General features: G+C 35.0%; 46 protein-coding genes and 1 pseudogene (1 of these 47 running past the window's edge). 32 read left to right on the forward strand and 15 right to left on the reverse strand.

The window, feature by feature from the left end; genetic code table 11:
* The 3 genes from UABHE_RS15325 to UABHE_RS15335 all read right to left on the reverse strand — a co-directional run.
* On the reverse strand, positions 1-2,265 hold the 5' end (the start) of the coding sequence (locus UABHE_RS15325) for a protein kinase (protein ID WP_372371211.1). 2,952 nt of this gene lie to the left of the window's left edge; only the first 2,265 of its 5,217 coding nucleotides appear in the window; its start codon is at positions 2,263-2,265; the stop codon falls past the left edge of the window.
* Positions 2,266-2,275: 10 nt separating this feature from the next.
* On the reverse strand, positions 2,276-3,139 hold the full coding sequence (locus tag UABHE_RS15330; RefSeq protein WP_372371212.1) for an NDP-sugar synthase: 864 nt from the start codon (positions 3,137-3,139) through the stop codon (positions 2,276-2,278).
* A gap of 128 nt (positions 3,140-3,267) precedes the next feature.
* The gene (locus UABHE_RS15335; protein ID WP_372371213.1) at positions 3,268-6,363 is read right to left on the reverse strand and encodes a UvrD-helicase domain-containing protein; all 3,096 of its coding nucleotides are present in this window, start codon (positions 6,361-6,363) and stop codon (positions 3,268-3,270) included.
* A 219-nt stretch (positions 6,364-6,582) separates the two neighbouring features.
* Here UABHE_RS15335 and UABHE_RS15340 point away from each other — a divergent pair, with 219 nt between their 5' ends.
* The 11 genes from UABHE_RS15340 (at position 6,583) to UABHE_RS15390 (ending at position 19,409) form a co-directional block, all read left to right on the forward strand.
* Positions 6,583-8,598, forward strand: a complete 2,016-nt coding sequence (locus UABHE_RS15340; RefSeq protein ID WP_372371214.1) for a secretin N-terminal domain-containing protein — start codon at positions 6,583-6,585, stop codon at positions 8,596-8,598.
* Positions 8,599-8,773: 175 nt separating this feature from the next.
* On the forward strand, positions 8,774-10,900 hold the full coding sequence (gspD, locus tag UABHE_RS15345) for a type II secretion system secretin GspD (protein WP_372371215.1): 2,127 nt from the start codon (positions 8,774-8,776) through the stop codon (positions 10,898-10,900).
* Between the two features lie 172 nt (positions 10,901-11,072).
* Positions 11,073-12,776 (forward strand): GspE/PulE family protein, encoded by a 1,704-nt coding sequence (locus UABHE_RS15350; RefSeq protein WP_372371216.1) that lies wholly within the window; start codon positions 11,073-11,075, stop codon positions 12,774-12,776.
* Between the two features lie 17 nt (positions 12,777-12,793).
* Positions 12,794-13,420, forward strand: a complete 627-nt coding sequence (gene prfH / locus UABHE_RS15355; RefSeq protein ID WP_372371217.1) for a peptide chain release factor H — start codon at positions 12,794-12,796, stop codon at positions 13,418-13,420.
* A gap of 10 nt (positions 13,421-13,430) precedes the next feature.
* Positions 13,431-14,093 (forward strand): nitroreductase family protein, encoded by a 663-nt coding sequence (locus UABHE_RS15360; protein ID WP_372371218.1) that lies wholly within the window; start codon positions 13,431-13,433, stop codon positions 14,091-14,093.
* A gap of 230 nt (positions 14,094-14,323) precedes the next feature.
* On the forward strand, positions 14,324-14,626 hold the full coding sequence (locus UABHE_RS15365; protein WP_372371219.1) for a 2Fe-2S iron-sulfur cluster-binding protein: 303 nt from the start codon (positions 14,324-14,326) through the stop codon (positions 14,624-14,626).
* A gap of 9 nt (positions 14,627-14,635) precedes the next feature.
* Positions 14,636-15,007 (forward strand): DoxX family protein, encoded by a 372-nt coding sequence (locus UABHE_RS15370; RefSeq protein ID WP_372371220.1) that lies wholly within the window; start codon positions 14,636-14,638, stop codon positions 15,005-15,007.
* A 183-nt stretch (positions 15,008-15,190) separates the two neighbouring features.
* A complete protein-coding gene (locus tag UABHE_RS15375; RefSeq protein WP_372371221.1) occupies positions 15,191-15,946 on the forward strand; it encodes a methyltransferase domain-containing protein in 756 nt (251 codons plus the stop codon).
* Positions 15,915-16,664, forward strand: coding sequence for a glycosyltransferase (locus UABHE_RS15380; RefSeq protein WP_372371222.1), 750 nt, complete (start codon positions 15,915-15,917; stop codon positions 16,662-16,664). The genes UABHE_RS15375 and UABHE_RS15380 overlap by 32 nt, the downstream gene beginning before the upstream one ends.
* The gene (locus UABHE_RS15385) at positions 16,645-18,750 is read left to right on the forward strand and encodes a hypothetical protein (protein ID WP_372371223.1); all 2,106 of its coding nucleotides are present in this window, start codon (positions 16,645-16,647) and stop codon (positions 18,748-18,750) included. The genes UABHE_RS15380 and UABHE_RS15385 overlap by 20 nt, the downstream gene beginning before the upstream one ends.
* A 383-nt stretch (positions 18,751-19,133) precedes the next feature.
* Positions 19,134-19,409 (forward strand): hypothetical protein, encoded by a 276-nt coding sequence (locus tag UABHE_RS15390; RefSeq protein ID WP_372371224.1) that lies wholly within the window; start codon positions 19,134-19,136, stop codon positions 19,407-19,409.
* A 506-nt stretch (positions 19,410-19,915) separates the two neighbouring features.
* Here the strand turns inward: UABHE_RS15390 and UABHE_RS15395 are convergent.
* Both UABHE_RS15395 and UABHE_RS15400 read right to left on the reverse strand, forming a co-directional pair.
* On the reverse strand, positions 19,916-20,752 hold the full coding sequence (locus UABHE_RS15395; protein ID WP_372371225.1) for an SDR family NAD(P)-dependent oxidoreductase: 837 nt from the start codon (positions 20,750-20,752) through the stop codon (positions 19,916-19,918).
* A 399-nt stretch (positions 20,753-21,151) separates the two neighbouring features.
* Positions 21,152-21,334: a hypothetical protein gene (locus UABHE_RS15400; protein WP_372371226.1), complete on the reverse strand. Its 183-nt coding sequence runs from the start codon at positions 21,332-21,334 to the stop codon at positions 21,152-21,154.
* Between UABHE_RS15400 and UABHE_RS15405 the strand changes: the two genes are divergently transcribed.
* The 16 genes and pseudogenes from UABHE_RS15405 (at position 21,328) to UABHE_RS15480 (ending at position 38,668) form a co-directional block, all read left to right on the forward strand.
* Positions 21,328-22,845, forward strand: a complete 1,518-nt coding sequence (locus UABHE_RS15405; RefSeq protein WP_372371227.1) for a phage tail sheath family protein — start codon at positions 21,328-21,330, stop codon at positions 22,843-22,845. The two genes, UABHE_RS15400 and UABHE_RS15405, sit on opposite strands and share 7 nt — an antisense overlap.
* An 18-nt stretch (positions 22,846-22,863) precedes the next feature.
* Positions 22,864-23,307: a phage tail protein gene (locus UABHE_RS15410; RefSeq protein WP_372371228.1), complete on the forward strand. Its 444-nt coding sequence runs from the start codon at positions 22,864-22,866 to the stop codon at positions 23,305-23,307.
* A 10-nt stretch (positions 23,308-23,317) separates the two neighbouring features.
* Positions 23,318-23,629, forward strand: coding sequence for a hypothetical protein (locus tag UABHE_RS15415; RefSeq protein ID WP_372371229.1), 312 nt, complete (start codon positions 23,318-23,320; stop codon positions 23,627-23,629).
* Positions 23,630-23,734: 105 nt separating this feature from the next.
* Positions 23,735-24,100 carry a phage tail assembly protein gene (locus UABHE_RS15420; protein ID WP_372371230.1) on the forward strand — a complete coding sequence of 122 codons (366 nt, stop codon included), beginning with the start codon at positions 23,735-23,737 and terminating at the stop codon, positions 24,098-24,100.
* A gap of 23 nt (positions 24,101-24,123) precedes the next feature.
* Positions 24,124-24,294, forward strand: a pseudogene (locus UABHE_RS15425) (DUF6760 family protein); the annotation flags it as partial.
* A 179-nt stretch (positions 24,295-24,473) separates the two neighbouring features.
* Entirely contained in the window at positions 24,474-24,938 is a 465-nt protein-coding gene (locus UABHE_RS15430; protein ID WP_372371231.1) for a phage tail protein, read from the forward strand.
* 256 nt (positions 24,939-25,194) lie between these two features.
* Positions 25,195-28,686: a hypothetical protein gene (locus UABHE_RS15435; RefSeq protein WP_372371232.1), complete on the forward strand. Its 3,492-nt coding sequence runs from the start codon at positions 25,195-25,197 to the stop codon at positions 28,684-28,686.
* Positions 28,686-29,408: a hypothetical protein gene (locus UABHE_RS15440; protein WP_372371233.1), complete on the forward strand. Its 723-nt coding sequence runs from the start codon at positions 28,686-28,688 to the stop codon at positions 29,406-29,408. The genes UABHE_RS15435 and UABHE_RS15440 overlap by 1 nt, the downstream gene beginning before the upstream one ends.
* 11 nt (positions 29,409-29,419) lie before the next feature.
* Positions 29,420-30,460, forward strand: coding sequence for a phage late control D family protein (locus UABHE_RS15445; protein ID WP_372371234.1), 1,041 nt, complete (start codon positions 29,420-29,422; stop codon positions 30,458-30,460).
* Positions 30,457-31,092, forward strand: a complete 636-nt coding sequence (locus tag UABHE_RS15450) for a phage baseplate assembly protein V (RefSeq protein WP_372371235.1) — start codon at positions 30,457-30,459, stop codon at positions 31,090-31,092. The genes UABHE_RS15445 and UABHE_RS15450 overlap by 4 nt, the downstream gene beginning before the upstream one ends.
* Positions 31,093-31,156: 64 nt before the next feature.
* Positions 31,157-31,546, forward strand: coding sequence for a GPW/gp25 family protein (locus tag UABHE_RS15455; protein ID WP_372371236.1), 390 nt, complete (start codon positions 31,157-31,159; stop codon positions 31,544-31,546).
* A gap of 3 nt (positions 31,547-31,549) precedes the next feature.
* A complete protein-coding gene (locus UABHE_RS15460) occupies positions 31,550-31,753 on the forward strand; it encodes a hypothetical protein (RefSeq protein ID WP_372371237.1) in 204 nt (67 codons plus the stop codon).
* Positions 31,753-35,184, forward strand: a complete 3,432-nt coding sequence (locus tag UABHE_RS15465) for a putative baseplate assembly protein (protein ID WP_372371238.1) — start codon at positions 31,753-31,755, stop codon at positions 35,182-35,184. The genes UABHE_RS15460 and UABHE_RS15465 overlap by 1 nt, the downstream gene beginning before the upstream one ends.
* Positions 35,185-35,197: 13 nt before the next feature.
* On the forward strand, positions 35,198-36,337 hold the full coding sequence (locus UABHE_RS15470; protein WP_372371239.1) for a baseplate J/gp47 family protein: 1,140 nt from the start codon (positions 35,198-35,200) through the stop codon (positions 36,335-36,337).
* Positions 36,337-37,320, forward strand: coding sequence for a phage tail protein (locus UABHE_RS15475; protein ID WP_372371240.1), 984 nt, complete (start codon positions 36,337-36,339; stop codon positions 37,318-37,320). Before UABHE_RS15470 ends, UABHE_RS15475 begins: the two co-directional genes overlap by 1 nt.
* 52 nt (positions 37,321-37,372) lie before the next feature.
* The gene (locus UABHE_RS15480) at positions 37,373-38,668 is read left to right on the forward strand and encodes a hypothetical protein (RefSeq protein ID WP_372371241.1); all 1,296 of its coding nucleotides are present in this window, start codon (positions 37,373-37,375) and stop codon (positions 38,666-38,668) included.
* 362 nt (positions 38,669-39,030) lie between these two features.
* Here the strand turns inward: UABHE_RS15480 and UABHE_RS15485 are convergent, their stop codons facing one another.
* Positions 39,031-39,519: a hypothetical protein gene (locus tag UABHE_RS15485; RefSeq protein WP_372371242.1), complete on the reverse strand. Its 489-nt coding sequence runs from the start codon at positions 39,517-39,519 to the stop codon at positions 39,031-39,033.
* Positions 39,520-39,544: 25 nt separating this feature from the next.
* Here UABHE_RS15485 and UABHE_RS15490 point away from each other — a divergent pair, with 25 nt between their 5' ends.
* The 4 genes from UABHE_RS15490 to UABHE_RS15505 are packed head-to-tail and all read left to right on the forward strand — an operon-like array spanning position 39,545 to position 43,022.
* Positions 39,545-40,381: a hypothetical protein gene (locus tag UABHE_RS15490; protein ID WP_372371243.1), complete on the forward strand. Its 837-nt coding sequence runs from the start codon at positions 39,545-39,547 to the stop codon at positions 40,379-40,381.
* A 28-nt stretch (positions 40,382-40,409) separates the two neighbouring features.
* A complete protein-coding gene (locus UABHE_RS15495; protein WP_372371244.1) occupies positions 40,410-41,312 on the forward strand; it encodes a hypothetical protein in 903 nt (300 codons plus the stop codon).
* A gap of 7 nt (positions 41,313-41,319) precedes the next feature.
* Positions 41,320-41,835, forward strand: a complete 516-nt coding sequence (locus UABHE_RS15500; RefSeq protein ID WP_372371245.1) for a hypothetical protein — start codon at positions 41,320-41,322, stop codon at positions 41,833-41,835.
* A gap of 8 nt (positions 41,836-41,843) precedes the next feature.
* Positions 41,844-43,022, forward strand: coding sequence for a hypothetical protein (locus UABHE_RS15505; RefSeq protein ID WP_372371246.1), 1,179 nt, complete (start codon positions 41,844-41,846; stop codon positions 43,020-43,022).
* Positions 43,023-43,134: 112 nt separating this feature from the next.
* On the opposite strand, the gene UABHE_RS15510 is transcribed toward UABHE_RS15505, so the two are convergent.
* The 9 genes from UABHE_RS15510 to mnmG all read right to left on the reverse strand — a co-directional run bounded on the left by UABHE_RS15510 (position 43,135) and on the right by mnmG (position 56,125).
* Positions 43,135-43,824 (reverse strand): hypothetical protein, encoded by a 690-nt coding sequence (locus UABHE_RS15510; protein WP_372371247.1) that lies wholly within the window; start codon positions 43,822-43,824, stop codon positions 43,135-43,137.
* A gap of 345 nt (positions 43,825-44,169) precedes the next feature.
* Complete coding sequence (gene arsH / locus UABHE_RS15515; RefSeq protein ID WP_372371248.1) at positions 44,170-44,859, reverse strand: arsenical resistance protein ArsH; 690 nt, start codon at positions 44,857-44,859, stop codon at positions 44,170-44,172.
* Between the two features lie 428 nt (positions 44,860-45,287).
* Positions 45,288-45,983 (reverse strand): methyltransferase domain-containing protein, encoded by a 696-nt coding sequence (locus UABHE_RS15520; RefSeq protein ID WP_372371249.1) that lies wholly within the window; start codon positions 45,981-45,983, stop codon positions 45,288-45,290.
* On the reverse strand, positions 45,983-46,432 hold the full coding sequence (locus tag UABHE_RS15525) for a hypothetical protein (protein ID WP_372371250.1): 450 nt from the start codon (positions 46,430-46,432) through the stop codon (positions 45,983-45,985). Before UABHE_RS15525 ends, UABHE_RS15520 begins: the two co-directional genes overlap by 1 nt.
* 151 nt (positions 46,433-46,583) lie before the next feature.
* Positions 46,584-49,370, reverse strand: coding sequence for a hypothetical protein (locus UABHE_RS15530; RefSeq protein WP_372371251.1), 2,787 nt, complete (start codon positions 49,368-49,370; stop codon positions 46,584-46,586).
* 519 nt (positions 49,371-49,889) lie between these two features.
* Positions 49,890-50,867 (reverse strand): hypothetical protein, encoded by a 978-nt coding sequence (locus UABHE_RS15535; protein WP_372371252.1) that lies wholly within the window; start codon positions 50,865-50,867, stop codon positions 49,890-49,892.
* Position 50,868: 1 nt separating this feature from the next.
* Positions 50,869-52,638 carry a type IV pilus assembly protein PilM gene (pilM, locus tag UABHE_RS15540; RefSeq protein ID WP_372371253.1) on the reverse strand — a complete coding sequence of 590 codons (1,770 nt, stop codon included), beginning with the start codon at positions 52,636-52,638 and terminating at the stop codon, positions 50,869-50,871.
* Between the two features lie 159 nt (positions 52,639-52,797).
* Positions 52,798-54,285, reverse strand: a complete 1,488-nt coding sequence (locus tag UABHE_RS15545; RefSeq protein WP_372371254.1) for a hypothetical protein — start codon at positions 54,283-54,285, stop codon at positions 52,798-52,800.
* Between the two features lie 10 nt (positions 54,286-54,295).
* Positions 54,296-56,125, reverse strand: coding sequence for a tRNA uridine-5-carboxymethylaminomethyl(34) synthesis enzyme MnmG (mnmG, locus tag UABHE_RS15550; RefSeq protein ID WP_372371255.1), 1,830 nt, complete (start codon positions 56,123-56,125; stop codon positions 54,296-54,298).
* 338 nt (positions 56,126-56,463) lie between these two features.
* Between mnmG and UABHE_RS15555 the strand changes: the two genes are divergently transcribed.
* Positions 56,464-57,150, forward strand: coding sequence for a hypothetical protein (locus tag UABHE_RS15555; protein ID WP_372371256.1), 687 nt, complete (start codon positions 56,464-56,466; stop codon positions 57,148-57,150).
* The last annotated feature ends 521 nt before the right edge of the window (positions 57,151-57,671 follow it).

Consider the following 57,671-nt stretch of genomic DNA (forward strand, 5'->3'; position numbering starts at 1 on the left):
GGAAGTAAAACTTGAAGCCTTTTCTTCTGCAGTCATATCAGTAGCGAAAGTATCAGATTCAAAATAACTATTTGTTTGTATAGCCTCTGCTACTTTGTTAATGGCATCACTAACTACAGTTGCATCGCTTGTAAAATTAGGTTGAGGTTCAGGCTCAGGTTCAGGTTCGTCGAAATAGCTGTTTGCTTGTTCTTGTTCAGGGTGCTTGTCTGTGATTTGTTCAGCAACTTGCGATACTTTTTCACTTACGATGGTTGCATCAGAAGAAAAATAAGAACCAAGTCCTTTTTCTTCTTCTAATCCTGTTTCAAAGTAGTTATTTGGTTGTGAATTTTGCTCTTCTGCTACATTTCCGTCACCTAAAATAGGAGAATCAAGCTCGAAATAACTAGGAGATTCTACAGGAGCTTTTGCATTTTCGACGGAGTTAGAGGACTCTATTTGTCCAACAATCTCTGGTAATTCGTTGTTCCCAACAATAGTGTCATCAGAATCTAAGTTAGGAGATTCTATTTGTCCAACAAGTTCCGGTAGCTCGTTGTTACCAACAATAGTGTCATCAGAATCTAAGTTAGGAGATTCTATTTGTCCAACAAGTTCCGGTAGCTCGTTGTTACCAACAATAGTGTCATCAGAATCTAAGTTAGGAGATTCTATTTGTCCAACAAGTTCCGGTAGCTCGTTGTTACCAACAATAGTGTCATCAGAATTTAAGCTGGTAGATTCTTCTACTGCTTTTGGTAATTCGTTGTTACCAATAATTGTTAAATCTGATTCTAGATCGCTATCTTTTTCTACTGGCGCTGTGTGTGGAAGATCTCCAACAATAGTTTCGTCTCCACCAGCTAACTGCGGTAAGTCGTAGCTGCCTTGTTCTTTAGGATTTTGTTGGTTTACGTCTACATACATATCTACTTTTGAGTTGCTAAGAGAAGTAGTTGAGTTCTCAATGTCCAAATGTTTTTGGTCGCTAAAATCACCATGAACAATTCTTATATTATATTGTTGTAAGCCAGAAAATTCTACAACGCTTGAATTTTGTAAACAATTTTTATACTCAAGTATTATTTTTTTTAATTGTTCTTCGAAACTGTATAAGTGTTGGAAAACAATTGCGTTTTGTAAATTAATTTCTAAATCAATTTCTTCGCTGTCACTTGTATGATTAAAAATCCAACATTTTCGATTAAATTTTTCCTGTAAATATAGTAGCACATCGTTTTTTAGTTCTGAAGGAAAAGACATTGTGTTTTGTGTAGTTTGTAAATCGGTTGTTTGTTCTAGTTCTTTAACGATTTGCTCTAATGAAATATTTTTTTTCTCTTCTAGAATAGGCACGTCTTCTTTTATTTCTAACTCTTTTTTGATCATATCGTGCACTAGTTTTCTGGTTGTATCTATGCGATTATCATCCTCGTCTTCCATTAGAGCTACTTGGATATCAATAGTCTTTTCTAAGTTACTTGCTCCAGTGAAATCAAGGGAGTCTTTTGTGTTTGTTTGTTGATTGAGATCTTTGAGGAGTTTTTCGTAAGAAGAATAGCGTTTTTCGGGATCTTTATTTAACATCTTATCGATAATATTAACAACTTGTGTTGAAATATTAGAAGGTATTTTTGGATGTGGTTGGGCAATATGTGCTTGCATAATGTCAGTATAAGGACCGTGGTATAGTGTTTGCCCCGTTAAACAGTAATAGTAAATAGCGCCTAGAGTGTATATATCTGATTGGATTGTTGACTTTTTTCCTTTGCACTGTTCTGGCGATAAAAAATGCGCAATTGTTGGCGGTAGACTGTGGTCTGTAATTTTAATACCGCCATCATGAAATATCAAATTATTAGGTTTTAGGTTTTTTAGCGCTTGATTTTGAGTACAGAATTCTCGAAGCACTTCTACAATTTGTATTAAAAAATCTGTCGCTTCAGGTTCTGCTATCTTTTTGTGTTTTTGAATTTTTTGTCTTAAGGTTTGGCCTTCTTGATACTCGCGCAAAATAAAATAGTTTCCTTTTTTCATGATAGCAAATATTTCAGCTATGCCTGGATGAAACACTTTACAGTTTGTTTCTAGATCTCGTAAAAACTTTAAAAGAAACTTTTCGTTTTGCGTTACTTTCCCTTTTAGTATTTTCAAGGTACAAAGACCATGTTTAGGATGTTGTATTAAGTAGCTTATACCTAAAGAACTACTACCTAAAGATTTCTTTATTTCCACATCTCCGAGGAGTCGTTTTATTAATGATATTGTTTGTGTTGATAACATAAAACACCTGCTATTGTAGTAATGGACTTGGAAATATTTCGTTGGAAATTAATTGTTGTATTTGTTGCTGTACATGTGTCAAATCTTGAGGATAAGTAATACCTAACCACTGCTCTTGAGAAAATAAAACTTTTACATCTGCTTTTTTTTCGAGAATAAAATGATTAACAACTGATGGAATGTAAAATTCATCTTTTTGAGGGTCTTTCATTTTTGTTAGAAACGTAGAAAATAATGTATCTATGTAATCGAAAATATCTGGTGGAAATCCCCAAAAGTTCATTGAAACTGGCGTTTCGTAACGCAAAGGACCAGAATTTTGCACATCTGCCAAGAGAATAGCAGTATGCTCCTCTATTTTTGATAAAATATTATTTTGCGTAGTGCATACTCCACGTGAAACACTACCGTGTTTAGACAAGGTCTTTCCTAACTGAAAAGCTACCATTGCAAAAGAATGCAGATTTTTCTTTAAAAACTCAGCTATTAATTTATATGAAGAAGCGCCATAAAAGTCATCAGCGTTGATTACTACAAAAGGAGAATTTACTTTTTCCCGTGCGCATAGAACAGCGTGGCCAGTTCCCCATGGTTTTATTCGTGCATAACGACTGTTATATTGCTTATGATGTTCGTCTTGAAAAACGTGACATATCTCTATGTGCTTTTCCCATTTTTTTGTTACTAAATTATGAAAATCTTTTTCAATATCTTTACGGATGACACATACTATTTTGTCGAAACCTGCCCGCACAGCGTCGAAAAAAGAGTAGTCCATCAGTATTTCGCCGTGGTTTCCCACTGCTTGTAACTGTTTTAATCCGCCATATCGACTGCCCATGCCTGCGGCTAAGACTACTAAAGTAAGAGACATCCAAACCTCCAGATTGTACGTTTATAGGGTTTATTTGCAAGGAAAGCAAAATAAAACTCAAACTAGGGTGTCGACACTCGGGTTTTGCCAAGAGAAACGTCGACACATTCTTATAAACTCTCTATTTTTCAACGATGATTATGATCTACGCGATTTAAAATATTTTTTATGTTTTCAAAATGAAAGCTTTTGATTGTGTAGTGGGTTTCTTCTTCGATAAAGTAAAAAACCACTTCTTTTAACATACAGTGTAATAGTTCAGACACTGCAAATGCATAAATAGTTCCCAGGTCTAAATAGTAATCATCGTCTTTCTTTTTATTTAAGCAAAAATCCATCATAACAAAACCATCGTTTTCTTGAAAGGCAATATCAATATTTCCCTTTACCAAATAGTTTTCGAAATTTAACACAAAAGGGAGGTTTTGGTATTTTTTTGTGCATAATTCTATTCTTTTGTCTAAATTTTTCAAGAGTATTAATATTTTTTCTAAGTGAAAAGTTTTTATATAATGAAAAGATTGGATTTTTTTTTGTAGAAATTGAAAATCTCTATTTGTATATGAAAGAAACAGTAAATCCTGTAATTCCATAGCCATTAGTTGTTTATCCATTTGAGTATTGATTATCTTGTGGTGACTTCGAGTATTTTTTTTCTGCGAAGATACAAACCGTTGTCGATGAGAAAACCATTTACTCTCTGATATAGGGTCTAGGTGTTGAATTTTTGTTGGGGCCATTGATGTAAGTGCAATATCCTTTGTTATCGAGTGAAATGTGTCTACATGTATATTTGTAGAAGCAGAAGAAATATCATTTTCTAGAAAATTTAAAAAACCCTGTTTTTTATCAGAAACGGGTATCATTAAGTAATCTCGCGCTCTTGTTGCTGCAACATACAATAGTCTTTTTTCTTCGGCAAGTAACCTTCTCTTTTCTTTTTCAGATGCCGATTGATAGTTGTTTGTTTCTAATAAGCCTTTTTGTAGACGTATGGAAATAGATTCGTTTGTTTTGTCGCGTATAATACTAGGGAGTTCACGAATGTTTGCTGCTACATCTGCAAGAATAACAATCGGAAATTCTAGGCCCTTTGAACGATGAATACTAAATATACTTATGGCGTTTTCTTCTATTTCAGACTCATTATCTATACTCTCTAGTTCGCTTAACCATAGAACAAAATCTTTCCATTCTACGAAAGAGGTTATTGATTTTATTTTTACAAAGTGGAGTATCTTTGTTAATGATTTTATATACTGATTTTTTTGCTGCATAGATGCAAATGTAAGTAATATATGAGTTTTATGGTAAAGTTGTTGTAGCCACTGATATCCAGGTATTGTTGCAAGAAGTAGATGAAATTCGCGAAGCAATATCATTATGCCTGTTAAGCGACCTTCCTGTTTTTGTGGAGTAGCGAGATAACTGAGTTCACATTCGCTGTATTCAAGTATTTCGTAGTCACTAACGCAGAAAATAGGGGAGCGAAGTGCTGCAATAAGGGATACTTTGTCGAGAGGATCTAATAGAGATTTTATAAGAGAAATTAAACTATGAATTTCTATGCGGCTAGAAGAAGATTTTCCTCCTATTACTTGGTAAGGAATGTCTGAACTTGATAATACTTGCTCGAATAGATTTACATAGGTGTATCGGCGAAACAAAATGGCAATGTCCTTGTAAGAGCAGGGAGATGCTTCTTTGTCTTTGTATACGGTCCATTCTTCTCTTGTTATACGATGGATTGCTTCTGCTATACATTTTGCTTCTTGTTCTATAGCTTTTTGGCTACCTAAATCGTAAGAAATAAGCGTGATAGGATTGTTGATTTGTGTCCCTTCGCGGCTTGGATCGAGAGGGGTGTATTGGGGTTGATATTTTCCATCAACTGGTTTTGTGATCAGACGAGAGAATACTTGATTGCACCAGTGAATGATGCCATGAGTAGAACGGAAATTTCGCGTAATAAAAAGGCAATTTTGTTGCCCAAGAATTTCTTTTACTGTTTCGTATATTTCTATATCTGCACCACGAAAACGGTAAATCGATTGTTTGGGATCTCCTACCATAAAAAGTTTGCCAGGTAAAAGATTTGCTTGTTGCCAATTGTTGACTTGTTCATCGCTACTGGCAAGTAGAAATAAAATTTCAACCTGTAAATCGTTAGTATCTTGAAATTCATCTACAAGTAAATAGCGAAAATTTTCTTGGCACTGCTGACGAATATCATTATTTTTTTGTAGTAATGTTTTTACGTAGTAGAGTAAATCGTCAAAATCGAGTATAGCCTGCGACTGTTTTTTTTGCTGCACAATATTGAAGAAATTCTCTAGCCACAATAAGGTATCACATACAAGATTATGATTGTGGTTGGCTGTTGTTGTTTGGCAAATGCCTTTAAGCTCTTTAAGTTGCTCTTTTACTTCTTTTAAAACTTGTGGTGGCTCCCAGTTTTTTTGGTTGCCACCTGATTTGATTTCTATGCCGTGAGCAACATGATACATAAATTGTTGTAATGATTTCTCTTGTAAGAAACTATGATTGCGACAAAGAGCTTCGATGGCAAGATAGCCTTTATCTTCTTTATTTGTACAGTGTTTTTTATAAGTTTTCAAGGTGTAGATAGCATCAACTAATGTTTTTCTAAATTGTTCTAAGTCGACATTTACTTTTTCCAAATGGCAAACACTACGTTCGTGAATTAATAACTGTACAATTTTTTCCAGTTTTTCAAAAGATATACCTAGTAATAATAAAGAGTACAAGCACTCATTTCGCTGTTCTATTTGTTCTTGTAACCATAATTGCCACTGGCTGTGGATAAATTTGTTGAAAGCTCCTGGGTCTACAACTGAAAATTCGGGTGAGAGTCCTGCTTCGATAGCATATTGTTTTAATACAGAGGCGCAAAATCCATGAATGGTGTTGATATTCGACTTTTCAATATCCAAATAAGCAGTGCGAATTCTTTGTAGAACTTGAGTGTTTTTTTCTGTTTCTAAAAGAAGTAGGAGTTGTTTTTTTATGCGTGTTTTTAATTCTTCTGCTGCTTTTTCTGTGAAAGTAATAGCCACAATTTGAACTAATGTTGCACGGCCACTACAAATTAAATTAAGAATGCGTCCGACTAATAAGGTTGTTTTTCCTGTTCCAGCTCCTGCTTCGACTAAATAAGTAGTGTCTAAATCATGTTGTATAAGTTCCCGCGCATGTTGATCCATAGTAAAAAAAAATCTCTACAAAGGTATATTAAAAATATGGAATCTCTGGTAAAAAAGTTATTTGGTAATTATAATGGACAGTGCCAATACCAATTTGGCAGTGGATTTTAAGTATACTAAACTTTTAGAAAAGTCACACGTCTTTTGTATAAGAATGTCGATTTTTATTAGGGCGCATCAATACGCCCTAAGTGCCCTAATACAAAACGGGAAATATCAATGAAGCAACTTATTATAATTTTCTTTTTTACTCTATTTTCTGTTGCTATTGCAGCACAAGAGGACAAATATCAGGTTAAGTTTGAAAACGAGAGCCTTGATTCGTTTTTGCAAAAAGTTAGCAAAATTACTGGTCGTGAAATTATTATTTATAGTAAAGATTTAAAAAACAAAAAAATTAATATTGCATCCACACAAGCAATTACCAAAGAGACTTTGTATAGTTTTTTTCTATCGGTAATGGAATTCAATGGTTATATCGTACAGAGTGTAGGGCAAGGAGATTCTCAGATACTCAAGATTCGTCGAGCAACCTCTGGAACTTCTATACCGACGACAACGGTATTTACTAAAGAAGAACTACAAAAGTACCAAGACCAAGATATTTTCTTAACTATGGTTATAGAATTAAAGCATATTTCGGCTCGCGAAGTACAAACTTCGCTACGCGCTCTACGTATAATAAATCCTAGAGGAGGAAATCTGGGAGGTATTAACAGTTCAAATACAATTTTAATTACTGATTTTGCGCCAAATGTTAAACGAGTTTATGATGTGATTCAACTACTGGATCAGCCTGGTGCGAGCAAAGAGTTACGTGTAGTTCGTTTAAAAAATAACAATGCCCAAGAAGTAGCAACTCAGTTGAGCGAACTTACTTCTGGAAACAAAAGAACGAATTCGCGAATAGCACCTCAACTAGATCAGGCAAAGCTAGCCGCCGATCCACGATCAAACTCTATTATAATCAAAGCTTATCCTGCTAAAGTAAAGCAACTTGTTGCACTTATTAAAAACTTGGATTCTCAGGTAATAAAGGAACCATCCGCATTTCATTACGTACGCATTAAAAATATTGATGCCCAAGTATTACAAGAAACTTTAGCAAAGTTAGTAGAGCAAGAAAAAAATGACGAAACCTCTGTTGCGATTGAAACGGACACACAAAATAATGCTCTTATCGTACAGTCAGATGAAAAGATGTGGTCGCAAATATCAGCAATTATAAAAGCTGCAGATGTGCGTAGTCCACAAGTGCAAGTGAAAGCCGCTTTGGTAGAAGTGAGCCCTAGTGATTTACTAGGATTAGGTATTGAACTTTTTTATGCTGAAAATTCAGAGGATGGTAAAACGACAATTGGTGGGGGATCAAACTTTGGTTTTACCAATCTTGTTGCTGTTAATGGTAACACTGCTGTTCCTATCAATCCGAATCAGGCACTTACCGCACAGAAGTTTGGAAAACTTCCCCTTGTTCCTTCACGCGATCCTTTTCAACGTTCGGGAACTTTTTTTGCGAATTACGATGATTTATTTACTTTACCTCTTTTACTGAATGCCATTCAAACCCAAACAGATGTTCGCGTTGTGTCGCTTCCAAGTGTTGTTGTCAATGATAATAGTGTTGCGCAAATAAAAGTAGCAAATTCACAACCTTCTTTGGCGACAAAGATAGATGATTCGGGGGCTTTCATTGATTCTTTTGGTGATTTCCAAGAGGCAGGGACAACATTACTTGTAACTCCTCATATTAGTAGTGAGAAAAACTATCTACATCTTGATATTAGTCAAACGGTGGAAGCTTTTGACCAAGCATCTTTGGCTACAGGTGGTGTACAAGCAAAAACAGCGCGACAAATTGTTTCGACAATTAGCATTCCGAGCGGACATACTGTTGCTGTTGGTGGATTAGAATTTGATCGCAATGTGATGACTGTTGAAAAAATTCCTTTACTTGGAGATTTGCCTCTTATCGGCTTTTTATTCCAAACACGTGTTGTTACTCATCAACGCCAAAATGTCTTTCTATTTGTTACAGCTAAAATTCTGGACGATGAAGGCTTTGAAGATTATAAAAAGATGTCCCACGAAGTAAAGCTGGAAACGAGTAAGTTTGGTGTTGACATGGAATTAATTGACGAATCTTTTAAACGCTATCAAAAAAAATATGGGCTTACAGAAGAAGAACCAGAGCCGAGATATATGCTTGAATACCAAAGTCCAAATAAAAAGTAACATTGATACGTCTGTTCTATGCCATATAAGTGACCAACCAAAAATATTTATTATTGTTTTTAAAAGGAATAGAAGTTTATATAATGTAAAAGACATAATTCGTACTTCAAAACGAATATCACTGTTTTGTAAGTCACTCTACATCTCTAAGATTATTTACATGGGACCTTAAATTATGAATAACAAAAACTTTGTTGAAACCATAAAAGTTGTGTGCATTATATTCATGCTGTCTTTCGCATCGGTTTTGACAGCGCAAAATGAAGATGAATATAATATCAACTTTGTAGATGATGAACTCGAACTGTTTATCAAAACCGTGGGAGAAGTAACAGGTAGAAGTTTTATTATTTACGACCAGTCAGTAAAAACCAAAAAAATCTACTTAGTTTCCTCAAAACCGGTATCAAAAGAACTATTATACAAAATCTTTCTTTCCGTAATGGAATACAATGGTTATATTCTTGAAACCATCGGCAAGGGCGAAAATGAAATTATCAAAATAAAACGCAATATCCAAGGTCCATGGACACCAACAGTCACAATATTCGATGAGACCGAGCTGAGAAAATATCAAGATAAAGATTTCTTTATTACCATGGTTATTAAACTAAAGTATATATCTGCTCGCGAAGTTCAAACTACTTTACGTGCTCTACGCATTGTTAATCCTCAGGGGGGTAACCTTGCGGGTATTGAAGGTTCAAATACTATTTTGATCACCGACTTCGCTCCAAACGTTAAGCGTATTTACGATGTAATCCAAATCATGGATAGACCAGGACCAGAAAAAGTATTACGTATATTTAAGATGCAGTATGCAGATGCAACAGCTCTTGTAGATACTTTAAATGAACTCACTGAAAAGCAAACTCGTTCGTCAGGAATTGGTTTAGGTCCAAACTTAGATGATGTAAAAATTGTAGCTGACCCACGTCTTGGTGCCCTTATTGTACAAGCGTACCCTGGTCGCATGGAGAAATTAGCACTCATTATTGAAGAATTAGACCAACAGCTTAACCAAGAACCATCAAACTTCCATTATATTCGCTTAAAACACGCTGACGCCGCTATCTTGCAAGAAACATTGGCGAAGCTTGTTGAAGAAGGTGGTTTTAGTGGGCAAAGTGGAGCGCGGCCAGCAGGATCAAAAGTCTCTTCTGGTGGTGACGACAAAGATAATAAACCTGCTATTGAAGTAGACACACAAAACAATGCTTTAATCGTTAGATCTTCTCCGCGTGAGTGGAATGAAATTTTAAGCATTATTCGCCAAGTAGATGTGAGAAGACCTCAGGTACAAATAGAAGCTGCGATTGTAGAAGTAAGTCCTCAAGACATACTTGGTCTTGGAATTGAATTGTTTTTTGCCGAAAATGCAGAAGATGGCCAAGCGACTCTTGGAGGTGGTACTAACTTTGGTTTTACAAACTTAGTTGCTGTAAACGGAAATACTGCGGTCCCTATTAATGGAAATCAAGCAATTACAGCACAAAAATTTGGTAAATTGCCTTCTCTTCCTTTTCGCGATCCGTTTCAACGTTCTGGAACATTCTTTGCAAATTATGACGACCTATTTACATTACCTATACTACTAAATGCTATACAAACACAAGTTGACACAAAAGTTGTGTCATTACCAAGTGTAGTAACAAATGACAATCAACAAGCACAATTAAAAGTAGCAGATGCCCAACCTTCTGTTGTAAACAACGTAGATGATGGTGGAGGAGTTCGCGAGACGTTTGGTGAATTCCAAGAAGCCGGGACAACGTTACTTGTAACACCACACATCAGTGGAGAAAAAAACTATTTGCGTTTAGATCTTAGTCAAACAATTGAGGCATTTGATCGCGCTTCTGCAGCTGTCGGTGGTGTTCAGGCAAAAACTTCTCGCGAAATCGTTACATCAGTAACAATTCCTGATGGACATACTGTTGCTATTGGTGGATTGACATTTGACTCTCGCACAATTAGTGTTGAAAAGGTACCTCTACTTGGTGATTTACCACTGATTGGTTTCTTATTCCAAACGCGTATTGTGACACATAATAAACAAAATATATACTTGTTTGTAACTCCGCGTATTTTAAGAGATGAAAACTTTGAAGATTTCAAAAAATTCTCTCATGAGAAAAAAATGGAAACAAGTAAATTTGGTGTAGATATGAGTCTCATTGATCCTTCTTTTGCTCGTTATCAACAAAAATACGGCTTGTCGGAAGAAGAACCAGAACCACTGTATATGCTCGAATATCAAAGTCCTAACTCAAATAATACAGATAATACAGATAATAAATAACATTGAGTAGTTAGGGCGTGTTAACGCGCCCTAATACAGAAAAATAAATAGAACACACTAAGTAACCAACTGGTAACTTAATTGATAGGCGAGCTGCGGAGAGTATAGCGGTTCGCCTTTTATTTTATATTTTGTATAGGGACACGCCCTAGAGCGCGTGAGAGGAGAAAGCATGCAGAACTTAAAAGATTTAATGTCCATCTTTGTGGAAAAAGAATTGATTGATGAGGCCAAGGTCGATGAGGTTATTAAGTTGACAGAAGAAGAAAATCTTACATTAGACCAGTGCCTGGTTCAACACCGTTATATTCCTGAAATGCCGTTATTACAAGCTATGAGTGAATATTTGGGTTATGAGATTCTTGAAAAACTAGAGAAAATTAAAGTACCTAAAAGTTTTTGCGACAAAGTACCGATCAATTTCTCGCGTAACTCAAGTTTGATTGCGATAGAAGAAAAGCATGGTTTTTACTATATCGCAACTTGTACACCTCTGTTAACATACCCTTTAGATGAACTTGCTAGTCTACTTGATAGTGAAGTTGAGATTGTATTAGCTCCACGCACGGAAATTCTAGCCCTTATAAATCAAGCTTATCAGCAACATATGTCCGATAGTGGCGGTGTTGATGAAATGGAAGAAGATTTTGATCTTGACGGTATTGGAGAATTTGAAGAGCGTTTTGATGTAGCTGAATCTCAAAATAAGCCTCCTGTTATTCGTACGGTAAACAATATCTTACTACAAGCGCTGCGTAAAAAAGTAAGTGATATTCATTTGCAGCCTTATGAAGAAAAATTGCAAGTTCGCTATCGTATCGATGGTATTTTATATGATGTACAAAGTATCCCTAAACGTTACCAAGATGCTGTGACTAGTAGAATTAAAGTAATGGGCCGTATGGATATCGCGGAAAAGCGTTTGCCTCAAGATGGGCGTTCATCTATTGTTATGGGAACTAAAGAGGTTGACTTACGTATTTCTTCTCTACCTGTTGTTTCTGGTGAACGTGTGGTAATGCGTATACTTGACAAATCTAATAAGGTTTTTCGCTTAGATGATATAGGTCTTGACGAACGCGATTTGAAGGTACTGAATCACTTTATCAACTACAACCACGGTATTATACTTGTTACAGGTCCAACAGGTAGTGGTAAATCAACAACACTTTACGCTTGTTTAGCAGGTTTAAATGCTGTCGAAAAAAATATTGTGACCGTGGAAAATCCGGTTGAATATCAAATGCGAGGAATTAGCCAAACGCAAGTAGCAGTAAAGAAAGGTTTGACCTTCGCAAAAACATTAAAGACTCTTTTACGTCAAGACCCTGATGTTATTATGATTGGGGAAATTCGCGACGAAGAAACAGGGCGTATTGCGATTCAGGCAGCACAAACAGGGCACTTAGTTCTTTCGACTATACATACCAACGACTCAACTAGTACGATTACCCGACTTTTAGATATAGGCATCGAGCCATATATGGTTTCCTCATCTCTTGTATGTGCTATGGCTCAGAGACTCATGCGTAAGATCTGCGATGATTGCAAGACCGAATATAAACCAACAGAAGCCAAATTAAAATCTGTAGGTATAGATTTCTGCGATTTGCCGCAAGGAGTTTTGTGGAAAGGCAAAGGTTGCGAACAGTGTATGGGAAGCGGATATAAAGGACGTTGTGGAGTATACGAAGTTTTGCCAATTACCGAGAAAATCAAAGCGAAAATTGTAGAACGAGCAAGCGCTAGTGACATCAAACAAGAGTGTGTTGAACGCGGTTTGCGTACTTTGAGAATGGATGGAGCAGCAAAAGCAGCTATGGGTTTGACAACGATAGATGAAGTACTACGTGTAACTCAAATGGATTTGTTCTAGGCGTGGTGGATTATATTGTGCAAGTTTCTGCGGGAATATCTGCTCCTGCAGAATGTTGCTGGGTTGTTGTCAAAGTAGTCGAAGAATTACAAAAAGAAGCGTTAAGTCTAGACTTCCTTGTCGCAGATATACATCTAGTACCTGGAGAGCACCCACAAACGGCAAAGTCCATAGCGTTATTTCTTAGTAGCAGTAAAAATCTCACGAGTTTTATAGATTCGTGGCAAGGTACGATCAAATGGATTGGAACGAGCCCATTTCGTCCTAACCATAAGCGAAAAAATTGGTTTATTGACGTGCATTTTCACGCGGCGAATGAAAACATATTATTCGAAAAAAGTGAAATAAAGACAGATGTATTTCGTGCATCAGGGCCTGGAGGGCAACACCGCAATAAAGTAGAAACAGCTGTACGCGTTACTCACGTGCCTACCGGTGTTGTTGCTACGGCAAGTGAGCAACGTTCTCAATCAATGAATAATAAGTTAGCACTTGTACGATTGAAACACAAAATAGAAGATGTTAATCGTCAAAATACTCAAGGAAAAAAGAACGAGATGTGGCAACAACATCAAGCTTTAGAAAGAGGAAATGCTCTACGCGTTTACCAAGGAAAGCAATTTCGTTTACGCCGCGAAAAATAGAGAGATAAAAATGTCTTATGATTTTGTCCCACTAAAATTTACTGAATATTCCCAGGAAAATATGATTGAACGATCACGTGCATTTTACCAAGAAGTACAAAAGAGACGCACTGTTCGCGATTTTTCTGATCGCCAAGTACCGCGAGAAATAATAGAAAACTGTATACTCGCAGCAGGAACAGCGCCAAACGGCGCCAATTTACAACCTTGGCATTTTGTTGTTGTTGAAAGTAGCGAAATAAAGCAACAGATTCGCATTGCTGCTGAAAAAGAAGAGCGCGAATTTTACGAAAAACGTGCTCCTGATGATTGGCTTTCTGCATTAGCTCCTTTGGGCACAGATGCTAGTAAGCCTTTTTTAGAGATAGCGCCTTACTTGGTAGTTATCTTTGCGGAAAGTTACGCCAAAGACGAAGAAGGCAACAAAAGAAAAAATTACTATGTGCAAGAGTCGGTAGGAATTGCTACTGGAATTTTAATTACAGCACTCCACCACGCGGGTTTAGTTTCTCTGACTCACACGCCAAGTCCAATGAATTTTCTAAATAAAATTTTGAATCGCCCCAACAATGAACGTCCTTACCTAGTTTTAGTCGTTGGTTACCCTCAGCAAAACGCCCAAGTTCCCAATATTGACAAAAAAAATCTCTCAACAACAGCAACTTTTCTGTGATTATATGTTTAGTTGAACAATTTCGATCGCGAACATCTTGATTTTAAAATAATTCTCTAATTTTGTCATTCTTGCTCAAGTAAAACTTGGGGATCGGGCTCGGAAGCGGGCTCCAAAAAATAATGAATGATGACAGACCCGAATGTTATTCAGCTAAATGGGAATAACTTAGCCTTAACTGAATAGCATTAATGACAGACCCTAACTTTTTAGAATACCAGGAGAAGCCATTGAACGAATTAACATTTACGATAGACAAAATTAAATACAATGTAACTGTTCCAGACGAAGAATCGATTTTAGATGTTTTATTGGAAAACGGCTATAACATACCTCATTCTTGCCGCTCGGGATTTTGTACCGATTGTAAAGCTAAACTAATATCTGGCAACGTTGACTTAGAAATAAAAACAGGATTAAGCGAGGAAGAAATCAATACAGGTTATATATTAACTTGTCAATCATACCCGATCTCTGAAAAGTTAGAAATTACTTATGACGGGATTCCACTTCCTCCAGAATTTCAAGATTAGGAGTGAAATATGTTAGCTAAAGTTAAATTAGTGCTAAAGTTTGTTTATGGATTATTTTTTATTATGGCAGGTATCTCGCATTTTACCAACACTGCATTTTTTGTAAAAATTGTGCCACCATATTTACCATGGCATGTTGCACTTGTGTATGTAAGTGGTGTTATCGAAATTGCGCTTGGTGCGTTACTTATAACGAAAAGATATCAAGCGATTGCAGGATGGGGACTTGTTATTCTTCTTGTTGCTGTGTCGCCAGCAAATATTCATATGGCAATGAATCCGCAGTTGTATCCACAATTTAGCTTGTTTTTTTTATATTTGAGATTAGTGATCCAAGTAGTGCTTGTTCTTTGGGCATATTGGTACACACGGAAAGACTAAATATTTTCAGGTGGGCATAAAAAAACTCTAATAAGTAGCTTTACTTATTAGAGCATAGGGGAGGTCAGAGTTTATTTTCATTAATAGTCTACAACCAAATAATGAGATTGTCAACTATTTTTAAAATATTTTTAGATTTATTTTTATCAACTCTTGTTTTCCTTATTTGGATTAATATTTATTATGGATTTAATCGAAAGCAATCAACTTGTAAACGAACAGGAACATTGGTGGACAAAGACGAGATTTTGTTACATCGAACGCGCAATAAAATTACTTAGTAAAAAAAGGCAATCTATTTTAGAAGTTGGGTGTGGAACATGTCAGAATTTAGCTTTTTTACGAACTAAAGAGCGAGTGTCTGGTAATATAGAGCGCGTTGTTGGTTTTGACCCCGGATTTATAGATCCACCAACTTTTTCATGGCGAAAAACAAATGATCTTTTTGTGAAAACACTTGAAAATTCCTCGCAAGAGTCTTTTGATTTACTTCTTGCTATGGATGTTCTTGAACACTTGGACAATGATGTTGAGCATTTGCAGAATTGGTTGCGATATTTAAAAAAAGATTCGCTCGTTCTCATTACTGTACCAGCTTTTGAATGTTTGTGGTCGTATCATGATGAATTGTTGTTTCACAAGAGACGATACACTAAAAAAACATTGCGAAATTTAGCTTCGCAAGTGGGCTTAGAGCCGTTAATGCTGACTTATGCTTTTGGGCATATATTTTTACCAGCTTTTTTCATACGTAAAATATTAGCGCCTTTTGCCAAGCAAAAAAAATCTACTGATTTACAAGAAAGCCATTTTTTACTTAATAAAGCCTTGTATTCTTTGGGAAAGATAGAAGCCTTGTTTGGTGGAAATCCTCTGTTTGGAACATCAGTTATAGGAATTTTTACTTATGCAAACCGCGATAGTAATTCCTTGTTATAATGAAGCGAAACGATTTAAGCAACAAGCATTTTCTCGCTTTTTAGAAAAAAATTCTCATATTTGTTTGTGTTTTGTCAATGATGGCAGTAGTGATGGAACATTACAAATTTTATCAGCAGTAAATCATTCATATCCTGAAAAAACTTTTGTTTTAGATCTACCTATGAACAAAGGAAAAGCGGAGGCTGTTCGTGCAGGAGTTTGTCATATTCTTGCAAAAAATAAGTTTTCTTTTGTTGGTTTTTGGGACGCTGACCTTGCGACACCACTTGAAGAAATACATAATTTTGTTGGTATTTTACTACAACAAAACGCACCACGATTTGTTTTAGGAACGCGAATTAAGAGGTTAGGAGCTAATATAGACCGTGTTGGTTATAGACATTATCTTAGTCGAGTATTTGCAACCTTTACCAGTCTTACTTTAAACATGCCTGTTTATGACACTCAGTGCGGAGCTAAAATTTTTGCAATAGATGTTGCTGAGGAAATTTTTTCACAGAGTTTTTTTTCTAAATGGTTTTTTGACATCGAACTTATTTTTCGCGCAAAACCAATATCTAAAAATAAACACTTTTTTTACGAACATCCTTTGAGTCAGTGGACTCACCAGGGAGAAAGCAAATTAACTTTCAAAGATTTTCTTTTTGCCCCGATTGAATTATTAAGACTTTTTTGGCACTATAGAGTAAAAAAATATGACAAAAACACTAACTAATATAACCTGGGGGGCCGCAGGTGCGGTCTTTCTTGTTTTGATATTTCCAGCGTTACAAGCAAAAACGTATATTCTCAATGATTTGATTAATTTTCATATACCTATGCGAATGTTTTACCAAGATTGCTTAGTTTCTGGAGATAGCTTTCTGTGGTTTTCGAACATTTTTTGCGGTTATTATATACACGGAGAAGGTCAGGTGGGAATGTATCACCCTCTACACTTGTTCTTGTATTACTCTTTGCCTTTGAGCGTTGCCTTTAATGTTGAGTTGTTTATTCACTACCCTTTGATGTTTTTTGGAACGTATTTTCTTGCGAAAAGGTGGCAATTAGAAAGATATGGAGCTGTTTTTACTGCGCTTATTTTTACATTTAGTGGCTACAATTTGATGCATATTATTCATATTAACTCTGTGGCTGTCATTGCGCATATTCCTTGGTTACTACTTTGTATAGATATTGCTTTAAATAGATCTTCTGCCAAAAATACGCGATATGCCTTAACCGGGATTATTGTTCTGACATCTTCGCAGATTTTACTTGGTCATCCTCAAAGTATGTCGTTTTCCTTGTTTAGTGAATTAGTGTACGTCTTGTGGTTGCTGCCAAAATCAAGTAAGAAATGCTTATTGTGGGTGTTTATAGCCAAAATGTTAGCTGTTGCAGTAGGAGGAGTACAGCTCCTTCCTACGTGGGATGCCTTTTCGCAGTCATTTCGCAGTGATGCCGTCGCATCTTACGCGACAATTGGTTCGATACGATGGAGTGATTTGAGTTTGTTTTTTGCTCCATTTACACCATTATTACCAGAAGGGATGGTGGTGCGCCATGCATACGATTTTTACAGTAATGGCCACGAATTTGCCCTGTATTGCGGTAGCAGTACTTTACTTCTTATTTCGTGGTTATTCCTTAGATACAAACACTTTTCGGCGTCGCAAAAAAAAGCCATAAAGATTTTTACATGTCTCATGATACTTTCTCTTATGATGGCGATGGGCAAAAATTTAATTGTATCTTCTCTTCCTATTATTAGTAAATTTAAATACCCTGTGCGTTATGTTTCCGTAACTCATTTGTGTATGGCAGTGCTAGCAGGGATTTCTCTTGTCGATTTTGTACGTTTCGCTAGTACAGATGAGCACATCTCCTTTGCAAAGCTGTGGCCAATGTTTCTCATGCTATTCATTAGCACAGGGATTGCAATGTGGGCGTTACAACTACCACACAATGCTGAATATGGAACCTCCATACTCATGGGACCTCTTTTCATGTTGATCTCGTTGTTATTACTACTAAGCACACTAAAAGTGTCGACGAATTGTATAGCTTTACTTGTTGTTTTTACCGCTTTTGAATTAGGTCTATGTAGTATTAGCTATATCCAAGTTCTTCCAACAAGATCATTTAATGATTTTAAAAGAGATGTTAATGTTGATACACAACTTTACCGTTGGGACATAAGAGGAAATGCTAACTTGTGGGCAGCCCAAGGGCTACGTTGTTTTAATGGCTATACAGGACTGCGCCCTAAATTTAGTGTCGATCCTAAATTGGCAATTTACAAAAAAATAGCAGGAGTTTCTACGGAGTATATTCCACGATGGCAAAAAAGTGTTTCGTTAAGCAAAGCTCAGCCTCGCGTACGCCTAGTTACAAACACTGCTGTCTCTACAGATATTGAAAAAGACTTAAATAATATAGACATAAGTACTACAGCTATCGTAAATGATTCGCTAACTCTAGAAAAAGAACACCCTATAGGAAAAATAAAAATTGTCGACGAAAAACCTGGTTATGTAAAAATGTCTTTACAAGTTCTGGGAAAACAACTTGTAGTTTTTTCCGAGAGATTCCATTCAGGATGGATGGTGAAAAGTGGAGATAAATCACTCACTACTGTGCGTGTATATGGAGATTTTTTAGGATGTGTTGTCGATAAACAAAATAGCGAGATAGAGTTTTCTTTTTCGCCAAAAAGCTATCACTACGGAAAATGGATTAGTGTTGTTGGTTTGCTTTTTTCTTTGTTGTTTATTCTCATGGGTTGCGGAAACATGAATAGTGAAGTTAAACATGTTTAAATTTATAGGAATACTATTGAGGATTTATAAGCCATACATTGAATGTCGATCGTGTAATTACAAAGGTGAGGTTATCACATTTGGCATAGCAGGAATTTTTCTCTATGGCATAAGTTTTTTATTGTACTTTATGTGTTTTTACGCTTTTTATTCGGCAGGTTTTTATTTTTGGCCTAATTGGATTGTTGCATTGTTATTTGGGCTTTGTATGTTGAGTTTTCTATTCGCTTGCCCAGATTATTTTTGTCCAGATTGTCGTACGTCTATAGAAGACAATTAATTGTCTTCTATAGACATTGATATTAATAAAAGGGGTTCATCTTGATCTTAATCCATTCTTATGGAATAATAATTAAAATACATGCGAAGAAAAATTAGCCTCTTTGAGTTATCAAACTCCAAAAAACTTTGTTACTGAAACTAATCAAGTTACAAATACTATGTACCATGTCCATGTTCAAGGAGGTCTAAACCCCTCCGAGAACAAGGAAGAAGACGGCGGCTCCACGCGCGCACCAGGCCCCCCCCACCACCACCCCAAGCATTTTTCTTTTCTAGATGAGTCTTACCAAAAATCAGCATATTATTTCCCTTTTGAATCTCGCGTTTCTTCTCTTGCCGAAAGAATTACGATGCGTGAAGGTAGCTGTGTTTTTTGAAACCATTTACTTCCTCATGGATCATCGCCAAACAACTCATCTCGTTCTCGTATAGCGCAATTTATAAAGTTTTTTCCTCTTCTTTTTTCTTGCTAAGCAAGAAAAAAGAAGAGTTGAAAGAAGGAAATTTTTACAAAAAACGATTGATTTGGCAACGCGAAAGCATAATTTTAAGTTAACAGAAGTAGGCAAAAAAGTTTTTGATTTGTAGTGGATAAAAATAGGTTTGGACAATGAAATGATTTCTTTTTATTACACTCTACAATTGAAATGATGCAGATTTAAAACATATTCTTTTTTAAAATTAAATTTAATGCCATCAACAAAACAAAGAAAGTTCCTGAAGTTGGTGATAAGAACTCTCTTTATTTTGCTGTTCTTCTCTTGCACAAAGACTTGGCAGTTCTAAAACGCATATTTCATATGTTTGGCTTAGATCCTGTTCCTTGTTCCAGTAAGAGCATTAAGTTTCATGAAGTTATTTCTGAGGGAAATCTAATAAGAATTTACTTTTTTGCAAGTATATTCTTTTCTCGTTTGTGATACGAGTGTCCTAACATTTCTGACAGCTTTGGAAAAAAGCGGTACATGCGCGACAAGATGTGTGCATGACCAGTAATAAGGATAATAGCCTTATTCTTTTTTACTCCTTTTACAATTTTGCGCGCAGCTTTTTCTACGGAGTAAGGTTTCAGTTGTATATTTTCGCGAATTTCTTCTCTAGATGCCACAAGCTTATCTTCATTGATAATTTCTGAATCTGTTACCATTGGCGTGTCGATAACCCCTGGACAAATTGCACTAACTTTAACTCCAAATGCCCTTGCTTCGATTCGCAGCGATTTGCATATTCCGAGTACAGCGTGTTTAGTTCCCGAATAAGCCCCCAGGTTAGGTGAGGGAATAATACCTGCTAGTGACGCGGTGTTTACAATATGTCCGTATCCTTGCTTTTTCATAACATTACACGCAGCATGTGTGCCATAAATAACTCCACGAACATTAATATCAAATAGGCGATCCCACTGTTCTAATGTCATCTCCATCATTTCGCCCATTATCGCAATTCCAGCATTGTTAAACATATAGTCTAGACGATGGTGTTGTTCTATAGTGTTTTCTACTAGTTTTTCAACTGCATCTGAATCGCGAACATCAACTTCATATGGGAAAGCTTTTCCGCCATTATTTTTATTGATGTTTTCTGCTGCTTGTTGCGCTTGTGAAAAATTGATATCAGCTATAATAATTGTTGCTTGCTCTTTTGCCATTTGCTTAGCGATTGCATATCCGATGCCTGATGCAGCACCTGTGATAATCGCTACTTTATCTTTAAAGTACATTTATCCCTCTTTGTTTAGGTTTTGTATCTTGCAGTTGCTCAATTACGATATTGAGATTATATTTTTATATTTTTATATTTTTTACCATACTACAAAAACACTGCTTGTGCTATTAGAAAAATCGTTTTGAACTCTTCTAAAGCGTTTCACTAGGCGATGTACTTAGAATTTAGTACGATTTAATTTGAGAGGTTTGCAGTTATTTGTTTATTTAGAATTCGAGTTTTCTTGTCTGAAATGAAGAATAATCTATCTTTAAGTCGTACAAATTCTAATCTTTGTATAAATGTGTTGCGCATTTTTTCTATTTACAAAAGTAGAATATTAATATAAAATTATAAAAAATGAAATACTTTAAGTTTTGCTTTTTCTCAAACCAACATTTCTTGCTCTACAATCTTAGTTCTTGATGTTTTTTAGATATTTGGGATTTTTATTTATTTTTGTAATTGCGTTACTTCCTATTAATTTTAAAACACTTAATTGCTTTGAGCGACCTATTGCAAAAAATAATTTCGTAGCAAAATTAGAATCATTAGCAATACTATATTTACAATTATTTTGAGGAGACCCCCATGGCATATCAATCGCCAGGTATATATATGAAAGAAGTTTCGAGCGGTTCAAAACCTATTTTGAGCGCAAGTACTTCGACAGGTGCCTTCATCGGAATCGCGGAAAAAGGACCAACAAACAAACCAATGCTTATTACAAATTGGACGCAGTTTGTTACGACCTTTGGTAATTTTATTCCAGGCGGGAGACTTGCTTACGGAGTATATTCTTTTTTCCAAGAAGGTGGTGGTAGCTGTTTTGTTATTCGAGTAGGTGCTGACAACGCAAAAGAAGCTTCTAAGACTGTTAGCGCTGGAGAAGGAGAAGCAGCAAGTAGTATGAAGATTGCTGCTAATTCGACGGGTGAATGGGGGAATCGTGTAACAGTACGAATCTCTGATCCTCTTGATGCGAATCCTGAAACACACTTTAGCGTAACAGTTTTATACCAAGAAGCGGACGGTTTTACTAACGAATACGATGGAAATGATCCGCGCGAAGTAAAAGAAGAATATGTTGATGTTGATATTCAAAAATTCATGGACCAAGCTAATGTTCCTGAAAGCGGAGAAGGTGGTTCGTCTTTCATTCGCGTTGAAGTAACTGGTGATTTTAAGCGTCCAACAAACGAAGAACTTAAATTGGAAAATGGTTTAGACGGTGACCTGGATAGTCCTAAACCGTTTACAAATGCTTTAAAGTACCTAGATCCTATCGATGAAATACTTCTTCTTTGTATTCCTGATCGCCCAGGAGATCGTGCTGTTATTATCAAAGCAATAGCTTACTGTCAACTACGTCAAGACGCTTTTTTTATTGCTGATCCACCGCGCGCTTTAGAACCTACGGACGTAAAAGATTTTAAAAGTGGTACTGGTAAATACAAAGGTGAAAAAGGTCTTGCTTCTTCTTATGGATCGCTTTATTACCCTTGGGTTTACATTAGTGATCCTGCAACAGGTCGTAAGAAATTAGTTCCACCTTCTGGACATATAGCGGGTATCTATGCATATACAGATAATAAACGTGGTGTGCACAAAGCACCTGCGGGTATTGGCGTTGGAGCCTTAAAAACTATTGTTGGCATGGAGCGCAGTACGTCAAAAGGCGAACAAGATTTTCTACATCCGCGTAATATAAATGTTCTTCGTAGCATCACCGGTGCTGGTGACTGCGTATGGGGTGCAAATACATTATCTGCAGATCCAGAGTGGAAATACGTTAACATTCGCCGCTTGTTTATTATGGTGAGAGTTTCTATTGCTAGAGCAACACAGTGGGTAGTTTTTGAACCAAATGACAAATTGTTGTGGGGTAAAGTAAAACGAAATGTAAGCGCTTACCTCTCTAATGTCTGGCGAAGTGGTGCTTTAGTTGGTGACACAGAAGATCAGGCTTTTTATGTTAAAGTCGATGAGGAAAATAACCCTCAATCTAGTATTGATGCTGGTGAACTACACATTGATATAGGAATTGCTCCTGTTAAACCAGCAGAATTCGTCATATTTACCGTTACTCAAAAATCCCCACAATCATAGATGAAGGAGTAATTCACTATGGCAGATAGAAGACCAGATCTCGATCCATATCTTGGGTATCGTTTCCGCGTTGACATTGATGGTATTGGAATTGCATCTTTCAAAACAATTTCTATTCCAAGTCCTGAAACCCAAGTGAAAGAGTATCGCGAAGGTGGTAACACCGTTTCTAGTAAATTAGCAGGTATAACAGGTGCCACAGAGATTACCTTGGAAAAAGGTTTGTTTAGTAGCATGGAGCTTTGGGAGTGGCACAATTCTGTGGTACAAACAGGAGCGATTCCTAATCGTAAAAATATGTCGATTACTGTTGTTGATGAGGAAGGCAATGACGGTCCTTCTTGGGAAGTCGTTAATTGTTGGCCTTCAAAGGTTGAATACGGAGCACTCGATGCGACAAATGACGAGCCAATACCTGAAACTGTTACAATTCAACATGAGGGTGTTAAACGCGTAACATAGGAATTTATAAATGACTGTTTTACAAATTGAGCACGATTTTGAATTACCTTTAGGGTATGTTGATGAAGATGGAAATCTACACAAGCACGGCAAGATGAGACTTGCTACAGCAGCAGATGAAGTTTTACCGATGCGCGATCCGCGTGTTCAACAAAATCCATCTTATTTGAGTATAATTATACTTTCTAGAGTAGTTATAAAACTTGGGTCTCTTAAAATGATAACACCGAGAACAATAGAGAACTTATTTACTAAAGATTTTAATTACTTACAGAAAATATACAGCAAAATCAACGATGTTGATGATAATTCAGAAGATTAAATTGATCTAAAGCGTACATAATATATGTACGCTTTAGGCATCTAGACTACTTGTGTTGTATTTTCAAATAATTTGAGTGCATGCTGTTTATGAAAGCTTTTAGATATGGACATTGCTACGCAATTTGAATTTTCGTTACCTATGGGCTATGTTGATAATGAAGGAGTTGTTCATAAAAACGGCGTCATTAGACTAGCAACAGCAGCAGACGAAATTTTTCCAAATAAAAATGCAAAAGTAAAAACAAATCCATCTTATTTGCCAATAGTACTTCTCTCTAGAGTCATCGTGGAGTTAGGAACTGTTGATGTGATAAATACAAATGTTATTGAAAATTTATTTACAAAAGATTTTACCTATCTACAAGATTTATATAATCGTCTAAATGAACATGGCGAAGATACATTTCGTACTAAATGCCCTAACTGCAGTGCTAAAATTAAGGTAGATGTTCCCTCTTTGGGGGAGTAGTTCGCTATCCTTTAGAGCGTCTCTATGAAGAGATAGCATTTGTAGCATACCATTTTCACTGGGAACATAAAACGATTATGAGTATGGAGCACAAAGAGAGACAAAAGTGGTGCCAACAAATTAATAGTATTAATGACAAACTAAATAGTGGTGAAAAGAAACAAAGCAGCAAAAGTATTTTTAGTATAAAGTAGAATGTGTTGCCTCTTTTTCATAATGAAACTTTTGGGCACTCGCTTTATTATTTTTCAAGTAATACTATTTACTTTTAAAGTACCTTACTATTACTTAAAATAACTCGAATTTTGCAAAAATCTAAATGGAAACACTCCCCTTAGTATGTTTGTTTTTATATTAAAACAAGGAACTCATTATGGTAGACATTCGCAACGCAGCTTTTGGATCGACTCCCGATTTACTATTTATGAATCACCGCTTTATGGTTGAGATAAATAATTTACCTCTCGCGGGATTTGCGGAAGTATCAGGACTAGAGGCATCTATTGAAACAGAGACAATAAAAGAAGGTGGTTGCCCTTTTCCTTATGTTATAGCTACAGGAGTAAGTTATAATGAGCTGACTTTAAAGCGAGGACTTGGTTTGATTCCCTTTTTTAACTGGCTTCAAGATGTTGCAGAAGGAACAACTGAGCGTGCAGATGTTATTGTGCACTTGATTGAAAATATTCCTGGACCTATACCTATCCCCACAAAAACATGGAGTTTTAAGGATGCTTTTCCTACTAAGTGGTCTATAAGTGACCTGAATGCATCTGAGGGAGAAATCATGATCGAAGAGATCACTATGCACCATCATGGTTTTGAACAAATTCTGTAATCTAATACTCTGGTTGATTATCAATCTTTAGTTTGGATTTTCGTTTTTGAAGTTACTCGCCAGTTACAGAATTACAACTATGCGTTTGGTCGCGACAAAAGAAAATACATAGTGTTGAATAGAATCAAAACTTTACAGAGTACTAGTAAGAGGTTTTTACATCTGATGGTAAGAAAGGAAGTGCGAGGCTTAGCTTTGTGGTCCGCGTTATAACACTTATATAAAAGAATATAGTGAGTATCCTCGCCACATTAAAATGAACGCTATAAAACACATTCAGCCACAAAATTTAATTTCGCAACGCATACAAACAAGAAATCTTACAAACAGAGTACTAGAAAAGTATTGTTTACGAACAATGCATGCTGATTTTTTTCCTTTGGTTTTCCAAGAGTATACCGAAGCTACTGACGATAACAAAGAAGAACACAACACCACAGATATTCATAACATTAATTTTTATCTAAAACACTTTGAGCGAATTTTACAAACAAATTTGCATTTATTCCATAAAACAAACCAAACCAACAAACTTAACAAATCTTTTCAAAATAATGCAAAAGAACACAGCTTTAAACAGCTAAAAAATCAACTACAAAATACTTTGTCTTATAGGTTACCACATAGTTCTTTTTTGGAAAAAACTGGAACCCTCAGAGATAACTCAGTGATACAAGATCTTATGCAAAAAGCGCAGCAGCAGGTACTTGTACAAAAAATATTGACGAATATAACTACTAGGTTAAAGAATGTAGAGAATATTCAACAGTATACTGCGGAGGCATTGTCGAAAGAAAAGTATATAAATGTACATGGGATATTAGATGAACCGTTGTATAAAACTGTTGAGTTAAGTAATTCTGTAAAACAAAATCTGAATGCGCAAAACGCACGATTGACAGAAATGATTTCGCGTTACAGTAATGTAGATAAACCATACACAAGTGAGTATATGAAGCAGAATGACTTGGGGTTTTATCATGATTCTGATAAAAAGATACTATCGAAGTTTGGCGACTTAAAACAAGTTACTTACATGTTTAAGCATTTTAATGCTGAAAAGATAATTCAAAAATTTAATGACACCTCAAACCAAAAAAATTTAAGAATACTAGATAACTTGACTTATAAAGTTTCATCTCCAATGTTTGAATCTGGTGAAGCAAAAAATGCTTATTCTGAGAAACTATTGCGGCATTTCGCACATTTGACAAATGTATCTAGTTTATCTAATGTGCATACACAAAGTAATGTACGAGCTAATCGTTTTGATCAAAAATTTAATCTACCCCAAGTAGTGCATCAGCAACAAAAGAATACTTCTAGTTTAGCAAAAACAGTAAATAATTTTGTGGAACCTGTTGAGGACCACACTAAAAGTTTCGAACCAATAAATAATACGCGTGTTCAAAAAATTATTAGTAAATATACTGATCTTTTTTACTCAAGTGTGAATGCTCCTAGTTCACTCCAAAGAAATTATATTCAGAATCTGACGACTCCATATAACTTAGTTTATGAAGAATCGCATCATGTAGATGCTTCTCCGCAACAAGATAAAACAGTAAAAATGTTACAAGTTTTAAAAAATTTGGAGCGTAAATTCTCGATTGGTACGCAAGATAAAACAATTTCTACGCAGGAAAACAAAGTAGTGGAAACGCTGCAGGCTCTAAATAATTTAGTTCATGAAAATTTGTATTCTACAGAAAATAATAAAACAATTTCTAAGCAGGAAAACAAAATAACGGAAATGCTACAGGTTCTAAATAATTTAGTTCATCAAAATCCACGTTCTGTAGAAAATAATAAAACAATTTCTAAGCAGGAAAACAAAACAGCAGAGATGTTACAAGTTCTAACTAATTTAGTTCATCAAAGTCCACGTTCTGTAAAAGGTAAGGTGCTTTCTGTAGGGAATAACAAGACAATTTTTGGTGGAAAAAACAAGACGGTAGAGATGTTACAGGTCCTAAATAATTTAGTTCATCAAAATCCACATTCTGTAGAAAATAAGACAATAATTTCTAAACAAGAAAACAAAACAGCAGAGATGTTACAGGTTCTAAATAATTTAGCTCATCAAAATCCAAGCTTTATAGAAAACAAGGCAATTTCTGTAGAAAATAACAAAACAATTTTTGGTGGGAAAAACAAAACGGTAGAGATGTTTCAGGTTCTAAATAATTTAGCTCATCAAAATCCACGCTTTATAGAAAACAAGGCAATTTCTGTAGAAAATAACAAAACAATTTTTGGTGGGAAAAACAAAACGGTAGAGATGTTTCAGATTCTAAATAATTTAGTTCATCAAAATCCACGCTTTATAGAAAACAAGGCAATTTCTGTAGAAAATAACAAAACAATTTTTGGTGGGAAAAACAAAACGGTAGAGATGTTTCAGGTTCTAAATAATTTAGTTCATCAAAATCCACGCTTTGTAGAGAACAAGGCAATTTCTGTAGAAAATAACAAAATAATTTTTGGTGGGAAAAACAAAACGGCAGAGATGTTACAGGTTCTAAATAATTTAGTTCATCAAAATCCACGTTCTGTAGAAAATAAGACAATGATTTCTAAGCAGGAAAACAAAACAGTGGAGATGTTACAGATTCTAAACAGTTTAGCTCGTGAAAATCCACATTCTGTAGAAAATAAAACAATAATTTCTAAGCAAGAAAACAAAACGGTGGAGATGTTTCAAATTCTAAATAATTTAGTTCGTAAAAATCCACGTTCTGCGGAAAATAAGACAATTTTTGGCCAAGAAAACAAAACGGTGGAGATGTTACAGGTTTTGAGTAATTTAGTTCATCAAGATTCACATTCTGTAGAAAACAGCGAAGCTGCTTTAAATAAACAAGGTAAAATCACAAAGGTATTGCAAACGTTAAATAACTTAAAAATTAAGGTTGTGAGCAATACACAAGATAAAACAAATGTTTCTATAGGTAAAAACACACGCACTTCGGAGATATTGCAAAAGTTGTTAAAAGGTGACGTGTATAAATCAAATAAAACGTTGCTAAGTAATTTTCAATACATTAAAAACATTGGTGTCGAAAGTTCGCATCTCGCTATTCCGCAAAGTAAGATTCAGCAAATGCTGCCTGTTATAAATCAGTTGATAAAATCATATAGTACGAATAAAAATATAGCTAATTACTTTTTAAATACGCAACAGCCAGTAAATGAACTTACATATAAAGTATTAACTACAGATAATGATGTTGGGAAGATTCAGAATTCCAATAGTCGAGAAAAAGCATTTGAAAAACTTATGGTAAAAAGTTCTTGGAATACAGTGGATGGTATAAACAGCGGAGAAAAAAAATTGAATTCAAAGATGTTGCAAAGAGTTGCGAACTTACAAAACCAAGTTTGTAATAAGTTTTCGCTGTTATATGACCAGTATTTTTTTACAGAGCAAAATCCTTTGTCTCATCGTGTGTATACAAATCGTATTCAACATTTAGATAATAACTACCAACAATTTTCTAAAAAACATTTACAATATAGTAAAAAACCTACTCAGAAACATGTTGCTATTCATCGAGAAGTTCTACCTTTGAAATATAAAGAAATTCAAAAACAACAAGCTGCTGTAGAAGAAAAACAAAAGCATAAAAAACAAAAAACAACACACATTCACATTACAGATAATAAAATTCAAAACATTGCAGCACGCGTATACAAAATGCTAGAAAAGAAAATGGCCATAGAGAAAAATAGAAGAGGAATTTTTTAATGGGCTTAAATCCTTTTTTTCCGTCGGAAAAAGATTATCGCGCTACAAATAGTGAGCGCGCATTTATTAAAAATGAAGATACAGGCGATACGTTTACAGTGATGTTTAATCCCACAGAATATAGTTATAAACTAAGTGCAGATGATAGTTCAAAAGATACAGAACTTGATGTGTTAACTGTGAGCGATGGCAAGGTATCAAGTGAAAAAGACTCTGTTGATCTCCCGTTTCATGTAACAGCTATTAGCGATCTTAGCATTGATTTATTTTATCATGCTTATGAATCGAGTGTTGATATTCGCGCTGATATTCAGGATATTCAAGATTTGACATTACCTAGTGAGTCTAGTGGTAGTATACGTCGTCGACCAGAGTGTTCTTTTAACTGGGGAGAATTTTATTATCTTGGGTATATTACTGAAGCAGACGCTAAGTATACAATGTTTTCTAGTGAAGGAAAACCTCTGAGAGCTGAATTGGGAGTTACTTTTCAAGCAATTATACCAGAAGCAGACAAAAATAAATATTTTGGGTATGAAGGGTGTCGTAAAACCTGGACTGTTAAAGGTAGCGATCGTTTAGATTTGATTGCGAATGAAATTTATCAAGATGCCAAGATGTGGTTATTTATTGCAAAAGAAAATGGTATTGATAATCCAATTAAGTTTCCAACACCAAATGACATTGGTCGGCAGTTAATTTTACCAGATTTACCCACGTAGGGATTGAAAATATGGCAAAACCAATAGCAAAAATCTTAATTGATAATTCTGATGTTGCAGAGTGTGCAATGGAGAATATTATCGAAGTTGTTGTAGAAGAGCAAATCAACCTCCCAACAATGTTCTATTTTTTGATTTCGATTGTTGATGAAAAAAATGGTCCTTGGCAAAATGTAGATCTTTCTAAATTTACTCCTGGTAAAGCTGTTACTATATCTATGGGACTTGACCAAGAGCAGGAACTTTTCAAAGGTGAAATTACCGCTGTAGATATATCGTTTTCATCTATACCTCACATTGAGGTACGTGGTTTTGATCGTTTACATCGTTTGCAATTTGGTCGTAAAAATCGTTCGTTTGTCGAACAAAAAGATAGTCAAATAGTTTCAACGATCGCTAGTGAAGATGGACTTTCTGCTACTGCAGATACAACTACGGCAGTATACCCATGTTTATTTCAGTTTAACCAAACAAATTATCATTTTCTTTTAGAAAGAGCACGACGTATTGGTTTTGAACTTATGGCTGACGATAAAAAATTACTGTTTCGTAAATCTCAAGAAGATAAGTCTCCACAAAGTGGATTTAGTTTTCATTTTGGAAAAGATATTTTTGATTTTAACGTACGCCTACGTACGGTAAGACAAGGTGGTGAAGTTGAAGCGCGCGGCTGGGATATGAAACAAAAGACAGAAATTGTGGGGAGTGGGGGGGCAGGAGATGAGATTAGTAAAATGGGAGGAAGCCAAACAGGCCATGCCTTTTCTTCTGCTGCTTTTACAGCTTCTCAAAATACCATTATCAATGAAAATTTTATTGATAAAAGTGATGCTGATACTCGCGCTGCTGCTTTCTATAATGAGACACTACAAAACTTTATTACAGGTGAAGGAACATATTCAGGCGGCGAACAAATTCGTATGGGAACTACTATTGAAGTTACAAATATTGGTGATAAATTTAGTGGAAATTACTATGTAACATCCACAACCCATATTTTGAATAAGAGAGAATACACCACTAAATTTAAAGTAAGAAAGACAGGAATATGAGTTTTGTTGATATGTTTTATCAAAGCGAACATCAATCACGAATAACAGGTGTCTTTATTGGTATTGTAACAAATAATCAAGATCCTGATAAATTAGGACGAGTAAAAATTAAATTTCCGAAGATTAGCGATGATAATGAAACTGATTGGGTTCGTATTGCAACGCTTTTTACTGGCACAGAATTCGGATCTTTTTTTCTTCCAAGTGTGGATGATGAGGTATTAGTAGCATTTGAAAATGGAGATATCAATACTCCATTTGTTATCGGTTCTTTGTGGAATGGAACAGAAACTCCTCCTGAAACAAACGAAGATGGAGAGAATAACATTGCTGTGATTAAGTCTCGTAGTGGACATTATATACAATTTGATGACACTGATGGAGCAGAAAAAATTACGATTATGGATAGCGCGGTTAAAAATTCGATTGTCATAGACTCCGCAGAAAATACCATTACAATAGTTAGCGATGCCGATATAACTGTTACTGCCGATAATGGAGCTATTTCTCTTTCAGCTGACACCGTTACTATCAAAGGAAAGAGTAGCGTCTCAATAGAATCTGGAGGGGGCTTGGACGTAAAGGCCTCGGGAGCAGCAAATGTCGAAGGTTCCACAGTCAACTTAAATTAGGATATATACATGCGATTTATCTACTTTGTGTTAGTACAACAAAATGTGTTTAGGAGGTTAGAAATTGCCTGATGAACATGATTTTTTAGGAAAAGGTTGGACATACCCTATGAGCGAACGCACCAGTAGATCTGGTGCTGGTGGAGATGATAGTATTGCCCAAGCTATTGTAATTATTATCCGTACAATGAAGGGGGAGCGAGTGATGCGCCCATCTTTTGGTTGCGATATACATAAAGTAATTTTTGAGTTACAAAATTCTACGACATACCATACTGCAGAACGCTATGTTCGCGAAGCGTTAGAGGAATGGGAACCTCGTATTACTGACTTAGAAGTAAAAGCGGCTCCGGATCCTGATGTCTCAGGAAGAATAAATATTAGCATCAACTATACTGTTGTAGCTACAAATACGCAGAAAAATTTAGTATACCCTTTTTATATTACTGGTTAAAACATGGACTCATTGGTAGAACAAGCAAAGATAAAATTGCAAGAGCTGCATGAAGAGTGGGATGCAGGGCAAAAAATGTTGGCACAAATAGAAACCAAACAACGAGATTTAGAGCAAAAACGCAAAGAATTAGAGCAGACAATGTTGCGTATTAGTGGTGCTATTCAAGTATTAGAAGAAATTTTACCCGACGCAGAGGAGCAGTAATGCATTTTCATCTCGATCATAGAACTGCGGAAGATATTTTCAAACATACAGTTGAGTTGGCAAGAGAATATTGCCCCGAGTGGACAAAGGATTGGCCAGAAAATATTAAAGATATCGACACTGGTGATTTTCGGGTTGTTGTGTTGAAATTATTTTCTGAGTTGTCAGAAACTATTATTCAGCAATTAAATTTAGTGCCTTACAAATATCTAGTAGCGTTTCTTGATTTGATGGGAGTTTCTCCATTACCTGCCGAACCGGCAACAGTACCTTTATCTTTTAAAATTGCTGAAGGTGCAAAAAGTGCTTATGTGCCATTTCGTACGCAAGTGGCTTCTTCTGAGAATGGCAATGTTGTTTTTGAAACACAGCAGGGGTTATCAGTGTTTCGCACACCATTAACTAAAATTGTTTCTTTGAATTCTTGGTATGGAATGTTTACAGAGCACTCTCTTGAATTAGAACAACAACAAAAAGGTTTTTATATTTTTGGTAAAGATGATAAAGAAAAATTTATTCCTCATCTTCTCTATTTAGGAGATCCGTTGTTATTTGCAAGCGAAAAGCCTGTGAATATGACCGTTCGAATTACTGGAGCAGCAAAAAATTTTAAAGATTATTTTTCGATTTGGAAAGATAGTACAGGAAATATCTACGAGCCAGAGACTTCCTTAAAAGAAAATGAATATAAGGTGGTTTTCAAAGATATAGGCCCATTAGAAAAATCAGTTGTAAATGGTGAAGAAAATTATTGGCTTTCTGTAGCACCTGATTTTTCAGAGGTAAAGATTATCGAAGAAGATTATTCTGTCTTACCTAGTATTGACAGTATTAGTGCTGATTTACAAATCAAAAATTTGATCCCTGAATTAGCAATAGCTAACGACAGTCCTGTTGAAATAGAAAAAGGATTTTTTCCTTTTGGAGAGACGCCAAAGAAATTAGATGCGTGTTATCTTTGTTCTAGTAATTTTGCAAAGGTGGGTTCGCAAATCACTTTGAATATTAAGCTCCAAGAGGATTTACATCATATTAATCCTGTTGATTATATTGTAACAGATAAAGATCTCAAAGATTTGTTTTTATTGAAAAAACGACTAGTAAATAACAGTAAGATATCCCAATACTTACAAACAAGGTTTCCTTCTGAATTACAAGTTGAGATAGAAAAAAATGAGGAACCTGAAGTTTTGAAGGAAAAGATTTTAGAAGCTTTAAACACTATAATAAATGGCGAACTGTTATATGATGCTAAGGCTTTTAAGGGCATCTCTCTAAGCGAACAAGCACGTTACTCTATATATAATGGTAATCTTGCAGGAAAAGAGTTACAGCGAGTAAATCGTATTTTGTTGGAAAATGTTTTTCCTACGGAGATTCAACACCATTTAGAGTTATCTCTCATTTGGGAATATTGGAATGGCGAAAAATGGCTAAATTTTGAACAAGAGAAAAAAGACTTAGACTTAGATTTAGATGAAGATCAAAAAGAGGCTCGAGAATTTGAAGATGAGTTTCTATTTGTTGATAAAACACCAAAGAATGCTCCAGATTTAGAACTTAAAGACAATACCCGAGGACTAACGCGTAGCGGAAGTATTACTTTTATCTGCCCTGAAATAAAAGCTGTTGAAATTAGTGGTATCAAAAATTTTTGGATTCGTATACGTATTGCTAAAGGAACATATGGTCTCGTCGGTGGTTATGTAAAAACGCGAGATATTTTTGAAATATTAGATGGTTGGGATGAAATTGCTAATATCTTGGTAAAAGAGGGAATTATTGGTGGATCGCGTTATCAAGCACCCGAATACACGCCGCCTTTTATTGAAAATATGACTCTTGATATATTGTATCGTGAAAAAAGTTTTGCGACCATTAAAAACTATAGCAATTTTGAATATTCTACGTGCGATCAAAGTAAGTCTTTTCGCCCGTATATGCCTGTTGTAGAAGAAAATCCATCTTTATACTTGGGCTTCAATGAAGACATTGCAGGGATTCCTTATGCTTTATATTTTGCGTTGCGTGAGATATATAATGATAAAGATATACGTACATTAGCGAAGGATTTGCGAAATAAAAAGCAAGTGGCAAGCGCGACTGTGAGTTGGAAATACTACGATGGAGAAAATTGGAGACTACTAGAAGTAGAACACGGAGATAGTTTTTTTGGTAGCGGTGAAATTACTAAGTTCTACGTTCCTCAAAATATTAAGAAATCTAATAAATTTGGTCAAAATTTACTATGGATAAAGATAGAAGTGGAAGGGAATAAAGTAAACAGTCCTTATATAAAGGGGATACACTTTAATTCTGTTTGGGCAAAAAACAGCGTCACAATTGCAAATGAAGTTCTTGGCTCAAGCAATGATGAACCTAGCTTACAGTTTCAACTTACACATACACCTATATTAAAAAAACAACAAATTGTCGTTCGCGAATCAAAACTTGTCCCTAAAGAAGAACAAGAATTATTGTTTACTGAAGAAGGAAAAGATGCTATCTTTACCGAAAATGAAGAAACGTGGGTACGTTGGCATGAGGTACGCGATTTTTCGGGGTCAAATTCTTTTAGCCGCCATTACACCTTAAATCGCCAAAATGGAATTGTTGTTTTTGGTGATGGAATCAATGGTATGGTTCCTTGTAAAGGAACCGATAATATTATTGCTAAAATTTATAATAGCGGTGGAGGAAAGAATGGAAATGTTTCAATAAATACTGTGACATCTTTAACAACAAACATCCCAAGTATTGATAGTGTAAATAATTATGCTGTTGCTTCTGGAGGTAACGATCAAGAACGTTTAGATGATGCTGTGAGACGTGGTCCGCAAACTATTAAAAGTAAGGATCGTGTTGTCACGAAGGAGGACTATGAGTGGTTAGCGCAAATGGCTTCCCAAGAAGTAGCGAGAGCAAAATACATAGAAAGTAGTCGCGGTGAAGTAATTATTGCCATTGTTCCTAGTGATGAAAGTGAGATTCGTCCTAAAAAAGCTCTACTCGATACTGTAGCAAAGTATTTACAAAGACGTGCTCTGATTTCAATCACTAAGGGAATTCGTGTTATTGGTCCGCAATACCAAAAAGTGAATGTTACTACAGAAATTACCACGGTTTCTATTACAGAAATTACTCAAATAGAAGAAAATGCTTTGCGCTTGCTCAGTAGTTTTTTACATCCTATTAAAGGCGGAAATGATAAGCAAGGTTGGGAGTTTGGTTCGCGTATTTTACTCGTTGATATTGTAAAAATACTCAATAGTATAGATCAAGTGGTATCGATAAAGAAAATTACTTTAGAAAAACTGCGAGAAAATCGAGTTATTGAAAGTGCTTACGGTACCAATCAAGGGTGGATAACACTCGAAGCAAATTCTTTGCCTGTTGTGGGAAATATAAAAATAACCGTTACTACAGAATAATGGAAGATAAAACATGTCATTGCCTGTTCCGAATTTGCATAAAAAAAATTACGATGCATTGCGTGAAGAAATGCTTTCTTCGATAAAAAAATACAACAGTGAATGGACAAATTATAACCCTTCTGATCCAGGAATTACAGTAATAGAACTTTTAAGTTGGTTGGGAGAACACCTACTTTATCGCATAGATCATTTACCTAAAAAAGCGTATCTCAATTTTTTACGTTTAGTCGCTGGAGCGACTGGTGACCAAATTGATGATGTGCTTTCGCAGAAAGACTTAGATCCAGAATATAAAGATCTTCTTGAATTTTTACGTACTTTAGAGGATTATTTTTTATTTAGTATTGTAGAAAACGTTGAAGAGATTATGAAATACTTATTGGAAGCTGATTTGAACGAAACGATACGCAAGGCTTTTAGTACGCAAGGTTTTGAATTATCACAGTACGCAGAGGCTCAAATCACTGGTGATAATGAGTGGACAATAAAAGACAAAGATCAATACTTAATTCGTTATGAAAATTTACGGTTAGATATTTTTAAAAAAGGTAAAGTTGTTGATACAAAAAAAATTCGTTTAGCAATCTCGCACTTTGCCAACTCGCGTTATCGTGCAGTGACGAAAGAAGATTTTGAGTATCATGCGATTAAATCAACAGAAAATCGTTCTTTGAGTAAGGTAAGAAGAGCGATCGTTAATGAACGCAAAGATCTTGGTAAGATCGAAGTTATTGTAATTTCCGATGAAGAAAGCGCATACGAAGATTTATTACCGGTGGTAGACAAGTATTTAAGTGAACGCAAACTACTAGGAACTTGGTTGGAAGTAAAGCGTGCAGATTATACCTCTGTAAATATTGTTGCTAAAATAATGATACCTTTTCACGTTCCTGAAAAAGATGTTGTTGAGAGTGTGAAGCAAAAAATAACAGCATATTTAGATCCAATATCGGGTTTTAAAGATAGTCGCGGGTGGCCATATAAGAAACCTTTAAATATTTACGAATTAACAGAAATTATTTCTGGAGAGGAGTATGTTACAGGTATTCATCATATTTATATTGATGATTCTTTAATAGAAAAGCGAGTAAGAGGTTTAATTAAACTTGAAAAAATGGATATTCAAGTGGTGTATATAGGAGATAATTGATGAAAAAAAAATATCCTAAAACGGAAAGCTCCTATCTTCATTTTTTACCACGAATTTATCGCGAAACACCAGATAAAGATCTTCCACCATTTTTTGACTCATATTTGAAAATATTTGAAAGAATTTGGGGAGAAGTTAAAGATGATCGTCTTTTTGATTATGTATTTTCCATTCCGCTTAACAAGCGCAAGCATATTAAAGATGGTGAAATCAGTGAAGAGCTAAATAAAAGATTTAAAAACGCAGGCCATGACTTGTCGCGCAATGCACGTATAGAGACATTAGTTTCCAAAAAGAAATGGCGCCTTCACGATCATGATCATACATATTTAATTTGTCGTGAAGAAGATAAATTTGATGTTTCTTTATCTGGTCGTAAAGGTATTGAAGAACTTCTTGATGTTATTGCCGATTTTTTTCATCCGCGTTTTTCATTTCTGTTTTCAAAAATAGAGACGGAATTTATACCTGATTTAGATAACAGAGATTTACAAACACTTAATAAATATTTCACTCCTAATAAATTTTTTGACGATTGGTTAGAAGATTTTTTATTTTGGTTTGCGGGAGCGATGTCTCTAACTTTAAGAAAACAGTGGTCTGTTCACAAGAAGCGACAAGTTATAGCTGAAATTATACCTTTGTATCGTATGCGAGGCACAAAAATTGGTTTAGAAAAGTATTTATCTATTTATATAGGTGAAAAAATTAGCATTACTGAATCTATAAAGCCAATGTATTTAGGTGACAATACTTTTGTCGAAGGTGCATTTACTTTAGAAGGGTCTCCTTATTTTTTTGATGTGCATGTTACTTTGAAACGAATGCCAGTCGCTGAACTTCGCATGACGATTAAATCTCTTATTGAAATTATTGAAACAGAAAAACCTGCTCATACAAATTATAAATTACATATAGATATGCCAACGATTGATCTCGAGAATCACAGTCGTCTTGGCGAAGATACTATTCTTGGAAAATAAATTTACTTGATTAGGGCATATCAATATGCCCCATTAATGCAAAGGAACAACAATGTCACCAACAAGAGTTAATTTCTTTAAAGGTCAACTGTTAAGAGTAAAAGATTTTAAAGATGAGCAACAGTATCATATGGAAATGATGCGTTTGCATAATAAATACTTGCATACCTGGGGAATTATAAACGGTTTGAAGGTGAATGCAGTTCGTCAGGCAATTACTATTGAAGCTGGTAATGCTATTTCAGCAAACGGTGATTTGATATCTCTCCGAAAAACTTTAAATATCGAAGATAATGAATTTCCTTCTGATAAGTTTCATGTTGTTATTATGTACAGTGAAAAAGAGAATGAGCCAGTGGAAGAGGCTGGGATTAAAGGGTTTAGTCGTATTGTTGAAGCAGGGAAAGTGGATCTAGTTGCTTCTCCTGATCGTACAAATCACGTAGTTCTTGGTAAGGTTATTGTGAAGTCTGGTGATATAAAGATAGATACATCAGGACGTCGCAGCAGTGGACTTGCTGTTACTTCCGAAACGGGCAAAATATTAAGTATATCGGGTAAATTATACGAGAATGATGAAAGCGGAATTTTCTTTGATGCGCCTTGGGCTGAATTTGACGGACGACTTATCACAAAAAATCTCAAAGTAACAGGAACAGCTATTTTTGGTAATGATGAAAAAGATCAAGCGATTTTTAATAGTGCTATTTATCCGCGAGTGAAATCGAATAAGCCACTGCCAAATAATCGTTACCCAGGACGGAAACTACAAATAGCAGGGGATGTTGAATTTCAAGAAATACTTTCAACTCCTGATGGGATGATTGTTTCTGCAGGGAAAGACATTTCTTTAATATCAAATAGTGGCGTATACATTAAAACAGATAATCCAAATGATAACAATCTTGGTGGTCATTTAATTGTCGAAAAAGATTTAAGAGTTTTAGGTAAACTGAATGCAAAAACCAAGCAATTTGTCATCGATCACCCTACAGATAATGAAAAAGATTTACAACATTCGACGTTAGAGGGACCTGAGATTGGTGTTTACTATCGTGGTGAGTCTCAATTGATTAATGGTGAAAAGGCGATTGTTTTACCTGATTACTTTGAAGCTTTAACACATATTGAAAATCGTACGGTACTCATTACAGCAAAATGTGATGGTCAAAATATATCGGCTTTGGCAGCATCTGCTGTTCGCGACGGGAAGTTTACAGTGAAGGCCATAGATGGGCGCAACAAAGAACAGAGTTTTTATTGGGAAGTAAAAGCAATTCGTTCTGATGTTTCACCTTTGCAAGTTGAAGTGTCTAAGGTGGTAACAGATGTTTATCAAAGTAAGTAGTTTTGAGTAAAAGATATCAATGAGTACAAATTCTGAATGCGATTACATTTCTTATAATATTGGACTTCTGCAGATAAAAATATCACTGCTACAATATAGCGATTTAACAATCGAAACTCATAAGATACATTTAAATAAAGTGGTGTAGGAGGTCTTGTACCGCCTGTAGTTCAAATACGAAGTAAATAACGTTTGTCATTGTTTGTATTTGTTAGTACTCATTTTAGATGCGTTTTACAATTGTTTGCGAAGGCCGGGCGGCACAAGACCGCCCCTACATCGCGCCTCTAGAAATAAAATCTATTCTACAAGTTCTTTTGTTATGGGCTCACGTTGTCCGGCAATTACTAGAATGAGCTGTGTTACTCTTCAATTGGTTGCCCTGAAATTGTTTGGGTATTTTCAAATACTTCTTCAAAGCTCGCATCTACGAGAATCGATGCTGTAAAGCCTTCTATTAAGAGATACTCGGCGCCATCGTAATTAACTTTGCCATCGTTTGTTGAAATAATATAGGCGGCGTCTTGGTCGTTAAAAATTAGTGCGGACCCTTTTTTAAAGCTCACTGCAAGAATGTCTTCATCGACGATGATTATAACTCCTGGAGTTTGTTCTTCTATAATAACTTCTGCTACGTCTTTTTGAGCATTAGGAGTGATTTGTCCATTTTTAACAATAGAATCGTTGTCTTCTATTTTACGCATTTCTACATCTTCTGAAATATAAACCTGTAGAGATTTTAAATTTTCTTCTGATAAATTAAATTTGTCTATTAATTCTTTATTAAGCACTAGAAGATTAGAAGAACAACCAACTATAAAAAATATAACCACAAAAATAAAGTACTTCATAAGAACTCCAAAGAACGGAAATGTGATGAAAAATATCATAATATGTATATCTATTCTACTAGTATGCTCTTGTAAATCAACACAGGAACCGCAAAAAAAACCTGTAAAGAAAGATAAGTCATTTAGTTTTGCAAGGTGCGAACGTATACATAATGAAATCAAAGTACGTTTAACTCTAGCAGTAAATCATTTAGGAATCAATGATTCTTTTGTTACTTTTGCTCCACATTTAAAGAAATATTTACAAGAAAGCTTTGTTGATTTTTTGCAAAAAAATAAACACCAAAATCAGCAAATAACTGTTGAAGTACTTCGCAATTATCTCTCATATCTCGATGGATTTTTATCACGAGCATTAACTCTTGAGCAGAGAATGAAAATATATAGTGAATTGTCGCAAACATTCTCAATGATAGAGTATACGCGTTTGTGGTATGAAGACGAACTATATAAACCGTATCAAATACAATCTTTTCTTTGTTTTGCTGAAGGACTAGTGGTGGCTTTACATCGTTATGAGTTAGTTGACAGTGAACTGGAAGATTTAAAATTTTTAGAAAAGCCACAACAAATAGATATGCGTAATTATATAACTTCAAAAACTAATCGTTATGAGAATCCAGTTAAAGAAGTTACCCCTGAGAGAAGTGACCAAAAAAATGAAGAAAAGAAAATAGATGATACCGAATCTAAAAGTCTAGATTTGGAAAAGAAAGAAACCAATAATTTAGATAATGACTGGAAGCCTATTCCAGAAGAACCGGAAATGGTACCTTATAAAGAAACTGAAACGGTACCTTACGAAGAAACAGTTACTTCAGAATTTAAAGAAGAAAATGGTGTTATTGACCTAAGTAAATGATGCTCTAATTTAAAAATGAGGAATAGAGATGAAATATATATTATTCATTAGTTTTCTTTTGCTGGTTGGTTGTTTCTCTAATGAAATAAATGACGAACCTAAGCCACAAGAAGTAGTAAGCGATGAAAACGACGCTGAAAAATGTAGTTTTATAGATAATAAAACTCGAGTGAAACTAGTTTTGTTGATAAGAAAGATGGCGCTAAATGAACAATTCCAAATATTTGCAGCAGATATAATAAAATACGCACAACGTCACTATATGTTAGATTTGCATGCTAACCAAATTGTAAATCGCTACATTAATGTCGATACGATGAAAAAACACTTGGCATATATTGACAAAATTGCTTCAGAAACTCTTACTAAAAAAGAGCGTAAAGAATTGTATCGTGGAATGGCTGAAATATTGCCTGTGATAGGTTACGAGACGCCTGTAGATGACCAAGAATTATTTGAACTACCTGTTGTGCATAGTTTGATGTGTTATAGTGTTGGAGTACTGGGTGTTTTAAAGAAGTATGAAGATAGCGTTGCGACAGATGAGCAAAGAAAATTAGTTGCAGAGAATCAAAAAATATACCAACAAAAACCAGCTGTTTTGATTGATATGGACACTTTTTTTGGTATTGTTGAAGGTGAAGAAAACCTTTCTTCGAAAACCGCTGCTTCAGAAAATTCTCGACAAAAAAATGTTTTGCCAACAAAAAAACAAAACAGTGCACGGCACTTTACGTTAATAAATCCACAAGAAAAAGCAATTGCACCAGGCAAAGCTGCAGAAAATCAAGCGTCGACTTCAGAGGATAGTGGATCGGCTGCTCCAGGAGTACTTAAAGAAGTTACCGATCCTGCAGCGAACCAAGTAAAAGAAAAAGTGAAAGATACAATAACCAAGGAAGTTCAAGAAGTTTTAGAGAAAATCGAATAGAGGGCTCATGAGATACTTTATTTTAAGTTTAGGATGTTGTTTATGCTTGGGGTGCTCAGGACAGATTCCATTTACTAATGGTATAGTTGAAACTTACCAATTGACTGAAAAAGAAGTAGAAGGTCTTCAATTTTATACAGAAGGCGATGACATTATTTTACAGCGCGAGGTCAAGAAAGTAAATCGCGATGTTGGGAGTTCTTTAGAAGAAGAGTCAGGTAGTCATATCGATGAAATTATTGTCGAAGAAGGAACCCCCGGAATTATTTGTTATCTTTCCTCCGATCATATTGGGGTGAGTTTTGAAAAAAAGTTTTGTTTGGTTTTTGCGAAAATTCAAGATGGCCGTTATGGTTTAGGTTACGTTGATGGCTTTGTGAATTATTACAATTTAGAAACGGGAAAGACTTTTCAATTTCGGAGAGTGCACCCATATGAATTTACATTTATTGTAATTGATGAAAGTGTTTTAGAACGTTTCGAAAAATTAAGAAAATATCTTCCTGGGCGTACAGTTGAATAGGGGCCTTTATGAGAATTATTGTTGTTTTTGTAGTACTTTTTGCTACCCAAAATCTTATATCTCAAGATTTTGAAATTGATATTTTTAAAAAATCAGAACTGATTTTATTTGTAAAAAAAGAAGTTAAAGTGACTGTTGAAGGAGATAGCGTTCCTGGTATAGATGCATTGTATGCTGATTCCGGTGAAACAAGTTTAAAAGATTATTTTAGCTTGAGTAGTATTCTAGAAGAACAAGAGAGTAATATTGAAAATGTGCTTGATAAATTTAGTGTAGAAAAAAAAAGTTTTAAACAGAAAAAAAAGACTCTAAAAAACTTTCCTCAGTACTTAAAAGAATTGAAAAAAATACTCAAAAGCGTGGAAAAAAAAATCAAAAATGAAATTAAAAAGAGAGGAAAATTAGGGAAAGTTTTTGATGCTGACGATAATAGTTGGGATATTAAGAGCATCAAATATCCTGAGTTTCGCTATGATTATATAATAGAGGATCAAAAGAAGTCATTAGAAAGTTTAGAGAAAGAAGTTAAAGAAGAACAAGAAGAGATTGATGAAAAAAGGCGTAGTAAGGAACTACAAGAGAATTTCAAAAAAGATATTTTACCCAAGCTAGAAGAAATATTAAAAGAAATGAAAGAGAATATTGATGATAGTCTTGAGGATGATGAAGCTATTGATAAACTTGAAAAACTTTACGAAAATCTAGAAAAATTTCTTGCTACAGATCTAAAAACGCGTTTGCGTGATAAAACGTTATATGAAGGTTTACAGGAAAAAATAAAAGAAGAATTGTCCGAAATGAGATCTTTCAAAAGTTTGGTTGAAGATGTTATTGATAGTATAGATGATCTTGTTGGCATTGCAACAAAAGAAAGTGGTTTTCGATTACATCCTAAAGATGAAGAGAAATTTGATAGTTTAAAAACTGGGTTAAAGCGCGAAGTAAAAGACTATAAAAACATGACAAAGAAAACCAAAGGTGTTAATAAATTTTTTACTAATGATAAAGCTTTTAAACGTTTGTATAAAGAACTTAAAAATAAAAAGGAAATAAAAAAATTCCTGAAAAGTATAAAAAAAGCCAAAAAAGAAATTGCAAAAATTGAAATTGAATCTCTGATAAAAAAATTGCAAAAAGTAATAAAAAGTGTTTCGTTTATACCTCGCGAAAAAAGGAGACACTCGTAAAACGGAAATGTTTTGAAGGTGTTTTACGAAAGCCGGGCGGTACAAGACCGCCCTACATTGCGCAACATTAAAGATATCTTATGTGAATAGGCATGTAGTTCTTGTTCGCAGTTTACTTGTTGTTAATGTCGAAAATAATGTTATCAATGTTCGCTTCTTCTTGTGCAGCATTTTCACTTTGAATATCTTGAGCTTTTTCATTAATGTAATCTTGTTTTTGTTGGACTTTGTTCTGTAAATTACTTATCTCTTGTTGCAATTTTTGAATTTCTAATTTCTGCATTTGAATTTCAAGCCCATCTTCTTCAAGTTGGTCGCGAATTGCATTTGCTTTACGAAATTGTTCTTGTTTGTTTAATAGTATAGTATTTACATAGTCTACTTTTTGGACGAGATTATTATGTCTTTGAGTAAGCTGTTTGTAAAGAAGTTGCCCTGATTCTTTACTAATCTTGGTGTTACCTAATAGGAACGAATCCTCATCGGTTTTTAGTTCTTGCAATTTTACTTCTAAAACACTAATAGCGTTTTTGCATTGGCTTTTTTTACTTTCCAACTTTTGTTTTTGTGCGCTTAATTTTGTGATTTCTTTACTGAGATTTTCGTCTTGTTGAAAATTATCTATCTTGTTCATGCTTGTTGTAACTTGATAGTTTTTGTATGCGTCTAGCCCTTTTGTTGCAATAGAAAATACATCAAAAAAAGCACCTATAGCAAAAAGAAAAGTTGTTAGTACTGTATAAATAATACGTTTTTTTGTTTTTTGTTTTATTTTGTTCATACTATATATGGCGAAAGCCATCCTCCTAAACCAATTCTTTTATAAAATATTTCTCAAAATTCGATGGTTTTAGTCTCTGTATTTACAACTAAGTGACTTATTGTAATTATAGCTAAGGGATGTGGTAAAAAATAATCTACCATTTTACACAATCTTTTACCTATCAGAATTGTCATTTTTCACTTACAAAATACTATGCGCATTCAAATGTCTAACTGATGAATAAAATTCCTATGTAAAATTTGGTATATTGTTCTTGGCCACATCCTTAAGATTCCCTATAAAACAGTAGAACTAAGTAATATTGTACCAAATGTACTCTAATAAGTACTTTAAAATTTTAATTTTTTAATATTTGAAGTTGTTCTAGTTTGCTTTATTCATTTTTTCGATCGTTTTATTTACTTTGTTTTTTCTTTCACTATAACGGTCAACTAGAAAATCTGAATGGTCACGGGTTAGGTAAGTAAAACGCATCAGTTCTTCCATTACATCGACGACTCTATCGCGAAAACCGGACTTTTTCATTGTTCCATCATCGTTAAACTCTTGATAAGCCTTCGCTACAGAAGACTGGTTGGGAATCGTAATCATTCTCATCCACCTACCTAATATTCGCATATTATTTACAGCATTAAAGCTTTGCGAACCTCCAGATACTTGCATAACTGCTAGGGTTCTTCCTTGAGTTGGTCTTACAGATCCTAAAGTAAGAGGAATCCAGTCAATTTGTGTTTTCATTAAACCTGTCATATTACCGTGCATTTCAGGTGACGACCAAACTTGTCCTTCTGACCATAAACTTAGATTTCTTAGCTCTTGTACTTTGTGATGATTTACTGAGCGATCATCGTCGTGAGTAGGAAGGCCGTCTGGATCATAAAATTTGACTTCAGCGCCCATATAGTTCAATATTTTTCCTGCTTCTTCTGCAAGTAGTCTTGAATAAGAGCGCTTTCTTAGAGACCCATATAAAATTAGAATTTTAGGTTTACTTGTATTGTTGTTGATTTGAGGTGGGGTAACATTGAAGTTTTCAGAGACTAAGTAGTCCATTTTTTTATTCCTTGTATGACTAGGGCCTGTCATCTCGGCGTAATCGTAGTCGTAATCATAACCGAATAGCTGCGATTTCTTTTCAAGAAATGCTTAAGCAAGTCGCAAAAAGTTTTTAAGAGCACGCAGCTTACCTTTGAGTATCATAGTGGCGTTGAGCCTTCGATTACATAGCTACAGTTATGTGCCTCTCAGGCTGTCCTTGTTCTGACACTCAAATTCTACGCTGACTTGAAACGTGCTCAAACTTTTTGCGACTCACTTAAAATATTTGGTTACAATCAGGGGCACGACTACCGCTACGATTACGATAGTTATATCTAATTGATGACACTCTTTAATACACTGTTATATTCGTTTTATTCAACCCAAATTATTGTTCTTATACAGAATTATTTATGAATCAATGTTCCAGTGTACTAGAGGTCCTACCTATATATCGTTAGTAGTTGACGAAAAGCCCATTTATTTTGTAAGTTAAAATATTTATTAGATTTACATTGTTCTGCTATACGTTGTAATTCTTTTTTCGAAAAGGCTCTACGTAGAGCAAGAAGGCCATCTTCGCGAGTTATCTTACTTAAGTTTAAAATACGCGTTCCTATTTGAAAAAGTATATAAGCTGTACGGCTACGTTTTAGTTCACTAAATATAATGGCTTGTTGTACTTTATGCGAATGTTTATTGATAAAATCAATGAGCTGTTTATTAGAAAAATGATACATGAAGTGGCTGCTTAGAAGAATATCACATTGTGGTACCCTAAAACTATCTTCGAAAATATCGTTAACAACAAATTCTATTTGTGGATATTTGATGGATTTTTGCTGTGCGTAGTTAATGGTTGCAGGGTTACCATCTATTCCTAGGTAATGAAAGTCTACTCCGCGACCGCACAGATGTTTTGCCACCGCTCTCGCTATATCACCACCTCCGCATCCTAAATCTACTATTTTGATGTTTGGAGTTGCTAAATTTGTTATGGCTTTTATGATAGAACGAGTGTTGCCAAAATACTTATTGATGAATTCTAATTCCTGTAGTATTTCGTGAAGTTTGATTCCATCTAGATTCAAGTTATCTAGCTGCTCTTTTGTATTTGTTCTTGTTGATAGAGATTCCATTATTTAATTGCACTATGGTGGTAAGCATCTACATAACGTTTGTTTACCATTTCTAGCATTCTTTCTATCTTTTTTTGTTTGCGTGGTTGATCTTTGTAATGCTCCATTCCTTTATGTAGGATGCTTTTGGCTTGTTTTAGAATCTTTTGTGCCTCACGGTATTTTTTTTGAATATAGAGTTGTTGTCCGCGACTTGAAAGTTGCTGTGCTTTTTCGATATCTGGAGCTGATTTCTCAATACGTTTTCGTGTTTTTTGCGGAGATGAAGAAGCGATGAGTATAATAATAAATAAAACTATGAAAACAGTTGCAGCGATGCCAAAGTAGAGTGATTTATCACTTTTTTGTTGGCGTCTAGTATTTGATTTTCTTTTGGGGGTGTTTTTTGCTGTTATATTTTTCGCTGTTGCTGTGTTTTTTATTGAACGTGTTCTTCTACGACGTGTCATATGAATATCCAAATAAAAATGGGTGAACAAATTATATTGTTCACCCAAATTGTTTAGCTAGACGATCAAATTGTACATTTTTATTTACTAAAAAAATGTAGTTTTATTTAAATAAAACAATTGTTATTACAATTGACCACTCTAAATATTTTTAGTATTGTCTTAGACCAGCTTTTGGCTCGTATTCTTCAGGAAGAATAATTTTTGCTTTGATTAGAATTAACTTTTGTAATTTTTGAGTTGATTGACCTTTACGAGAAGTCAAAAAACTAACCAAAGGTAAGTCTGAAAGAATTGGAACACCAGACATTTGATCTACTCTTCTTGATTGTGCTAAACCACCAATTAGAAGTGTACCACCATCAGGAATGGTGACTGTTGTTCTAATTTTTGTCAATTCAATATCTGGGAATTGAATGGTAACTGCACCAGCCGCTGCGTTTCCTAGTTCTGTCTGTAATTCACGAATATCAAAGTTTACAGCTAGAGTAGGTTGCAATTCAAGTGTTACATATTTTCTATCGGCACTAACTGTAGGGCGTACGTCTAAAACCACACCCTCTTGAAATGTACCAATAATTGGGTCAGCAATTACAGCGTTTGTTGCAACTTCAACGTCAAAGTCTTGAATAAAAGATCTTTGAGTAATGATAGTTACATTACCACGTTGAGTATTGAATAGAGTTAGTAAAGGCGCATTAACTACGTTACTACGAGCTTTCTTTCTTACCGCTTTTAAGATCGCTTGAAGTTCAATATCATCTACGTAAGCTAGTTGTAGTGATAAACCACCTGTTTCGCGGAAAGTTGCTCCATCACCAAGAGTTTGGTTGAACAAGTTTTCGATTCTTTGTTTTGTTTCTACATTGTCGCCAGTAAGACCAAAGAATCCAGCAGCCGAACCAGTACCAATTACTCCGTCTTGGTCACCAGCTGTTGCATCAAAAATGAAGTCATCTAATCTACGGAATTCTGCGCCGATTGTGTCGTTAACACCTACTTCACCTGCTGCAATAACATTGTTGTTGTTTTCAGGGTTAACATCATCTTCTGCAAATTCACCTAAACCAGAAACAGCTACAGCACCTAGACCACGCCAATCAACACCAACATCTTCAAGGAAGTCATCAGTAACATCAATAAAGCGAGCTTCAACAGTTACTAGAATACCAGTTGATGTACGAAGATCTTCTAAAAGGTTTCTGATTTTCTTATGTACAGGTTTAGATTGACGAATAATTAGAGTTCCACCTCTTGCATCAATAGAACGATCGTTTTCGTCCCAAGATTTTTTGTCGATGTTGCTCTTTATTAAGTCAGTAAGTTGTTCTTCTGTAATGGCTGACTCTGGAGCTTCGTCGTTTTCTTGTAACTGTACACCAACACTTTGTTCGTTAGGATTGATTTCTGCTAAATCAAGTTCTGGTCCAGCGAAATCTGTCAATTTTCCAGTTAAATCGCGTACATCGTACAAATCAAGAACAGCTTTTTCTGTTGCATCAGTCTTTGTAGAGATGATAACAACACCATTGTTAACTCGGTAAGTTAAATCGTTGTTTGCCAAAATTAAGTTTAATATAGATGATAATTTTAGTTCTTTTACAGTAATTTCAACTTTCAACGCTTCTTCTTCTGGAAATTCAGTAAAGACAGAAGGTGCAATGATTATGTTTAGGCCTGTTGTTGTTCTTAAGAAATCAATTACTTCTGGCAAAGGAGCTTCTGTAAAGTTCATAGTGATCGCTCTGTTTTCCAGAACTTCTTTTACTGCTCTTGTATCTGGATCATCTTGATCTAACGAACTTTGATTGTCTTTGCTTCCTCTTTTTTCAATTTCTTTCCACGTTTCATAACTTGGGTATACAAGAATGTCTGTGGATGGAATACTTGCTTCGTCTACTTGTTCAAAAATCGTTTTCCATTCTTCTGAATAACGATCTCTGTTGAGTCCAGCAATATACTCATGTCTTGTTTCGCGTACTACGCGACGTAGACTTTGTGCTTCTTTGTTTTCTGGCTCAATTGCCATGATTTGATTACAGATATTTTCTGCAATATCATATTTTTCTCTTTGGAAAGCAGCATTTGCTTGACGAAAAAGGTAACCTAGTTTTTCTTGTTGAGTACGCAAACGACTTTCTTCTTCTTGTACAGCTTGCTTTTCAGCAACAGCCATTCTTTCAATTCGTTCTTCTTCTTCCTTTTTTTCTCTTTCTTCGTCAGCGCGTTGTACTAAATAGTCTATTTGACGCGCTTTACCTTTGGTATCCATAGAGTAGTAAGGCATGAATTTAAGAATTTCTTTTGCTTGTTTAAAAAGAGGAATCGCTTTGCCGTATTCTCCGTCATTAAAAAGACGCTTACCTTGAATAATTTTGTTATCAATTTCTAAGCGTGCTTGCTCTATTTTTACATTTGCAACAGACTCGGCTTCTTCCAATTGTTGTTCAATTTCATCTGGGCGATAACCTAGTCTTTTTCCATACATATGTTTTAAAGTAAGAGCTTCTCTGTGCTCAGGATCTTGGTTAAGAGCTTCTATTACAAATTGGTAAGCATCTGCATACTTTCCTTCGTTTGCGTAATTTTTTGCACTGTTTAAAAAGCTCTTTACAATAAAGCCTCTTTTTTGATTGATAAGTTTTTCTCTTTCTAGAGTAGCTTTAAAATTTTCTGTAGCTTCTTGCGAAAGAGTACCATCTATCTCTTGAGGTTCTGTATTTGCATTGTCGTTTTCTACTACATCTTGAGGTTGCTGGTCATTTTCGGCAACTTGAGTAGTTTCTGACGGCTGTTCTTGGTGTTGTTCTTTTGTTATATCTTGTTTATTCTCTTCGGCTTGAGGTTGTTTATTTTGAGTGGTTGAGCAGCCGACAATGAATAACAAGCATACAAAAGTAACAATACTGTATATCCAACGATTACTATTGCTTTTCATTCTATTTACCGTTCCTAAAAATGTAGAACAACGAAAATTGCAATCCACAATGAGGTATTTGTGGAACTAATTAATATTGACGTAAAACTTTTTTTATTAGAGTGTCACTTATTGTTAAATTTCAGTATTAATTTAGTATGCCAAATGTTTCGAATTAACATTGATGTTGTGTTACAACACCTAAAATTCTAACTCAGATACTTTAACATACACAGTTCGCTAGCAGTAAGCAAGCAATTGAAACTCATTTTATATGGATTGCGGCTTTCGTTAGAACTTATACTAAAACGGCTGCTAAATAGTAGTGCAACCGATTACCAATAGAGATTTAAAGAAAACCTTTTATTTTTTTAGTGTCTCGAATATGTTGACATTTGTCTTTAGAGCAAATGTTCTTTAATTACTTTGCCACTGACTAAATGTCCACATACCTTTGCCAAAAATATTTACATTTCGAAATTTTACTGTGAAAAATAATTAAGTTACTTTACTTTTACAAAATGAATAAAATTTTATTACTTAGTTTTCTACGTAATTCAATATTTTGCATCCAATTTTTACTGTTACAGGAATAGCAGAGATTCCTTTTTTTTGTAACGCTTCTTCTAAAGCTTGTTCTTTTGTTTGGCCAATTTTTATGAACACCGAAATATCCTCAGGAGTATAACTCTCATTTCTTGCCATATCTACTTGAGTTATTTCTGTTAACATTTCTTGCGATTGAAGTATTTTTTGTATAAGCAAAGGAATGTTTTCAAAATTCATGTTTGCAATGATTTCTACTTTGTACTCTTCAAAAGCAGAATTTTCTCTCTCTTCTTGTTTTCTCACTAGGAGCTGTTTTAGAGATGATACTTTGCTTGTTTCCATTAAGTCGAGTGTATTTTTTATTATCCAGAATTTTTTCTGAGCTTCTGCTTGAGTTGTTGTACTTACAATACTTCTCGATCCATCAAATCTTAGAATCCCACGAACTTGTTTTTCTTTATCGCTTACACCATCGAAAAAATCGTCTTCTTTTTGTTGGCCTATGCGCATACCTTCGTTTTCACCTGCATATTTCTTTATGATATCAGAAACTTCTTTTTCATAAACAGCTTGGAAATATGCCAGTGATACTTTTGCACCATTTTGTTGTTCTTTTGCCTTTACCTCTTCAAATGGCTTTTTGAGTGATTGGCTTTTACTTTTAAATATGCCGTATATTTTTTCTTTTGCTTTAGTTAGTTGTTCTTTTTTTTGCGTATGATACTTTATTAGTCTTTCACTTGGGATTACAATTTCTTTTTTACCTTTTTTGTTTTTGCCTTTTGAGCGCTTACCTTTAAGGTATTTATCTAAATGTTTTTGATCTGTACTTAGCTTTTTTTTGAGTATTTCAATACCTTGTCGACTGTCTGTATAAACAGGACTGACTATAAACATATAAAGTACAATGTAGACAACAATAATTCCTGCGATTGCTACCGCAAACTGATTGTTTTTTAGTTGCTCCATCTTATTCTCCCAAATTTAATATCCATTTTATCGTTACTTTAAAGTGATCTTTTTTGTCTTGACCACCAACGTTGGGAAAAACACCTGCAACAAAGCCCCAGCTACCTTCGAGAATATCTATACTTCCGAATTTTTCTCCGTAAGTTGTTATACATTTTTTTCTTAAAGGATTCACTAAGTAGTTACTTAAATAATCGTTGTTACCTAGAGGGTTTTCTGCCACAGTTTTAAAAACGACTGTAAATTGAGTTAGTAAGTGTTTTTTGATGGTTTTTTCTGTTATAGTTTTTCGTTTATTTTTTGGGTCTTGAATTGTTTTTGACTCTTCTGTTTGTTTTTTGTCAATGCTACTTTTTACAATCCAAAATTTTGGTTTATCTTCGTTTTTTATTTTTTCCGAAGTCTCTAGATATTGTTCGTTTAGTAGATTGATTACAGTAAGCCATACATCGCGGCCTTGGCCATAGTGGCTTATTTTTTTGATATCTTTTTCAATATTTCCATAGTTGTTCACTGCTTTTAAACGTTTTTGTAAATCTTTTACGTCATCAACTATAGGACTAATGGTTTTTGATAACCTTAACATTTTTTGTTGTAATTGTGTTGCTTGGTTGTACTCTAAAATAGGAGCAATGCAAAGCAGGGCAGTTGCTGCAATAAGAAAAGGTTTTATTTTTTTCCACTTATGTAGCATGGATATTTCTGATGGAATAAGCTTTATGTCGTTTTTTGCTTTACCTAAACCTTGAATTGCAAGACCAAGCGCGACTGCAAAAGTTGCTATGTTGCTTTGAAACTGATTTACATTGATTTTTGGAGACACATGAATATTTTTTACTTGTGACAATACCTCTATATTATATTGCATATTTTGTGTAAAAAATTGTTCAAAGCCGTTTAGTTTTGTGGCATTACCTACAAATAACATCTTTTCAAATTTAATGTTTTTTGACATAGAAGATTTGTAATAACCAACAGAACGATGCACTTCACCAACTAAATCTTTAAGTACTGGTTTCATTACCTCAAAAATTCTTTGAGATTGTTTGGTTTTTCCAGATTTTATTTTTAGCTTTTCTGCTTCAGTATAAGGTATTTTAAATCGTTTTTGTAATGCTTTTGTTATGTCATCACCTGCATAAGGAACAGCTCTAAGCCAAAGTTTATCTAAATCTACGATAACTAAATCCGTATGCTCAGCACCAATATCAATTGCAACACCAGCTTCCATTTCTGGTCGTTCATAACGCACAAAGTTATAAAGTGCAAGTGGTGCGATTTGAATCCCTTGTACTGAGAGTTGTGCCGCCGCTAAGTTACTTAAAAAGTTATTAATTAACTCTTTACGAACAGCAAAAAGCATCACTTCTCGTTCTTCAACATTTTTGTTATCGGCTTTACCAATTAATTGGTAATCCCATATAACGTCCTCTATCGGAAAAGGAATTTGTTGTTGTGCTTCATATGTCACAACTTCTTTGATTCTCTTTGCTTCAACTGGTGGGATGGTGATTAAACGGTTAAATGTAGCTTGCCCTGGAATAGATGCAAAAATACTATCACTACTTTTAATTTTATTGCGAGCTTGAAATTCACTCAATGCCTGACGAATTTGTTCTTCTCGATCCACATCCTCCGACTCAGATAAAGCCTGTTCATACTCAATTATATCTATAGCAATGACTTCTAGCTGGTTTTTAGCCTTACGCATCTTGATGGCTTTTACACCAGATTTTCCTATGTCAATGCCCCATACTTCATTGCTCGCCATTTGTTTTTCCTCAAATTAATCTACTTTGGTAGACCATTATCTGTTAGAGACTTAACAAAATTCTAGTTTAGAATTTTATGATAAATTTGTCAACAAAATTAGAAATATCCTGGGATATTTCACTGTATTTTGGGTATATTTCTTTACTTTTGCAACAAATTAATAGTTGTCTCGCACTTTTTTCATGTTTGAAAATAAATAATTAATTTTTTGTTGAACAAGTTTGTTGTCTGATTTGTTATCTGGAACTGGATAGGTTATGCGAATGGCGTATGTTAGAGTTCCGTAACGAAAAAAGCTTAGTAACACCGCATATTTTTTTCTGTTGTTAGTACCTACGCCAAACTGTTGAGTAAATACTTCAGAGCCGTAGCGTGTTCGACGAATTCTTTCAAATCTCAAGCCTTGGTAAAGATTAAACGATTCTCCGCGAAAAGCAGTCAGTAAATTTTTGATTTCACTGCCTTGGGCAGCACTTCCATCTGAAAAGGTATACAGAATCTCAGGGCTGAATCCTTGAATACGCAAAACAATGTTACTTTCGGCATCGGCAAGAGTGTCCCTTAAACCATTTTGACGAGTATTAACTGTAGGATTATTTTCGTTTGAAACTACTTGCGCACCGCGTCCCGAGCCAGAAAGAGACCATTTGCCACTAGGAGGTGTATATATTCTAATTTCGCGAAAGCTCAGAGCTATTTGCTCACTGTAAACAGGTTTGTCTCTTTTTTCTTGTTTTTCTTGGGCAGTTTGTCGGTTTTTCTTTTCTTCTTTTTCCTGTCTTTTAAGTGCTTTGAGTTCTTCTTTTGTCACTACATTGTCTTTATGTAAAACAAGACCTTTGGTTTTTAAATCTTTTTTGGTAAGCCAATCACCTTGATAAAGATATAAGCCTCTATCGCGAAGCGACTTTGCATTAACAAATTTTCCCTTGAATTTGTAATAACCGAGTTGCTCTGCATTTTCTTCTTTTGCCCAAGTGGAACCTAAACGAATATAACCTAAAGATTTTCTTGCCACAGTGTTATTTGGTTCAATACTAATTACTTGGCGGTATACATCTTCCGCACGCCCAGGCATTTCTTTTTCTTCACACCACTTAGCTAAAGACATTAATTGTGTAACATTTCCAGAACGTTTCGCTCTTTCAAAACCAATACGATATTTTTCGTCTTCCGATAGATTTAAATCATCATCCGATTTATTTTTTGGGTTTTTCTGGGCAAGTTGTTGTGCTGGTAGACCTCTAATTCCTTCTTGTTGAGGATTTTCTTTTTCTACCTTATTATTTGCCACTTCTTGATTCTTGTCTTGTTCTGTGTTATCTATTTTATCCTGATTTGTAGGCTGTTTCTTTTTTGTTTCTTTGTTTTTTGGGTTGTCTTTGTCATTTTGTTTAGTTTTATTTGGTTGGTAAGAATTTTTTTTATTACCATTATTATCATTGTATGCAAATTCTTCCTGGTAATTGTCTGTTCGTTCATTACCAGAGTCGATGAAAATAATACCAATAAGTACTAAAAATAGAAAGACGCCTACAAAACTTAAAACTCCAATGACGCTGTTGTCCTTTGCTATAGGACGTCCTTCGCGAGGAACACGATGCCTCGGTGGAACTCTTCTTTTACGAACTGTCTTTCGACTCATGCTTGAACTCCTAAGTGTTTTTACATGGTAGTTTGTTGCCAGAAATATAAATGAGCAGTACGGATATATCAGCAGGTGTCACTCCTGATATTCGCGATGCTTGACCAATTGAACTTGGAGTGTGTTTTGCCAGTTTTTCTTGAGCTTCTCTCGACAGAGTTGGTATAGCAAAGTAGTCAATATCTGTAGATAAATGGGCATTTTCCATTTTTTGGAATTTATTGATTTGTATCTCTTGGCGTTCAATATACCCTTCGTATTTCACTTCTATTTCTACTTGTTGAAGTACTTGTGGAGCATTTAGCCACTCTTGTAGTTCATTTTTCTCATGACACATATCATGAATATTTATTTCTGGACGGCGCAAAACTTTTTTTAGTGGTTTATTTTCATGTCTTAAGCCTGCAACGGTTTTGTGTAGTTGTGATATTTGTTCTTCGTATGCCATTAATTCTTGGTATTGATGATTCGTTATTAATCCTATTTCGCGGCCAACAGGCATTAATCGTCTATTTGCGTTGTCTTGGCGCAAAATAAGGCGATACTCTGCTCTAGAGGTAAACATTCTATAAGGCTCTTTTGTGCCTCTTGTGACCAAATCGTCTATGAGGACGCCTATATACGCTTGGTCACGCATTAGAATAATAGGGTCTTTTCCTGCCACTTTTCGCGCAGCGTTAATTCCAGCCATAAGACCTTGAGCTGCTGCTTCTTCGTAGCCTGTGGTTCCGTTAATTTGTCCTGCTAAAAACAGGCCTTCTATTTTTTTTGTTTCTAAACTAGGAAATATTTGTGTTGGATTCACAAAATCATATTCAACAGCATAACCAAAACGCATAATTTCTGCTTGTTCTAGACCAGCAATGCTACGAACATACTGCATCTGTACATCGGGCGGCAAAGATGTTGATATTCCATTGCAGTAAACTTCAGAAGTATGCATTCCTTCTGGTTCTAAGAACACTTGGTGTCTTTCGCGCCCAGCAAAACGCACTATTTTGTCTTCGATTGAAGGACAATATCTTGGACCAACACTTTGTATTGCCCCCGAGTATATAGGAGATCGGTCAAGTGCATTGTGTATAATTTCATGTGTGTTGGGATTTGTCCAAGTTATATAGCATGGAACTTGTTTAAATTGTCTTTCTTTTGTACTAAACGAAAAGAAATGAGGATTTTCATCTGGCAATTGAACTTCGCATACATCATAGTTAATAGTATGTGTGTTGACTCGCGGTGGAGTACCTGTTTTTAGCCTCCCAATTTCAAATCCAAAGTCTTTTAAACTATTACTACAACCACCAGTACCTGGTTCAGAAGCACGACCACCGCTATAATTATTTAGCCCCATATGAATTTTCCCATTGAGGAAAGTACCTGTTGTAAGGATAACGACAGAACTGTAGTAACATGTTCCCGTTAAAGACTTTAAACCTTTAATCTGGTCATTTTTAACTAAGATTCCCTCAATGCGATCTTGGCGCACTGTTAAATTTGGTGTACTTTCTACTACTTGTTTCATGTATCTTTGATATGCTTGTTTGTCTGCTTGAGCTCGTGGGCCGTGAACTGCAGGCCCTCTACTTTGACCAAGCATTTTGAAGTGAATCCCTGTGGCATCTATTGCTTTACCCATTTCTCCACCAAGCGCGTCTATTTCACGCACGAGATGTCCCTTTCCTAGACCACCAACAGCAGGATTACAAGACATTTGTGCTATGCGATCTATGTCCATGGTAACAAGCAGGGTTTTAGCCCCTATTCTTGCAGATGACAGTGCTGCTTCACATCCAGCGTGTCCAGCTCCAACAACAATAATATCATAATGTTCTTCTAGCATGTGCTTACCTTTTGATTTTTCGATGTATGTATTTGATTGTGGTCTATGGCAATGAAAGTGTTGGTCTACAAATATTTAGAAATGGAGATGTAGATACAAAGACCAACGGATATATGTATTTTGTAGAAGCGTTTTGCGGCGTACCTCTTTGAGAGATTAGCGTAGACTTAACCCTGTATTTTTTCTAACACGAATCTTGTATATATAGTAGAAAAAAACAACAATTTTATTCCCAATTTTATTTGCCACCACTTTTAACTGACTACTAAAACATAAATACATATTATGTTTTTTGAAAGTCCGAAAGTCTTTCTATTATAAAATAACTTAGTGTTTAGATGCAAATTATTTTTTGTGTAAAGAATTATAAGACTGTGAGCGGAGTGGTGGGAGGAACAGGGTTATTTTTTAACGTTGATGAGAATATCGAAAACCAAGTTTCACACTGTTGTCTAAATTTAGAATATCGTTTATGTTTACACTTAGAGCCTGTTACAAAAAATTTGAAAAAAGAGGATTTCATGCAGTACAGCCAAGGTCATTTTGCAAAAGCATATAACAAAAAGTATAAAAAAACAGGGCATTTTTGGACAGGTAGATACCATTCAACTATTATAGAATCAGAAGAACATTACATGAACTGTCTTTTTTACATCGAACTAAATATGACGCGCAATGGTGTAACTAAACATCCTAAAGAGTGGCGATACTCTAGCTACGGACAGCATGCTTATGGAAAAGGTATTTTTAAAATAGATTACCACGATCAATATTTACAGTTAGGCTCTTCACCAAAGCAAAGGCAAAAAAAATACCGCCAAATAATGCAATCAGCAATGGAAGAAAAAGGCTTACTGAAAAAACAACAGCCACTCACTTATGGTATTATATACGGCTCAAAGCAATTTGTACAAAATATTATTCAGAAACATGCCAATCATAAATACTATGAAAAACGCAAAAATTACAAAACGCAAGAAAAAGAAATATACACTCTGAGAAAAACAAATATCGATACTAGTTAGTAAGTTATTCTACTGTAATCCCAGAGCAAAATGATTGTGAACATCGACAATGCTCAAAGTCTGTCAATAACTCCTTAATGTTACATCCTCTGCACACAATTTCCTCATAATTGAATTTTTATTCAACTACTATTTTCGCTACTATTCTCTTTTTCTTAAATTCCATTGATTATTCATCCACAAAATCTTTATTTGTATATATAAGTTTGTCTCCGTGAAAAAGGTCTGACACCCTTATTCTTAAGATTTAAAACCTAAATCCAGTTTAAATTCAATACTTGATATTTAGATTTTAAATTCCATTGATTATTCATCCACAAAATCTTTATTTGTATATATAAGTTTGTCTCCGTGAAAAAGGTCTGACACCCTTATTTTTAAGATTTAAAACCTAAATCCAGTTTAAATTCAATACTTGATATTTAGATTTTTATAACGATAGGAATCGACTACAACCAAAGTCTGCCTTCATTTCTCAAGTGAGAAAAACACTTCACGCTTACTTGCTTTAATTGCAATTT

The organism is Candidatus Uabimicrobium helgolandensis (genome assembly GCF_041508025.1).
Classification (GTDB): domain Bacteria; phylum Planctomycetota; class Uabimicrobiia; order Uabimicrobiales; family Uabimicrobiaceae; genus Uabimicrobium; species Uabimicrobium helgolandensis.

Excerpts from the sequence above, each read along its gene's own strand:
- UABHE_RS15330 (WP_372371212.1), bottom strand. The coding sequence starts at position 3,139 with ATGTCTCTTACTTTAGTAGTCTTAGCCGCAGGCATGGGCAGTCGATAT.
- UABHE_RS15335 (WP_372371213.1), bottom strand. The coding sequence starts at position 6,363 with ATGGATCAACATGCGCGGGAACTTATACAACATGATTTAGACACTACT.
- UABHE_RS15340 (WP_372371214.1), top strand. The coding sequence starts at position 6,583 with ATGAAGCAACTTATTATAATTTTCTTTTTTACTCTATTTTCTGTTGCT.
- gspD (WP_372371215.1), top strand. The coding sequence starts at position 8,774 with ATGAATAACAAAAACTTTGTTGAAACCATAAAAGTTGTGTGCATTATA.
- UABHE_RS15350 (WP_372371216.1), top strand. The coding sequence starts at position 11,073 with ATGCAGAACTTAAAAGATTTAATGTCCATCTTTGTGGAAAAAGAATTG.
- UABHE_RS15360 (WP_372371218.1), top strand. The coding sequence starts at position 13,431 with ATGTCTTATGATTTTGTCCCACTAAAATTTACTGAATATTCCCAGGAA.
- UABHE_RS15370 (WP_372371220.1), top strand. The coding sequence starts at position 14,636 with ATGTTAGCTAAAGTTAAATTAGTGCTAAAGTTTGTTTATGGATTATTT.
- UABHE_RS15375 (WP_372371221.1), top strand. The coding sequence starts at position 15,191 with ATGGATTTAATCGAAAGCAATCAACTTGTAAACGAACAGGAACATTGG.
- UABHE_RS15380 (WP_372371222.1), top strand. The coding sequence starts at position 15,915 with ATGCAAACCGCGATAGTAATTCCTTGTTATAATGAAGCGAAACGATTT.
- UABHE_RS15385 (WP_372371223.1), top strand. The coding sequence starts at position 16,645 with ATGACAAAAACACTAACTAATATAACCTGGGGGGCCGCAGGTGCGGTC.
- UABHE_RS15395 (WP_372371225.1), bottom strand. The coding sequence starts at position 20,752 with ATGTACTTTAAAGATAAAGTAGCGATTATCACAGGTGCTGCATCAGGC.
- UABHE_RS15405 (WP_372371227.1), top strand. The coding sequence starts at position 21,328 with ATGGCATATCAATCGCCAGGTATATATATGAAAGAAGTTTCGAGCGGT.
- UABHE_RS15400 (WP_372371226.1), bottom strand. The coding sequence starts at position 21,334 with ATGCCATGGGGGTCTCCTCAAAATAATTGTAAATATAGTATTGCTAAT.
- UABHE_RS15410 (WP_372371228.1), top strand. The coding sequence starts at position 22,864 with ATGGCAGATAGAAGACCAGATCTCGATCCATATCTTGGGTATCGTTTC.
- UABHE_RS15415 (WP_372371229.1), top strand. The coding sequence starts at position 23,318 with ATGACTGTTTTACAAATTGAGCACGATTTTGAATTACCTTTAGGGTAT.
- UABHE_RS15420 (WP_372371230.1), top strand. The coding sequence starts at position 23,735 with ATGGACATTGCTACGCAATTTGAATTTTCGTTACCTATGGGCTATGTT.
- UABHE_RS15430 (WP_372371231.1), top strand. The coding sequence starts at position 24,474 with ATGGTAGACATTCGCAACGCAGCTTTTGGATCGACTCCCGATTTACTA.
- UABHE_RS15435 (WP_372371232.1), top strand. The coding sequence starts at position 25,195 with ATGAACGCTATAAAACACATTCAGCCACAAAATTTAATTTCGCAACGC.
- UABHE_RS15440 (WP_372371233.1), top strand. The coding sequence starts at position 28,686 with ATGGGCTTAAATCCTTTTTTTCCGTCGGAAAAAGATTATCGCGCTACA.
- UABHE_RS15445 (WP_372371234.1), top strand. The coding sequence starts at position 29,420 with ATGGCAAAACCAATAGCAAAAATCTTAATTGATAATTCTGATGTTGCA.
- UABHE_RS15450 (WP_372371235.1), top strand. The coding sequence starts at position 30,457 with ATGAGTTTTGTTGATATGTTTTATCAAAGCGAACATCAATCACGAATA.
- UABHE_RS15460 (WP_372371237.1), top strand. The coding sequence starts at position 31,550 with ATGGACTCATTGGTAGAACAAGCAAAGATAAAATTGCAAGAGCTGCAT.
- UABHE_RS15465 (WP_372371238.1), top strand. The coding sequence starts at position 31,753 with ATGCATTTTCATCTCGATCATAGAACTGCGGAAGATATTTTCAAACAT.
- UABHE_RS15470 (WP_372371239.1), top strand. The coding sequence starts at position 35,198 with ATGTCATTGCCTGTTCCGAATTTGCATAAAAAAAATTACGATGCATTG.
- UABHE_RS15475 (WP_372371240.1), top strand. The coding sequence starts at position 36,337 with ATGAAAAAAAAATATCCTAAAACGGAAAGCTCCTATCTTCATTTTTTA.
- UABHE_RS15480 (WP_372371241.1), top strand. The coding sequence starts at position 37,373 with ATGTCACCAACAAGAGTTAATTTCTTTAAAGGTCAACTGTTAAGAGTA.
- UABHE_RS15485 (WP_372371242.1), bottom strand. The coding sequence starts at position 39,519 with ATGAAGTACTTTATTTTTGTGGTTATATTTTTTATAGTTGGTTGTTCT.
- UABHE_RS15490 (WP_372371243.1), top strand. The coding sequence starts at position 39,545 with ATGAAAAATATCATAATATGTATATCTATTCTACTAGTATGCTCTTGT.
- UABHE_RS15495 (WP_372371244.1), top strand. The coding sequence starts at position 40,410 with ATGAAATATATATTATTCATTAGTTTTCTTTTGCTGGTTGGTTGTTTC.
- UABHE_RS15500 (WP_372371245.1), top strand. The coding sequence starts at position 41,320 with ATGAGATACTTTATTTTAAGTTTAGGATGTTGTTTATGCTTGGGGTGC.
- UABHE_RS15505 (WP_372371246.1), top strand. The coding sequence starts at position 41,844 with ATGAGAATTATTGTTGTTTTTGTAGTACTTTTTGCTACCCAAAATCTT.
- UABHE_RS15510 (WP_372371247.1), bottom strand. The coding sequence starts at position 43,824 with ATGGCTTTCGCCATATATAGTATGAACAAAATAAAACAAAAAACAAAA.
- arsH (WP_372371248.1), bottom strand. The coding sequence starts at position 44,859 with ATGGACTACTTAGTCTCTGAAAACTTCAATGTTACCCCACCTCAAATC.
- UABHE_RS15520 (WP_372371249.1), bottom strand. The coding sequence starts at position 45,983 with ATGGAATCTCTATCAACAAGAACAAATACAAAAGAGCAGCTAGATAAC.
- UABHE_RS15525 (WP_372371250.1), bottom strand. The coding sequence starts at position 46,432 with ATGACACGTCGTAGAAGAACACGTTCAATAAAAAACACAGCAACAGCG.
- UABHE_RS15530 (WP_372371251.1), bottom strand. The coding sequence starts at position 49,370 with ATGAAAAGCAATAGTAATCGTTGGATATACAGTATTGTTACTTTTGTA.
- UABHE_RS15535 (WP_372371252.1), bottom strand. The coding sequence starts at position 50,867 with ATGGAGCAACTAAAAAACAATCAGTTTGCGGTAGCAATCGCAGGAATT.
- pilM (WP_372371253.1), bottom strand. The coding sequence starts at position 52,638 with ATGGCGAGCAATGAAGTATGGGGCATTGACATAGGAAAATCTGGTGTA.
- UABHE_RS15545 (WP_372371254.1), bottom strand. The coding sequence starts at position 54,285 with ATGAGTCGAAAGACAGTTCGTAAAAGAAGAGTTCCACCGAGGCATCGT.
- mnmG (WP_372371255.1), bottom strand. The coding sequence starts at position 56,125 with ATGCTAGAAGAACATTATGATATTATTGTTGTTGGAGCTGGACACGCT.
- UABHE_RS15555 (WP_372371256.1), top strand. The coding sequence starts at position 56,464 with ATGCAAATTATTTTTTGTGTAAAGAATTATAAGACTGTGAGCGGAGTG.